At 60.9% G+C, this 54,812-nt stretch carries 60 protein-coding genes (2 of these 60 cut by a window edge); 35 read left to right on the plus strand and 25 right to left on the minus strand.

Translation table 11 applies throughout. The annotated features are described in order from the left end of the window. Positions 1-2,108, plus strand: partial view of a phenylalanine--tRNA ligase subunit beta gene (gene pheT, locus J7394_RS07910; protein WP_209252164.1) — the 3' portion only. The gene continues 289 nt to the left of window position 1, outside the view; 2,108 of the gene's 2,397 nt are visible here — the last part of the coding sequence; its start codon lies off the left edge, out of view; its stop codon occupies positions 2,106-2,108. Positions 2,109-2,191: 83 nt separating this feature from the next. Continuing rightward, positions 2,192-2,635, plus strand: coding sequence for a YtoQ family protein (locus J7394_RS07915; RefSeq protein WP_209252167.1), 444 nt, complete (start codon positions 2,192-2,194; stop codon positions 2,633-2,635). A 48-nt stretch (positions 2,636-2,683) separates the two neighbouring features. On the opposite strand, the gene J7394_RS07920 is transcribed toward J7394_RS07915, so the two are convergent. Then, a complete protein-coding gene (locus J7394_RS07920) occupies positions 2,684-3,382 on the minus strand; it encodes a glutathione S-transferase N-terminal domain-containing protein (RefSeq protein ID WP_209252169.1) in 699 nt (232 codons plus the stop codon). A 211-nt stretch (positions 3,383-3,593) separates the two neighbouring features. Here J7394_RS07920 and J7394_RS07925 point away from each other — a divergent pair, with 211 nt between their 5' ends. Next, positions 3,594-4,406 (plus strand): mechanosensitive ion channel family protein, encoded by an 813-nt coding sequence (locus J7394_RS07925; RefSeq protein WP_247748119.1) that lies wholly within the window; start codon positions 3,594-3,596, stop codon positions 4,404-4,406. A gap of 194 nt (positions 4,407-4,600) precedes the next feature. On the opposite strand, the gene ald is transcribed toward J7394_RS07925, so the two are convergent. Next, positions 4,601-5,719, minus strand: a complete 1,119-nt coding sequence (gene ald, locus J7394_RS07930; protein WP_170469192.1) for an alanine dehydrogenase — start codon at positions 5,717-5,719, stop codon at positions 4,601-4,603. Between the two features lie 138 nt (positions 5,720-5,857). Here ald and J7394_RS07935 point away from each other — a divergent pair, with 138 nt between their 5' ends. Together J7394_RS07935 and ppk2 are read left to right on the plus strand one after the other, a co-directional pair. Next, positions 5,858-6,316, plus strand: a complete 459-nt coding sequence (locus tag J7394_RS07935) for an Lrp/AsnC family transcriptional regulator (protein WP_170462590.1) — start codon at positions 5,858-5,860, stop codon at positions 6,314-6,316. 220 nt (positions 6,317-6,536) lie between these two features. Beyond that, the gene (gene ppk2 / locus J7394_RS07940; protein ID WP_170480985.1) at positions 6,537-7,454 is read left to right on the plus strand and encodes a polyphosphate kinase 2; all 918 of its coding nucleotides are present in this window, start codon (positions 6,537-6,539) and stop codon (positions 7,452-7,454) included. 51 nt (positions 7,455-7,505) lie between these two features. On the opposite strand, the gene J7394_RS07945 is transcribed toward ppk2, so the two are convergent. Both J7394_RS07945 and rpsU read right to left on the minus strand, forming a co-directional pair. Next, positions 7,506-8,627, minus strand: a complete 1,122-nt coding sequence (locus tag J7394_RS07945) for a CAP domain-containing protein (RefSeq protein ID WP_209252171.1) — start codon at positions 8,625-8,627, stop codon at positions 7,506-7,508. A 291-nt stretch (positions 8,628-8,918) separates the two neighbouring features. Beyond that, positions 8,919-9,125 (minus strand): 30S ribosomal protein S21, encoded by a 207-nt coding sequence (gene rpsU / locus J7394_RS07950; RefSeq protein WP_005614280.1) that lies wholly within the window; start codon positions 9,123-9,125, stop codon positions 8,919-8,921. Positions 9,126-9,236: 111 nt separating this feature from the next. Between rpsU and J7394_RS07955 the strand changes: the two genes are divergently transcribed. Continuing rightward, a complete protein-coding gene (locus J7394_RS07955; RefSeq protein ID WP_209252173.1) occupies positions 9,237-9,929 on the plus strand; it encodes a COQ9 family protein in 693 nt (230 codons plus the stop codon). Between the two features lie 55 nt (positions 9,930-9,984). Further along, complete coding sequence (locus J7394_RS07960; RefSeq protein ID WP_209252175.1) at positions 9,985-10,983, plus strand: NAD(P)H-quinone oxidoreductase; 999 nt, start codon at positions 9,985-9,987, stop codon at positions 10,981-10,983. 12 nt (positions 10,984-10,995) lie between these two features. Here J7394_RS07960 and J7394_RS07965 read toward each other — a convergent pair whose 3' ends face one another. Then, complete coding sequence (locus tag J7394_RS07965; RefSeq protein WP_209252177.1) at positions 10,996-11,853, minus strand: DUF2189 domain-containing protein; 858 nt, start codon at positions 11,851-11,853, stop codon at positions 10,996-10,998. 297 nt (positions 11,854-12,150) lie between these two features. On the opposite strand from J7394_RS07965, the gene J7394_RS07970 reads away from it, so the two are divergent. After that, positions 12,151-13,134 (plus strand): quinone oxidoreductase, encoded by a 984-nt coding sequence (locus J7394_RS07970; RefSeq protein WP_209252179.1) that lies wholly within the window; start codon positions 12,151-12,153, stop codon positions 13,132-13,134. Positions 13,135-13,188: 54 nt separating this feature from the next. Here the strand turns inward: J7394_RS07970 and J7394_RS07975 are convergent, their stop codons facing one another. The 10 genes from J7394_RS07975 to J7394_RS22880 all read right to left on the minus strand — a co-directional run bounded on the left by J7394_RS07975 (position 13,189) and on the right by J7394_RS22880 (position 19,298). Further along, positions 13,189-13,719, minus strand: a complete 531-nt coding sequence (locus tag J7394_RS07975; protein WP_209252181.1) for an outer membrane protein — start codon at positions 13,717-13,719, stop codon at positions 13,189-13,191. Positions 13,720-13,986: 267 nt separating this feature from the next. Beyond that, positions 13,987-14,460, minus strand: a complete 474-nt coding sequence (locus tag J7394_RS07980) for a YHS domain-containing (seleno)protein (RefSeq protein WP_170553758.1) — start codon at positions 14,458-14,460, stop codon at positions 13,987-13,989. Positions 14,461-14,650: 190 nt separating this feature from the next. Then, the gene (locus J7394_RS07985) at positions 14,651-14,920 is read right to left on the minus strand and encodes a hypothetical protein (RefSeq protein WP_209252183.1); all 270 of its coding nucleotides are present in this window, start codon (positions 14,918-14,920) and stop codon (positions 14,651-14,653) included. After that, positions 14,917-15,522 (minus strand): glycerol-3-phosphate 1-O-acyltransferase PlsY, encoded by a 606-nt coding sequence (gene plsY / locus J7394_RS07990; RefSeq protein WP_209252185.1) that lies wholly within the window; start codon positions 15,520-15,522, stop codon positions 14,917-14,919. The genes J7394_RS07985 and plsY overlap by 4 nt, the downstream gene beginning before the upstream one ends. After that, on the minus strand, positions 15,522-16,802 hold the full coding sequence (pyrC, locus tag J7394_RS07995) for a dihydroorotase (RefSeq protein ID WP_209252187.1): 1,281 nt from the start codon (positions 16,800-16,802) through the stop codon (positions 15,522-15,524). Before pyrC ends, plsY begins: the two co-directional genes overlap by 1 nt. Then, a complete protein-coding gene (locus tag J7394_RS08000) occupies positions 16,799-17,251 on the minus strand; it encodes a hypothetical protein (protein WP_209252189.1) in 453 nt (150 codons plus the stop codon). Before J7394_RS08000 ends, pyrC begins: the two co-directional genes overlap by 4 nt. Next, positions 17,248-17,634, minus strand: a complete 387-nt coding sequence (locus J7394_RS08005) for a hypothetical protein (RefSeq protein WP_209252191.1) — start codon at positions 17,632-17,634, stop codon at positions 17,248-17,250. The genes J7394_RS08000 and J7394_RS08005 overlap by 4 nt, the downstream gene beginning before the upstream one ends. Further along, positions 17,619-18,137, minus strand: a complete 519-nt coding sequence (locus J7394_RS08010; RefSeq protein ID WP_209252193.1) for a hypothetical protein — start codon at positions 18,135-18,137, stop codon at positions 17,619-17,621. Before J7394_RS08010 ends, J7394_RS08005 begins: the two co-directional genes overlap by 16 nt. Further along, positions 18,134-19,069, minus strand: coding sequence for an aspartate carbamoyltransferase catalytic subunit (locus J7394_RS08015; RefSeq protein ID WP_170491099.1), 936 nt, complete (start codon positions 19,067-19,069; stop codon positions 18,134-18,136). The genes J7394_RS08010 and J7394_RS08015 overlap by 4 nt, the downstream gene beginning before the upstream one ends. A 73-nt stretch (positions 19,070-19,142) precedes the next feature. Beyond that, positions 19,143-19,298 carry a hypothetical protein gene (locus J7394_RS22880; RefSeq protein WP_247748120.1) on the minus strand — a complete coding sequence of 52 codons (156 nt, stop codon included), beginning with the start codon at positions 19,296-19,298 and terminating at the stop codon, positions 19,143-19,145. 546 nt (positions 19,299-19,844) lie between these two features. On the opposite strand from J7394_RS22880, the gene J7394_RS08025 reads away from it, so the two are divergent. The 6 genes from J7394_RS08025 to J7394_RS08050 all read left to right on the plus strand — a co-directional run bounded on the left by J7394_RS08025 (position 19,845) and on the right by J7394_RS08050 (position 27,337). Then, positions 19,845-20,609 carry a uracil-DNA glycosylase family protein gene (locus J7394_RS08025; RefSeq protein ID WP_209252197.1) on the plus strand — a complete coding sequence of 255 codons (765 nt, stop codon included), beginning with the start codon at positions 19,845-19,847 and terminating at the stop codon, positions 20,607-20,609. Further along, on the plus strand, positions 20,609-21,208 hold the full coding sequence (locus J7394_RS08030; protein WP_209252199.1) for a metallophosphoesterase family protein: 600 nt from the start codon (positions 20,609-20,611) through the stop codon (positions 21,206-21,208). Before J7394_RS08025 ends, J7394_RS08030 begins: the two co-directional genes overlap by 1 nt. Beyond that, complete coding sequence (locus J7394_RS08035) at positions 21,205-21,825, plus strand: LysE family translocator (protein ID WP_209252201.1); 621 nt, start codon at positions 21,205-21,207, stop codon at positions 21,823-21,825. The genes J7394_RS08030 and J7394_RS08035 overlap by 4 nt, the downstream gene beginning before the upstream one ends. Before the next feature lie 6 nt (positions 21,826-21,831). Beyond that, entirely contained in the window at positions 21,832-22,374 is a 543-nt protein-coding gene (gene moaB, locus J7394_RS08040) for a molybdenum cofactor biosynthesis protein B (RefSeq protein ID WP_170462610.1), read from the plus strand. Positions 22,375-22,481: 107 nt separating this feature from the next. Next, positions 22,482-23,930 carry an efflux RND transporter periplasmic adaptor subunit gene (locus tag J7394_RS08045; protein WP_209252203.1) on the plus strand — a complete coding sequence of 483 codons (1,449 nt, stop codon included), beginning with the start codon at positions 22,482-22,484 and terminating at the stop codon, positions 23,928-23,930. Between the two features lie 5 nt (positions 23,931-23,935). Next, on the plus strand, positions 23,936-27,337 hold the full coding sequence (locus J7394_RS08050; protein WP_209252205.1) for an efflux RND transporter permease subunit: 3,402 nt from the start codon (positions 23,936-23,938) through the stop codon (positions 27,335-27,337). Here J7394_RS08050 and J7394_RS08055 read toward each other — a convergent pair. Continuing rightward, positions 27,334-27,753 (minus strand): NUDIX hydrolase, encoded by a 420-nt coding sequence (locus tag J7394_RS08055; RefSeq protein WP_209252207.1) that lies wholly within the window; start codon positions 27,751-27,753, stop codon positions 27,334-27,336. The genes J7394_RS08050 and J7394_RS08055 overlap by 4 nt on opposite strands. Before the next feature lie 4 nt (positions 27,754-27,757). Beyond that, positions 27,758-28,567: a protein-disulfide reductase DsbD domain-containing protein gene (locus J7394_RS08060; protein WP_247748121.1), complete on the minus strand. Its 810-nt coding sequence runs from the start codon at positions 28,565-28,567 to the stop codon at positions 27,758-27,760. A gap of 148 nt (positions 28,568-28,715) precedes the next feature. On the opposite strand from J7394_RS08060, the gene J7394_RS08065 reads away from it, so the two are divergent. Next, positions 28,716-29,270: a YqgE/AlgH family protein gene (locus tag J7394_RS08065; protein WP_170379089.1), complete on the plus strand. Its 555-nt coding sequence runs from the start codon at positions 28,716-28,718 to the stop codon at positions 29,268-29,270. Here the strand turns inward: J7394_RS08065 and J7394_RS08070 are convergent, their stop codons facing one another. Next, positions 29,271-30,218 carry an L-threonylcarbamoyladenylate synthase gene (locus tag J7394_RS08070; protein ID WP_209252211.1) on the minus strand — a complete coding sequence of 316 codons (948 nt, stop codon included), beginning with the start codon at positions 30,216-30,218 and terminating at the stop codon, positions 29,271-29,273. It lies immediately after the preceding gene. Between the two features lie 129 nt (positions 30,219-30,347). Between J7394_RS08070 and J7394_RS08075 the strand changes: the two genes are divergently transcribed. The 7 genes from J7394_RS08075 (at position 30,348) to J7394_RS08105 (ending at position 36,846) form a co-directional block, all read left to right on the plus strand. After that, a complete protein-coding gene (locus J7394_RS08075) occupies positions 30,348-32,051 on the plus strand; it encodes an acyl-CoA dehydrogenase (RefSeq protein ID WP_209252213.1) in 1,704 nt (567 codons plus the stop codon). After that, complete coding sequence (locus J7394_RS08080) at positions 32,051-33,097, plus strand: MBL fold metallo-hydrolase (RefSeq protein ID WP_209252215.1); 1,047 nt, start codon at positions 32,051-32,053, stop codon at positions 33,095-33,097. The genes J7394_RS08075 and J7394_RS08080 overlap by 1 nt, the downstream gene beginning before the upstream one ends. Positions 33,098-33,100: 3 nt before the next feature. Beyond that, on the plus strand, positions 33,101-33,553 hold the full coding sequence (locus J7394_RS08085) for a DUF6173 family protein (RefSeq protein ID WP_209252217.1): 453 nt from the start codon (positions 33,101-33,103) through the stop codon (positions 33,551-33,553). 55 nt (positions 33,554-33,608) lie between these two features. Beyond that, positions 33,609-35,447, plus strand: coding sequence for a glycerophosphodiester phosphodiesterase (locus J7394_RS08090; protein ID WP_209252219.1), 1,839 nt, complete (start codon positions 33,609-33,611; stop codon positions 35,445-35,447). Further along, positions 35,434-35,994 carry a hypothetical protein gene (locus J7394_RS08095; RefSeq protein WP_209252221.1) on the plus strand — a complete coding sequence of 187 codons (561 nt, stop codon included), beginning with the start codon at positions 35,434-35,436 and terminating at the stop codon, positions 35,992-35,994. The genes J7394_RS08090 and J7394_RS08095 overlap by 14 nt, the downstream gene beginning before the upstream one ends. A gap of 67 nt (positions 35,995-36,061) precedes the next feature. Beyond that, positions 36,062-36,196 carry an aa3-type cytochrome c oxidase subunit IV gene (locus J7394_RS08100; RefSeq protein ID WP_209252222.1) on the plus strand — a complete coding sequence of 45 codons (135 nt, stop codon included), beginning with the start codon at positions 36,062-36,064 and terminating at the stop codon, positions 36,194-36,196. A gap of 17 nt (positions 36,197-36,213) precedes the next feature. Then, positions 36,214-36,846 carry a hypothetical protein gene (locus J7394_RS08105; RefSeq protein WP_209252223.1) on the plus strand — a complete coding sequence of 211 codons (633 nt, stop codon included), beginning with the start codon at positions 36,214-36,216 and terminating at the stop codon, positions 36,844-36,846. Here the strand turns inward: J7394_RS08105 and J7394_RS08110 are convergent. Both J7394_RS08110 and J7394_RS08115 read right to left on the minus strand, forming a co-directional pair. Beyond that, the gene (locus J7394_RS08110) at positions 36,835-37,167 is read right to left on the minus strand and encodes an AzlD domain-containing protein (RefSeq protein ID WP_209252224.1); all 333 of its coding nucleotides are present in this window, start codon (positions 37,165-37,167) and stop codon (positions 36,835-36,837) included. The two genes, J7394_RS08105 and J7394_RS08110, sit on opposite strands and share 12 nt — an antisense overlap. Continuing rightward, a complete protein-coding gene (locus J7394_RS08115; protein WP_209252225.1) occupies positions 37,164-37,880 on the minus strand; it encodes an AzlC family ABC transporter permease in 717 nt (238 codons plus the stop codon). Before J7394_RS08115 ends, J7394_RS08110 begins: the two co-directional genes overlap by 4 nt. Positions 37,881-37,929: 49 nt before the next feature. Between J7394_RS08115 and J7394_RS08120 the strand changes: the two genes are divergently transcribed. Genes J7394_RS08120 through J7394_RS08140 form a run of 5 tightly spaced genes read left to right on the plus strand, consistent with a single transcriptional unit; the run spans position 37,930 to position 42,610 of the window. Next, positions 37,930-38,820, plus strand: coding sequence for a formate dehydrogenase accessory sulfurtransferase FdhD (locus J7394_RS08120; protein WP_209252469.1), 891 nt, complete (start codon positions 37,930-37,932; stop codon positions 38,818-38,820). Beyond that, positions 38,813-39,466: a molybdenum cofactor guanylyltransferase MobA gene (gene mobA / locus J7394_RS08125; RefSeq protein WP_209252226.1), complete on the plus strand. Its 654-nt coding sequence runs from the start codon at positions 38,813-38,815 to the stop codon at positions 39,464-39,466. The genes J7394_RS08120 and mobA overlap by 8 nt, the downstream gene beginning before the upstream one ends. Beyond that, entirely contained in the window at positions 39,463-39,954 is a 492-nt protein-coding gene (gene mobB, locus J7394_RS08130) for a molybdopterin-guanine dinucleotide biosynthesis protein B (protein ID WP_209252228.1), read from the plus strand. Before mobA ends, mobB begins: the two co-directional genes overlap by 4 nt. A gap of 20 nt (positions 39,955-39,974) precedes the next feature. Next, positions 39,975-42,020, plus strand: a complete 2,046-nt coding sequence (glp, locus tag J7394_RS08135; protein ID WP_209252471.1) for a gephyrin-like molybdotransferase Glp — start codon at positions 39,975-39,977, stop codon at positions 42,018-42,020. Continuing rightward, a complete protein-coding gene (locus J7394_RS08140) occupies positions 42,017-42,610 on the plus strand; it encodes a GNAT family N-acetyltransferase (protein WP_371811989.1) in 594 nt (197 codons plus the stop codon). Before glp ends, J7394_RS08140 begins: the two co-directional genes overlap by 4 nt. On the opposite strand, the gene J7394_RS08145 is transcribed toward J7394_RS08140, so the two are convergent. The 3 genes from J7394_RS08145 to J7394_RS08155 form a co-directional block, all read right to left on the minus strand. Then, complete coding sequence (locus tag J7394_RS08145; RefSeq protein ID WP_209252230.1) at positions 42,607-43,596, minus strand: hypothetical protein; 990 nt, start codon at positions 43,594-43,596, stop codon at positions 42,607-42,609. The two genes, J7394_RS08140 and J7394_RS08145, sit on opposite strands and share 4 nt — an antisense overlap. A gap of 15 nt (positions 43,597-43,611) precedes the next feature. Next, complete coding sequence (greA, locus tag J7394_RS08150; RefSeq protein ID WP_209252232.1) at positions 43,612-44,082, minus strand: transcription elongation factor GreA; 471 nt, start codon at positions 44,080-44,082, stop codon at positions 43,612-43,614. A 234-nt stretch (positions 44,083-44,316) separates the two neighbouring features. After that, positions 44,317-44,697: a VOC family protein gene (locus J7394_RS08155; protein ID WP_170480896.1), complete on the minus strand. Its 381-nt coding sequence runs from the start codon at positions 44,695-44,697 to the stop codon at positions 44,317-44,319. Between the two features lie 88 nt (positions 44,698-44,785). On the opposite strand from J7394_RS08155, the gene soxR reads away from it, so the two are divergent. From soxR to J7394_RS08195, 8 genes are all read left to right on the plus strand, one after another. Beyond that, positions 44,786-45,241 (plus strand): redox-sensitive transcriptional activator SoxR, encoded by a 456-nt coding sequence (gene soxR, locus J7394_RS08160; RefSeq protein ID WP_170379057.1) that lies wholly within the window; start codon positions 44,786-44,788, stop codon positions 45,239-45,241. A 136-nt stretch (positions 45,242-45,377) separates the two neighbouring features. Next, positions 45,378-47,024 (plus strand): electron transfer flavoprotein-ubiquinone oxidoreductase, encoded by a 1,647-nt coding sequence (locus J7394_RS08165; RefSeq protein ID WP_209252233.1) that lies wholly within the window; start codon positions 45,378-45,380, stop codon positions 47,022-47,024. 152 nt (positions 47,025-47,176) lie between these two features. Beyond that, positions 47,177-47,728: a TetR/AcrR family transcriptional regulator gene (locus J7394_RS08170; RefSeq protein ID WP_209252234.1), complete on the plus strand. Its 552-nt coding sequence runs from the start codon at positions 47,177-47,179 to the stop codon at positions 47,726-47,728. Positions 47,729-47,762: 34 nt separating this feature from the next. Further along, complete coding sequence (locus J7394_RS08175; RefSeq protein WP_209252235.1) at positions 47,763-48,866, plus strand: mandelate racemase/muconate lactonizing enzyme family protein; 1,104 nt, start codon at positions 47,763-47,765, stop codon at positions 48,864-48,866. A gap of 10 nt (positions 48,867-48,876) precedes the next feature. Further along, on the plus strand, positions 48,877-49,971 hold the full coding sequence (locus tag J7394_RS08180) for an alcohol dehydrogenase family protein (RefSeq protein WP_247748123.1): 1,095 nt from the start codon (positions 48,877-48,879) through the stop codon (positions 49,969-49,971). Then, positions 49,968-51,092 (plus strand): mandelate racemase/muconate lactonizing enzyme family protein, encoded by a 1,125-nt coding sequence (locus J7394_RS08185; protein WP_209252236.1) that lies wholly within the window; start codon positions 49,968-49,970, stop codon positions 51,090-51,092. The genes J7394_RS08180 and J7394_RS08185 overlap by 4 nt, the downstream gene beginning before the upstream one ends. 3 nt (positions 51,093-51,095) lie before the next feature. Then, positions 51,096-51,827, plus strand: a complete 732-nt coding sequence (locus J7394_RS08190) for an SDR family NAD(P)-dependent oxidoreductase (protein ID WP_209252237.1) — start codon at positions 51,096-51,098, stop codon at positions 51,825-51,827. Continuing rightward, positions 51,824-52,558, plus strand: a complete 735-nt coding sequence (locus J7394_RS08195; RefSeq protein ID WP_209252238.1) for an SDR family NAD(P)-dependent oxidoreductase — start codon at positions 51,824-51,826, stop codon at positions 52,556-52,558. The genes J7394_RS08190 and J7394_RS08195 overlap by 4 nt, the downstream gene beginning before the upstream one ends. A gap of 61 nt (positions 52,559-52,619) precedes the next feature. On the opposite strand, the gene J7394_RS08200 is transcribed toward J7394_RS08195, so the two are convergent. Further along, positions 52,620-53,633: an Ldh family oxidoreductase gene (locus J7394_RS08200; protein ID WP_209252239.1), complete on the minus strand. Its 1,014-nt coding sequence runs from the start codon at positions 53,631-53,633 to the stop codon at positions 52,620-52,622. A gap of 58 nt (positions 53,634-53,691) precedes the next feature. Continuing rightward, on the minus strand, positions 53,692-54,812 hold the final stretch of the coding sequence (locus J7394_RS08205; RefSeq protein ID WP_209252240.1) for an FAD-dependent oxidoreductase. It continues 1,333 nt past the right edge of the window; the window shows 1,121 of its 2,454 coding nt (coding positions 1,334-2,454); its start codon lies off the right edge, out of view; it ends in the stop codon at positions 53,692-53,694.

Genomic DNA, 54,812 nt, shown 5'->3' on the forward strand with positions numbered 1-54,812 from the left:
ATATCCCCGGTCTGGATATCACCATCAGTGTCGGAAAGATCCGGGGCGTTGAGAGCTTTGGCATGATGGCCTCGGAGCGTGAGCTGGAGCTGTCGGATGAGCATGACGGTATCATTGAACTGCCGTCAGGCGAGGTCGGCGACACATTTGTCGATTGGCTGGCCGAGAATGACCCCTCCAAGATCGACCCGATGATCGAGATTGCGATCACCCCCAACCGCCCGGACGCGTTGGGCGTTGCAGGTATTGCACGCGATCTGGCTGCGCGCGGCGTTGGCACGCTGAAAGAGCGCGCCTATGCGCCGGTGCCGGGTGATTTCGACAGCCCGATCAAGGTAACGATCGACGAGGATACGCTGGACGGCGCGCCTCATTTCACCGGCCGTCTGATCCGTGGCGTGAAGAATAGCCCCAGCCCGCAGTGGTTGCAGGATCAGTTGAAGGCAATCGGTCTGCGTCCGATCTCGGCCCTGGTCGATATCACCAATTACATGACCTACGACCAGAACCGCCCGCTGCACGTCTTTGACGCGGACAAGGTGCAGGGCAACCTGCGTGTTCACCGTGCCAAAGGTGGCGAGAAACTGGTGGCGCTGGATGAGAAAGAATACACACTGCAGCCCGGCATGATGGTGATCTCAGACGACAATGGGCCTGAGTCCATCGCCGGTATCATGGGTGGTGAGGAAACCGGTTGTACTGATGAAACCGTGAATGTCTTCCTCGAAAGCGCGTTCTGGGATCACGTGCAAATCGCGCTGACCGGTCGTGCTCTCAAGATCAACTCGGACGCGCGCTATCGGTTCGAGCGTGGGATCGACCCGGAATACACGCTGGAAGGGTTGGAGCAGGCGACGCAGATGATCCTGGATATCTGCGGCGGTGAGGTCTCCAAGGTGGTTGAGGCCGGCAGGGCTCCGAACCATGCGCGCGCCTACAAGTTGGATGCGGCGCGTGTGCAGTCTTTGGTCGGGATGGATATTGCCGAAAGCGAGCAGCGCCAGACTCTGACCCGTCTGGGCTTCCGTCTGGAAGGCGAGATGGCGCATGTGCCCAGCTGGCGTCCCGATGTGATGGGCGAGGCCGACCTGGTTGAAGAGGTCGCGCGGATTGCGTCTCTGACCAAGTTGCAGGGCAAGCCCTTGCCGCGCGTGACCGATGGCATTCCAAAACCCGTGATGACCCCGACACAGCGTCGTCAGTCGATGGCGCGACGTACCTGTGCCGCGTTGGGGTATAACGAATGCGTCTCGTATACCTTCATTGATCAGGCTTCGGCCGCGCTGTTTGGCGGCGGAGATGACGCGACGCGTCTGGAGAACCCGATCTCGTCCGAGATGAGCCATATGCGCCCCGATCTGCTACCCAGCCTGCTGCAAGCCGCAGCGCGCAATCAGGCGCGCGGCTATGCTGACGTGGCCTTGTTCGAGGTCGGCCCGGTCTTCCATGACGGCGAGCCGGGCGATCAGAAGACACAGATAGCCGGTCTGCTGGTTGGCCGTAACGGTCCCAAAGACGTCCACGGCGCGTCCCGCCCGGTTGATCTTTTTGATGCCAAAGCGGATGCCGAGGCGGTTCTGGCCGCAATCGGCGCACCCGCCAAGGTTCAGATCCTGCGCGACGGAGACGCCTGGTGGCATCCGGGTCGTCACGGCAAGATCTACCTCGGCCCGAAAAAGGTTCTGGGCGTGTTTGGTGAGTTGCATCCGCGCATCCTTCAGGCGATGGATATCAAAGGTCCGGCAATGGCCTTCACCATCTGGCCGGATGAGGTGCCGCTGCCGCGCAAATCCGGCGCAACCCGCGCCGCGCTGGAACTGCGCGACCTTCAAGCGGTTGAGCGTGACTTTGCCTTTGTGGTCGATGATACTGTCGAAGCTCTGACTTTGGTGAATGCTGCGGCGGGGGCCGACAAGGCCTTGATCGAAGACGTTCGCGTTTTTGATGAGTTCATCGGCGGGAGCCTCGGTGAGGGCAAGAAATCTCTGGCAATCACCGTGCGGTTGCAGCCGAAAGACGAGACGCTGAAGGAAAAGGATATCGAGGCCGTGGCTGAGAAGATCATTGCCAAGGTGTCGAAAGCCACAGGCGGCGTTCTGCGCGGCTAGGGTTTGTCCGCCTCCGGCGGGAGTATTTTTGAAAGGATGAAGGGGCGGGTGCGCCCCTTTTTCACGGGAGGAGAGGAACGAAGTTGAAGGTTTATCTGTCTGGCGAGATTCACACCGATTGGCGTGAGCAGATTATTTCGGGTGCCGAGGGGTTAGATGTCACGTTCAGCAGCCCGGTGACCGATCACGCGGCCAGTGATGATTGTGGTGTGGCCGTTTTGGGCGCCGAGCCGAACAAGTATTGGCACGACCACAAGGGCGCGATGGTGAACGCGATCCGGACGCGCAAGGGAATCTCGGATGCGGATGTTGTGGTTGTCCGGTTCGGTGACAAATATAAGCAGTGGAACGCGGCCTTTGACGCGGGCTATGCGGCTGCGTTGGGAAAGTCGATCATTGTGCTGCACGGCGCCGATCATCAGCACGCGTTGAAAGAGGTTGATGCTGCCGCGCTGGCAGTTGCGGAGGAACCGCGCCAGGTTGTGGAAATCTTGCGCTATGTTCTGACCGGCGCATTGCCGGGCTAGGCTGCGAAAAGGGCTTGCGCGCCGGGATGGTCGCAAGCCCCTTTGAAGTCAGTCGCGGGCGGGTGTCACCAGACCTTTTTGTACGGCGGGGCGGTCAAGGAACCGATCCAGATAGGCGGTGAGATTGGCGTGGTCGTCCCACCCAACGACCTCTCTGGCGCCATAGAAATCCAGCCCGCGCAGCCAGGGCGCGATGGCCATATCGGCGATCGAGTAGTCTCCGGCGATCCAGTCCTGACCTTCAAGTTCCTGGTTCAGGACGTTGAGCAGGCGTTTGGCTTCATTGATATAGCGCTCGCGCGGGCGGGGGTCTTCGATCTCGCTGCCTGCGAATTTGTAGAAAAAGCCCAATTGTCCGAGCATCGGCCCAAGGCCACCCATCTGGAACATCAGCCATTGCGTGATGCGATGCTTGTCGGTGGCGGATTGGCCAATGAATTGCCCGGTTTTCTCGGCCAGATAGAGCAGGATCGCGCCGCTCTCGAACACGCCGATGGGGGTGCCATCCGGGCCATTAGGGTCAATGATCGCAGGGATCTTGTTGTTGGGGTTCAGCGACAGAAACTCGGGGCTTTTGACATCTGCATCGGCTAGGGTGACCTTGTGTGCCTCATAAGGCAGGCCGGTTTCTTCCAACATGATCGAGGCTTTGACCCCGTTTGGCGTCGGGAAGGAATAAAGCTGAAGGCGATCGGGGTGTTGCGGCGGCCATTTGGCCATGATCGGGAAAGAGGTGGTGTCCAACATGCGAAAGCTCCTGTTCGGGCGGTTTCGTTCGAGTTAGGCATGGAGTCGTGTATTTGTCAGCCCCCCAAGCTGTGCAGTGTAGGTCACCCGTTGTTTGCTGGCGAACAATGGGGAAAACGGCAGCAACTCGCACCTAGACCGATTTGCGTTTTTCACTCACAATTCAGCGAGTCCCGCGCGAAAGCCGCGGGATTGATGTTTGAGAAAGGAAATGCGCGTGGATGAAGTTGCAACACAGGTGGGTGCTTTTGCGCCTTTGATCATGAGCGCGGTCAAGGCGCTGATCGTACTGATTTTGGGCTGGATCGTTGCTGGAGCAATCGCTGGCATGGTGCGGCGGCGCATCAACGCAACGCCGCAGATCGACCCGACACTAGGGAACTTCATGGCCAGCCTTGTCAAATGGGCGATCCTGGCGATGGTTCTGGTTGCCGTTCTCGGGATTTTCGGGATCCAGGCAACAAGCATCGTGGCCATTCTGGGTGCCGCGTCTCTGGCGATTGGTCTGGCGCTGCAAGGGACACTCAGCGACCTGGCAGCTGGTGTGATGCTGGTCGTGTTCCGTCCGTATAAACTGGGCCAGTTTGTCGACATCGGCGGGACAGCGGGGACGGTGAAGGATCTCAATCTGTTCACGACCGAACTGGTGACGCCGGACAACGTGCAGATCATCGTGCCAAACGGGCAATCCTGGGGGTCGATCATTACCAACTACTCGGCGCATGACACGCGCCGCGTGGATCTTGTGTTCGGGATCGACTATGGCGACAGTGCGGATGAGGCGATGAAGATCATTCTGGACGTGGCGAACGCGGACGCGCGTATTCACAAAGATCCGGAACCTTGGGTGCGTGTGACCAATCTGGGCGATAGCTCGGTCGATCTGACCGCACGTCTGTGGTGCGCAGCGGCAGATTATTGGGATGTGAAATTCGAACTTACCAAGGCTGTGAAAGAAGCCTTCGATGCGAAGGGTGTTTCGATCCCCTATCCGCATTCGGTGGAGATCCACAAAGAGGGCTGAACGCTCCCGCCCGTCGCGCGGGCATTGGAATTGCCCTCCTCCGGTTGGGCCAAGCGCCGCACATTCGTGCGGCGCTTTCGTTTTGCGGATAGGGTATCATTCAAGACCAACCACGCCTCGCCGATAGGCGCGGCGCCATGCCCAACGCTGTAAATCGCCTTTTGGCAAAAAGGCGATTTCAGGTGCGGGAGTGTTTACGACTTGATCACCACATTGGGGGAAACGACATCAATGCCGAGGGCTTTACCAACCGCATAATAGGTCAGTTGCCCGGCGTGAACGTTCAGACCCGCCAGCAGGTGCGGGTCGTCCTGACACGCCTGTTTCCAGCCTTTGTCCGCCAGTGCCAGCATGAACGGCATCGTCGCGTTGCCCAAAGCGATGGTCGAGGTCCGGGCCACCGCGCCCGGCATGTTGGCCACGCAATAGTGCATCACACCATCGACCTCGTAGATCGGGTCGGCATGGGTCGTTGCACGCGAGGTTTCGAAGCAGCCACCCTGGTCAATAGCCACGTCGACAAGCACCGCACCGGGCTTCATTGTCGACAGCTGCTCGCGGCTGATCAGTTTCGGAGCGGCAGCGCCCGGGATCAGAACGGCTCCGATAACCATATCGGCGTCTTGGATCAGCTCAGCCGTTGCGCCAGCCGTCGAGTATTGGTTCTTGAACTGCCCGCCGAATACGTCATCCAGATAGCGCAGCCGAGGCAGTGAGCGGTCAAGAACTGTCACATCTGCGCCCATACCTGCTGCGATCTTGGCCGCGTGGGTACCGACGACCCCCCCGCCAATCACCACGACCTTTGCCGGACCAACGCCGGGAACGCCGCCCATCAGAACGCCTCGGCCACCATTGGCCTTCTGCAGGGTCCACGACCCGACCTGAGGCGCCAGGCGGCCCGCAACCTCAGACATGGGCGCCAGCAGAGGAAGACCGCCGCTTGCGTCCGTGACGGTCTCATAGGCGATTGCGGTGCAGCCCGAGGCCAGCAGGTCGTGGGTCTGATCCGGGTCCGGGGCAAGGTGCAGGTAGGTGAACAGCAACTGGCCTTCGCGCAGCATCTTGCGCTCACCGGCCTGAGGTTCCTTGACCTTCACGATCATGTCGGCCGTGGCAAAAACCTCTTCTGCGGTGTCCACGATGCCCGCGCCAGCAGCGACATAGGCGGCATCGTCAAATCCAGCGCCAATCCCGGCGCCAGATTCGATCAGCACGTCGTGTCCACGCGCAACCGCTTCCTGTGCGGCATTGGGCGTCATGCCGACGCGAAATTCCTGGGGTTTGATTTCCTTGGGGCAACCGATTTTCATCTGCACCGTCTCCGTTCATAAACTGCCTAAATTATGTGCAATTCAAGGCGCAATTTTTGTGAAACAAGACGGGGCTTTGTGTTTTTTGTCAGAAGATTTTCGCGTAAACTATAGAAATCTCGCAAAGGATTTGCAGCAATGAGCCTAGACACGACTGATCGGAAGATACTTTCTGCACTGCAGCGCAATGGTCGAATGTCGAATGCCGAGCTGTCGGAGCAGGCGAACCTGTCCCCCTCGGCCTGCCATCGCCGGGTACAACGGCTTGAGGCTGATGGCTATATCCGCAACTACGTGGCTTTGCTGGATGCGCGCAAGATGAATGTACCGACGACTGTCTTTGTCGAGATCACATTGCAAGGCCAGGCCGAAGAAGTTCTGGACGCGTTCGAAAAGGCGGTTTCGCGCATCCCGGACGTTCTGGAATGCCACCTGATGGCCGGAACCGCAGACTACATCCTGAAAGTGGTGGCCGAAGATACCGAGGATTTCGCCCGGATCCACCGTCAATATCTGTCTCGGCTGCCCAAGGTTGCGCAGATGCAAAGTTCGTTCGCTTTGCGCACGGTGTTCAAGACAACCGCCCTACCGGTGTGAACGGCGCCTATTTTCTGCGCGCAGAAAGGCAAAGGGCCGCCTTGCGTCAATTCTACGGCTTGTATCCCCGGAGCGGGGCGTCCAAAATTGAGACGACGAGACCCTCGCGCTGCGCCTCCCCCTGATCCCGGCAGTGCGATGTCATCAATTCATCTGATGACATCAGGCGGTTACACAAACCTGCCAGGGTGGGAACCCGAAGAATAATAAGGAGTTGACCTTGGCCTACGAAAACGATGGCGCCCCCAAAGACTGGTTGGAGGCTGAGCTGGAAGATACGCTGGATGAGGACTTCGAGATCGAATTCAGCGAGCCGATGCTGTCGATGGAAGTTCGCAAGATCTATCGGGAACAGCATCCGGATATGCTGGACCGAAAGGTCTATTTCCGAAACTTGCTGCGCCTTCAGGCCGAGTTGATCAAGGTGCAGGACTGGGTGCAGCACACCGGTGCCAAGGTCTGTATCCTGTTTGAAGGCCGCGATAGTGCGGGCAAGGGGGGCGTGATCAAGCGGATCACCCAGCGCCTCAATCCGCGGGTGGCGCGGGTGGTTGCCCTGCCGGCCCCCAGCCGCCGGGAGCAAAGCCAGTGGTATTTCCAGCGCTACGTGCCGCATCTGCCTGCGGCGGGTGAGATCGTTCTGTTCGACCGCTCCTGGTACAACCGTGCAGGCGTGGAACGGGTGATGGGCTTTGCGACCGAGGATCAGGTCGAACAGTTCTTTCAGGACGTTCCGGAATTTGAGCGTATGTTGGTGCGATCGGGGATCATCTTGCTGAAATACTGGTTCTCGATCACGGACGAAGAACAGCAACTGCGATTCCTCATGCGCATCCATGATCCGATGAAACAGTGGAAGCTGTCGCCGATGGACCTGGAATCCCGCATCCGCTGGGAATCCTACACTAAGGCCAAGGAAGACATGTTCTTCCGCACCAATATCCCCGAGGCGCCGTGGTACATTGTCGAAGGCAATGACAAGAAACGCGAGCGTTTGAACTGTATCGAGCATCTTCTGACCAAGATCCCCTATACGGATGTTCCGCATGAGCGGGTCAATCTGCCCGACCGCCGCTACAATCCGGACTACGAACGCCGTGTTCTGCCGGACGAGCTGCACGTGCCCAAGATCTACTGATCGTGTTGTGTAGATGCGAGGCAGCAGACTGCCTCGCATCAGGATAGGCGGTCAGGCGACGTCCATCATACAATCGAAATTGAAGAAGTTGACGAAGACGACGTCTCCGGAATCGTCCGATGCCATGTCTGGGCACGACGTGTCATCCGGGGATGGGGCCATATCGTCGACCATCACCAGATCCAAGTCATCCTCGGACTCGTCTGGTGTCATGGCGTCGTCATTCCAGGCGAATTGATCCAACTGCGTCTGTAGCTGTTGAATGAACGCCTCAATTTCGGCGAGGAAAGCTGCGACGTCGAAACAACCGCTATCAGGGTCCTCGGTCTCGGTGACGTCTGTTTCGGGCTGTTCCGGTTCCGGATCTTCGGTCTCGGTGACGTCTGTTTCGGGCTGTTCCGGTTCCGGATCTTCGGTCTCGGTGACATCTGTTTCCGGCTGCTCAGGTTCCGGGTCCTCGGTCTCGGTGACATCGGTTTCGGGCTGCTCGGGCTCCGGGTCTTCGGTCTCGGTGACGTCAGTTTCGGGCTGCTCGGGTTCCGGGTCCTCTGTCTCTGTGACATCAGTCTCAGGCTGTTCCGGTTCCGGATCTTCCGTCTCGGTCACATCAGTCACCGGTTGTTCCGGAGTTGGGTCTTCGGTTTCGGTCACATCTGTTTCCGGTTCCTCGGGAACAGGATCTTCAGCCGGGGGCGGGGTCATCGCGGTGTCTTCGCTGTCCAGCATGACCTCTGCGTCAGTGGTGGCAAAGTTCTGCGTCACCATGACCGCGTCAAAGCCCTGCATGTCGCCCGTCTCAACGCCGATCCCGATATATTTGAATTCGGGGTTCAGAATGTTGGCCCTGTGGCCGGGGCTGTTCATCAGGTTCTGATGAAGTTGCGCGACATCATCGCTGATGCCTGGGGCGCCGCGCTCGGATTGCCAGGCGATATTCTCGCCCGTGCGCCAGCTGCCTTCCAGATCGAAACCGGCCGACTGCATGCGCTGGGTTGCGCTGGATCCGCCCGATCCGGTGTGGCTGAACCGGTCCGTATTCAGCATCCATGCGCTGTGGTCTTCTGATGACTCGTTAAGCTGTCTTTCAAGTTGCAGGGGGTCCAGACCGCGGGATGTGCGCTCTTGGTTGATGAGCGCCAGCATCTCTCGTTCTACTTCACTTGCTGTAGACATTTTTGCCTCCGTTTTATGTTTTGTCTGAGTGGACGAGCCCAGTTATCGGGGCCACCAAAGACATGAACAGAGAGGCGATGAAAATCGGCGCTTTTCGGCGAGACGATGCAGCCGGACGCAGATTCGCTGCGCTGGAAAACGCCGAGAAAGAGGCGAGACCAAGGCTCGGCGAGTTATCGCACTGGTTGTGCAGGGGCGCGGGCAAAAACGCACTTAGAAACGACAAACCCCCGGGCGATGCCTCGGGGGTCGTCAAATAGTGTCATCCAAAGCTGGACGAGCGTCAGGTGCTTAGAGCAAACCTTCGCGCTGTGCTTTCTTACGTGCCAGTTTACGGGCACGACGGATCGCTTCAGCCTTCTCGCGCGCTTTTTTCTCGGACGGTTTCTCGAAATGTTGCTTCAGCTTCATTTCACGGAACACGCCTTCGCGCTGCAGCTTTTTCTTCAGGGCACGAAGCGCCTGATCGACGTTGTTGTCGCGAACACTAACCTGCATGTGGTTGTCACCACCTTTCTAGATAGAGTTGCAAGGAAATTGCAGGAGTTGGCCGTATAGCAAAGCCGCTCTATCTTGTCTAGTACTGTGCCCAAGCACCGGAGGCCCACCATGACCGTAACTTACGAAGACACCAAACAACAGCTGCTGGACGCGATCTTGATGCATGTTCCGTTCGATGGCTGGTCCGAGGCCAGTTTTCGCGCGGCCGTTGTCGATTGCGATCTGGATGACGGTCTGGCCCGTGCGATCTGCCCGCGCGGCGCGGTCGATCTGGCGCTGGCCTACCACGCGCGGGGCGATCAGGTCATGCTGGACAGAATCAAGTCCACTGACATGAGCGAGTTGAAGTTCCGCGAAAAGGTCGCCGCTGCCGTTCGGTTCCGGCTTGAGGCGGTTGAGGACAAGGAACTGGTGCGCCGGGGCATGACCCTGTTTTCACTGCCCAGCCACGCGGCAGACGGGGCCAAGGCGGTCTGGGGCACTTGCGATCTGATCTGGGATGCACTGGGCGATACGTCGGATGATGTGAACTGGTACACCAAGCGCGCAACCCTGTCGGGGGTCTATTCATCGACGCTGCTATTCTGGCTGGGGGATGATTCGCCGGATCACCAGAACAGTTGGGCGTTTCTGGACCGCCGGATCGAAAACGTGATGCAGTTCGAAAAGCTCAAGGCGCAGGTGAACGGAAACCCGCTGCTCAAGCCCTTGCTGGCCGTTCCCAATTGGTTTGCAGCTCAGGTGAAACCACCGATGAAGATGCGGGCTGATTTGCCGGGGATGTTGAACCCGCGCAAGTAAGTATCTGGGCCTTTGCTTTTTGGCCTGCTAGGCATTGGGCAAAGGAGATTTGCCCATGACTTCGCCTGAGACCCAGACAATGCGTGCCGTCGAAATCACCGAACCCGGCGGCCCTGATGTCCTGCAGCTGACCGAACGACCGATTCCCGAGCCGGCGGCCGGGCAGGTTGTTTTGAAAGTGGCCTATGCTGGCGTGAACCGACCGGACGCGCTGCAGCGCGCCGGGGCCTATGATCCGCCTCCTGGTGCAAGCGATCTGCCGGGGCTTGAGGCCTCGGGCGAAGTGGTTGCCCTTGGCGTGGGTGTTGAGGGGCTCTCGATCGGTGACAAAGTCTGCGCGCTGCTTCCGGGCGGCGGATATGCCGAATATGTCGCCACGCCCGCCGCGCATTGTTTGCCTGTCCCCGATGGCATGGACCTAAAGCAAGCCGCCTGCCTGCCCGAGACGTTTTTCACCGTCTGGTCGAATGTCTTCACACGCGGAGGTCTGAAAGCGGGTGAGCGGTTCCTTGTCCATGGCGGCTCCAGCGGTATCGGGACGACGGCGATCCAATTGGCGAACGCGTTTGGCGCGCGCGTCTTTGCGACTGCGGGCTCGGCTGAGAAATGCGAGGCCTGTTTGAAATTGGGGGCCGAAAAAGCGATCAACTACCGGGATGAAGACTTCGTTGGCGTCATGCGGGCCGAAGGGGGCGCGAACCTGATCCTCGATATGGTTGGCGGCGACTATATCCCGCGCAACGTGAAAGCGCTGGCCGAGGATGGACGTCTGGTTCAGATCGCCTTTTTGCAAGGACCCGTGACCGAGTTGAACTTTGCCCTGATGATGGTGAAACGCCTGACGCTGACCGGCAGCACCCTGCGTCCGCAAAGCGATCTGGCCAAGGCAAAGATCGCTCAGGACTTGCACGAGGCCGTCTGGCCGCTGCTCTCTGCAGGCAAGGTCGCGCCGGTGATGCACAGCGAATTCCCTCTGGCCGAGGCTGCTGCGGCGCACGCGCTCATGGAAAGCTCGCAGCATATTGGCAAGATCGTTCTGAACGTCGCGGGCTAAACGCGTTTTGGGTCACGCAACGGCGCGCCGGTAGAGGTGCCATGTTGCGTGGCCCAGAACGGGCATCACGACGATCAGCCCCAGCAGCATCGGGATCGCACCCAACACCAGCAGGGTCGCGACGATGAAACCCCAGCCCATGATGACACCCGGATTGTGGCGCAACACGCGAACGGATGTCACAACGGCCACGGGCAGCCCTACCTTACGGTCCAGCAGCAGCGGGAAGCTGACGACACTGACCGCCAGCGCAATCAGCGCGAAAAAGAACCCCGCAGCGGTGCCGAAGATGACCATTGTCCACCCCGCGCCGGTGGTCAGAACCTCGGTCGCAAACGCGCCCAGAGAGGCAGGCGGTTCAGGGCCGAGCGTCTGCGCATAGACGCTTTGAGCGACCATCAGCCAGACAAGCAGCAGCAGGACTAAATAGAACCCGAGCGCGAGAATGGCCCCGAAGGAGGGCGAGCGGAATACGCCGAACGCGTCCAGCCAATGGACCTCTCCGCCTTGTTCGCGCTTACGGCTGATTTCATAAAGACCAACGGCTGCGATTGGGCCGATCAGAGCAAAGCCCGCGATCAGGGGGGCCAGCAACGGCACCAAGTCCATGTTCATTGCAAAGCCCACCATCAACAGCCCGGCAATAGGGTAGATCAGCACGATAAAGATCGCATCCGCGCGGGTTTCCAGAAAGTCCGTGTATCCGGCTCTCAGGCAGTATTTCAGGTCGTCGAATGTGAGTGGCTGCACCATGGGCAGGTGGCGCACGTCCGAGCTGCCCAGGTGCGAGACGCTTTCCGAGACGTGATCGCTGGTTGCTCCAAGGCTTTGGGCCGCCCAGCTGATCGGATTACCGATAGTTTTTGCCATTTTGTTCCCTTCCTTGGCGAGTGGTGCGCCGCGGGATGGATCCGGCTGAGGGTTGCTCGTGGCCGGACCAGCCGGCAACGCCTGCATGCAGTATAGCACAGTTTTGGAAATTCCCGAATTGCCGCCGCCGCATCGCCCGGATTGTCTTGCCGCGCAGGCGTGTTAGCTTGAGCTTAGAGCGTTTCGGGTTCATCCTGAGACACGAATACCCTGCCACGCTTTCAGCGCTCTCGGGACATTCGTGTCACGTGATGTTTCAGGTAAAACTCGAAACGCTTTAGGCAAGAGGAGGTCAGAATGCAGCAAACTGCGCGTACAGTTGTCATTGAGGAATTCGGCGGGCCCGAGGTCCTACAGATCAAGGACCAGCCTTTGGGCGATCCCGGCCCCGGCGAGGTTCGAATTCGCCATGAGGCGTGCGGGTTGAACTTCATTGATGTCTATCAACGAACGGGCCTCTATCCTCTTGAATTGCCGCATGCATTGGGGATGGAGGCTGCAGGTGTGATCGAGGCGGTCGGCGAAGGCGTGACGCATTTGCAGCCGGGCCAACGCGCGGCATATGCCTGCGCCCCGTCCGGCGCCTATTGCGAGGCGCGGGTGATGCCCGCAGCGCAGGTATGCCCGCTGCCGGATGGCATCCCCTTCGAGATAGCCGCCGGGATGATGTTGAAAGGTCTGACGGTCGAATACCTGTTCCATCGCACCACCCCTTTGAAACGCGGCGACACGGTTCTGTTTCACGCCGCTGCAGGCGGTGTCGGCCTGATCGCCTGCCAATGGGCGAAATCCGAGGGCATCAAGCTGATCGGAACCGCTGGAACGGATGAGAAATGCAGCCTCGCGCAATTCAACGGCGCGGCCCATTGCATCAACTACCGGACCGAGAACTTTGCCGAACGCGTCGCCGAACTGACTGGCGGCAAAGGTGTCGATGTGGTTATGGATTCCGTCGGGGCCGATACGTTTGACGGTTCTTTGGACTGTCTGAAGCCCTTGGGTATGATGATATCCTTCGGCAATGCATCCGGGCCGGTGCCGCCGGTAAATATCGGCATTCTCGGGCAGAAAGGCTCGCTCAAGATCACCCGGCCAACATTGTTTACGCATATTGCGGACCACGCGGTTTGTCAGGCCATGGCGCGGCGGTTGTTTGGCAAGGTTCAGGGTGGAGAGGTCAAGATCCATATCGACCAGCGCTTCCCTCTGGATCAGATCGCCGAAGCGCACCGCGTGCTAGAGGCGCGGCAAACCACCGGCAGCACAATTCTGGACCTTTAAACGCAAAGACCCGGCGCAGGACGCCGGGTCTGCTCCAGTACAAAGCCGGAAAAATCAGAAGCGGTAGGCCGCTCGAATCTGCAGTGTTGTGGCGTCAACATCCACGCTGGACGAGTTGAAGTTGTTGAACTCGTGATACAGCAATTCGCCTGCGATGCTGACATTCGGGGCCACGATCTGCTCATAGCCTGCGCCGATGAACCAGCCGTCGTCGCTGCCCAGATTGTCGGTGCCAGCATCCGCATAGCCGCCAACGCCGTAAAGAAGACCCTGAGGGTTCACCTTGTAGCCTGCGCGCGCTTTGATCCGCCAGACATCCTCGACCGTTGCAGGGCCGAGATCGATATTGGTCCAGTCATAGTCAAAGCCGCCGCCGACGACCCAGTCGCCCAGATCATAGTCATATCCAAGGATGATACCGCCAATTGCGCCATCGCCATCGACGCCCGAGACGCTGGTGTCCACGTCGATATAACCCAATTGCACACCGCCGTAGAACCCTGTCCAGTTGCCCGAGGATTGGGCCATCGCGGCCCCTGCCGCCAGGGTGGAAGCTGCTGTCACAAGTGCCAATCTGCCTATCATGTCTTGATCCTTTCATTCCAAATAACCGCGCGCCAATCTGTGGGTTTGACAACGCATATGCATATTCAAATTCGGCCCTGCCTCAGGACCGGATCATCGTTTGTGGCATATTCCGTACTAGGCCTTGGATCGTTCAGGCCGCTTGGCCTGGTGCCTGCCCGTTAATTTCGGGTCTGTCTCAATAAGATAGTTAGTGTTTTCTAAGCTTCAAATAAAATGCGGCGGCAGATCACTCTGCCGCCGACACGTGCTGTTAATTTCAGCGGATTATTGCTGCAGTTCAGCCGGGCTTTTGTCTGCGATAGTTTCCCAGTTGGTGCTGGCTTGCTCGATGAAGCCCGGGATGTCGCCTTCCCAACGTTCCTGGATGTCTTGCGACAGGTTCAGGTACAGTTTGTTGTCAACGATTTTCCAGTGGTTCGGGTCACCGTCGAACTTGAAGCCCATGGCCGCGCCAAAGGCGCAGTAGCCGCCATATGCGGGCAGGTAGGCCTCGGGGTTGGCTTCAAACGCCACTTTGTTTTCTTCCGACGAGAAGCGGTACAGAGCGTCGTTGTGCAGAGTGGTGATGCGGTAGTCGCCTTTGGTCGCTTCGCCAGCGGTGAAATAGGCAACCGGGTCGTAGCCCTGCATCGCCAGACCGGTCGAGCTTGCGTTGAGTTCAACGCCAGCCGCCAGGGTCGAAGTGGCCAGAGCAACAGACAGGGCAACGCCGCCGATCAGAGATTTAAACGTGTTCATAGCTTCACCTTTCGTGAAAGGGCCGCGCGACCTCGCTTGAATTGCGATTTGCGGACCCGGGATTTTATCTTGCGGGACCGGTAATTGGCCGCCACGGAATGCAAATGGGGGGTGGCGTGATCACGTTCAAAACAATGAATTGTGATTGTGCTGAAACACAGAGGGCCTGTGCAAAAATGCAGAATATCAATCAGATATCCGGGATCAGCGCCAACACGAAATCCACGACTTTGCGGGCGGGCATTTCACAGGGACGCAGCAGCGCTCCGCTGTTTCGCGTCTGGTAGAGGTTCAGGCTGATATAGTCTGTCCCGCCCAGCTCATGCGCGACAAGCTTGTGGGATTTGCCCCCGGCCAGAACCTGCCGCGAGACGACGTAGCGCTTGGCGTCTGCTCGACCAGTGAAGGTACCGGTGGGCAGGGCGAATAGTGCTGTCAGAAAATCCTCTGACGGGGTCACGACTTCCCGATTTTAGGCTCGGTCCGGGATTTGATGCGGGCGACGTTGTCCTTGTGACGCCAGTAGATCAGGAAGGTCAGGGCAATTCCGAGGATGAATGTCGTGCCGTCTGTCAGAGTGATGATCCAGGTGGTCGACAAGGCCGCTGCGGCCAGTGCTCCGGCCGAGGACATACGCCAGATCGCGACGGAGACCAGCCAGGTCAGACAGCAAGCAACGCCGACGCGCCAGTCCAGCGCCAGCCAAAGGCCGATGAAGGTTGCAACGCCCTTACCGCCTTTGAAGGCCAGCCAGACGGGCAGGCAGTGGCCGAGAAAGGCCATCAGGGCGGCAATCTGCGCCGCGTCCTCACCTGCATAGGCGCGGGCCAACAGGACTGCCAGCGCCCCTTTGCCGCCATCCAACAGCAGCGTCAGCGCGGCGGCGGGTTTGCTGCCGGTGCGCAGAACATTTGTTGCGCCGATATTGCCTGATCCAATCTGCCGCAGATTACCCAGCCCCATGACGCGCGCGATGATCAGGCCGAAAGGGACCGATCCGATCAGGTATCCCAAGGCCGCCCACAGGGCGAGTACGTTCATTGAGCTGTCGATTTCGGGCATCAGGTTCTCCGGTAGACGTCTTTGCCGGCCACATAGGTTGCAAGGACCTTACCTTGCATGCGCTGGCCGTCAAACGGTGTGTTCTGCGATTTCGATTTCAGGGCAAACCGGTCCAGCACAAAAGGCACATCCGGGTCGAACAGAACCAGATCGGCGGGCGCGCCTTGTGCCAGACGCCCGCTGTCCAGCCCCAACCGTTTCGCCGGATTAAGCGCCATGGCCCGGAACAGAGTAGGCAGGTCCAATTGCCCCGCATGAAACAGACGCAGGGCCGCGGGCAGGAAAGTCTCCAACGCGACCGCACCCGAGGCCGCTTCTTCAAACGGCAGGCGTTTGCTTTCTTCGTCCTGCGGCGTGTGCATCGAACTGATGATGTCGATCAGGCCCGTGCGCACCGCTTCGATCACGGCTTGCCGGTCATCCTCGGACCGCAGGGGCGGCTTGACCTTGAAGAAGGTGCGATAGTCGGCCACGTCCAGCTCATTCAGCGTCAGATGATGGATCGAGGTCCCGGCGGTGATGTCCAGCCCGTTGCGCTTGGCACGCTCCAACGCGGGTAGGGCGCGGGCGGTGGTGATCTGGTCGGCGTGATAGGCGGCTCCGGTCATCTCGAGCAACGCGATGTCGCGGTCCAGCCCCATCCGTTCCGCCATGGGCGAGACGGCGGGCAATCCGCGCAAGGCGGCAAACTTGCCGCTGGTGGCGGCGGCCCCTTTGCTCAACCCCGGTTCCTGAGGGTGCGCAATGACCAACGCGCCGCAGGATTTGGCGTAGGTCAGCGCGCGGGAAAACACCTTGGTGTTGGTAATGACGTGATCGCAATCAGTGAAGGCAACGGCCCCTGCATCCTGCAGAAAGCCGATCTCGGTCATCTCCCGCCCTTCGCGCCCTTTGGTGAGGGCGGCCATCGGCAGGACGTTGACAGGCGCATCCGCTTGCGCTCGCCGAGTGGCAAATTCCAGCGTTTCGGGCGTGTCAACCGCAGGCAAGGTATCGGGACGGGTGACGATAGTGGTCACCCCACCCGCCGCCGCCGCCAGCCCCGCAGATTTGTAGCTTTCCTTATGCCGCTCACCCGGTTCGCACACCTTAACGCCGATATCGACGATACCGGGGGCCAGGCATTTGCCGTTGCAGTCGATGACGTCTCCGCTAGTGGCCGGGGCGTCCCCATCCCCAATCGCCACAATGCGCCCGTTTTCGGCGTGTAGCCAGCCCAGGCTGTCCGTGCCGGTTTCCGGGTTGATCAGGCGGGCATTGGTGAAAACGACAGAAGTCATGCTGAGGCCTCTCGGGCTTGGTTCAATGCCGTCAAAGCGGCATCAGGGTCGGACAGGTATTCGAATACAAGAAACAGGCGGCGTGAAAACACCACGTTCTGACCGCTGCGATGGTAGTTCAACGCGTGGTCGATAGGGACGTGTTTTGGTTTGAAGATCTTGCTGATCCACCATGCGTTGCAGGTGGTCACCACATAGACACGACACCTGCGCAGCAGGCGGTCATACCACATGAGGAATGCGACGAACCCCGTGGACCCGATGAGTTTCCAATAATCGCGCAGGGTGTCGGCGAACCACGGGCTGGCCAGCCATGCCAGACCGAGGCTCATGATCAGAAGCCGGTAAGCCCACCCCACATGGGGCGGAAAATACCCCTGATGCGGTTGCCCGGTCCAGAGGACCTCTTCGCCCTCAGGGATATGGGTTCGCCACCACCCGTCGCTCATCCCGCGGCCCTTTCAATGGCGGCTTTGGTGGCGGCGGGGCTCGCTTGGTATTTGATGAGGTGCTTGTCGCCGCCCCGTGTCACAACCTGAACAAAGCTGCCCATCACGTTGACGGCTTCGATTTGGTTCAGCGCGACGACCCGAGGGCCGGGGCCGGTGAGGGTGGTGTCAGATAATTCCCACGTATTGTTCAACTCCTCTGAGGCCAGATACCAGGCGCGAAAACCGATAGCGGCCAGCCCGGCTGGCGCGCCGGTCCACACATAGGGGTTGCCGATCAACCACAGCACCAGCATCGCACCCGCCATCGCAATGGCGGCGAGGGTCAGGTTGGTCTGGATATAGGCGCGTTTGTCCGGGGTGAAGGTCACAGGATCAGCCATAGGGCACCTCCGATAACAAGCAGAGCGAGAACCGCCATCAGGGCCGATCCGACACGACGTTGGGCATCATTGTCGATGGGTGTCTGCGGGGCCGAGAAAGGCTTGGCGCTTTCAGTTTCTATCGCACCGCCGGTCCAGTTCGTCGCCTCTTCGGTGAAAAGACCCAGCAAATGCAGACGAGGATCAGGGGTCAATTGCGCCGCGCGCCCGCCAAAGGCTGCGCTACGCACGACCATGGCCCAGCCTTCGATGGCTTCAAGCATGCTGCGATCCAGTTGATCCTCGGACACGCCTCCGCCTTCGTGCAGATAGCCATAGAGGCCAAGGTCTTCGAGGTCGGAGACCGGGAAGATATCGATTTGATCGGGGTCCAGACCATCGACACCCATAACCTGATCGGCCGCGCCGGGTTCGCGCAGGAACTTGGCCTCTTCCGGGCGCATGTCCAGCGCGAACAGGCGGATCACACCGTGTTCGTGGGGGGCGAAGGTCAGATCGCTCATGCGACCTCGCGCAGGTTGCGGGCCAGAAGCTCCATCGCAGCCATACGTACGGCGACGCCCATTTCGACCTGTTCCTGAATGACCGAGCGGTTGATGTCGTCGGCTAGCGTGCCGTCGATCTCAACCCCGCGGTTCATCGGGCCGGGGTGCATGACGATGGCATCGGGCTTGGCCTGCGCCAATTTGGCCGCGTCCAGCCCGTAGCGGTGGTAATACTCGCGCTCCGAGGGGATGAAGCCGCCATCCATCCGCTCTTTCTGAAGGCGCAGCATCATGACGACGTCGACGTCTTTGAGGCCTTCGTTCATGTCGTCATAGATCTCGGCCCCGAACTCGGCGAATTGCGAGGGGACCAGCGTTGGCGGGCCAATCAGGCGGATGCGGTTCTCCATCTTACCCAGCAGGATCAGGTTCGACCGCGCCACGCGGGAATGTGCGACGTCGCCGCAGATCGCGATGTTAAGACGGTGCAACCGACCCTTGGCCCGGCGGATGGTTAGTGCGTCCAGCAACGCCTGCGTCGGGTGTTCGTGCCGCCCGTCGCCCGCGTTCAGAACCGCGCAATTCACCTTCTGCGCCAGCAGGTCTACGGCACCGGAATGTGGATGCCGCACCACCAGCAGGTCAGGATGCATCGCATTTAGCGTCATGGCTGTGTCGATCAGCGTTTCGCCCTTTTTGATCGAGCTGGCCTGCATCGCCATATTCATCACATCCGCGCCGAGCCGCTTGCCCGCCAGTTCGAAACTGGCCTGGGTACGGGTTGAATTCTCGAAAAACATGTTGATCTGCGTCAGACCCGACAGCACATCCGAATGCTTGGTCGATTGCCGGTTCAGGTCGACGTATTTTTCGGCCAGATCCAGAATGGCGGTGATATCGGACTGCGACAGATGCTCGATGCCAAGAAGGTGACGATGGGCAAAACGCATGGCGGGCTCCTGTCTGACAATCGGACCGCTTATAGAAAGCCACGCGGGCATAGGCAACCTATGGTTCCGACCCTTAGGGCAGTTTCTCGCAACCACCTTCGGGCAGGCATTGCTCGCCGGGTTTGCACCACTTGCCATAGCCACAGTCGATGGCCTTGATCGGAACGCATCCCTGATGTTCCGAGCATTTGAAGCCGGGGCGGCATTGCGATCCGGTTTCCTCGCACAAGAACCATCCGGGACGCGTGCATCCGCCCCCCGGCAGGCACGACGACCCGCGCGCGCAGGTCAGGCCGTCATCGCATATCTGCGGCGGGTCAAGGGCCTCAGGCGCGCTGGGGTTGAAATCTGGTATGGTTTTTTCACATTGTCCGCGCGCACTGCAAAAGCTGCCTGAGGGACAATCAAGACTTGAGGTGCAGGCGTTTGCCCCGGCAGGCGCACATCGTGTGCCTCCCGCGACGCAGCGCTCGAACGCGCCACAGCTGCGCCCGCCGCCGCAATAGGTTCCGCCCAAAGGAATGCAGTGGCCATCAAAGCTGCACCTCTGTCCACCCGAGCAGCAGCGGCTGCCGCAGGCGAACTGACCCGCCCGGCATTGATCCGCCCCGCCAAGCAACTGGGCCGAGGCTGGCTCGCCGCCGAGGGCAAGCACCAGAGCAACCAGAAGGAATCGCAGAAAAGACAGCATGACGCTCGCATGGTCGGTCTGTCCCGGTGCCGAGGCAAGGTCTATTCGCTTTCCCTCAGGCAAAAGCTGGTTAGATTGAGGGGCATGGAATCGGGCTTGGACTATCATACTGCAAAGGCGCTGCTGGAATGGCAGATCGAACTAGGCGCGACCGAGGCGATCGGGGACGCGCCGGTTGATCGCTACGTCTTGCCGGATACGACGCCCAAGGCGAAGAAGCCCGCAACCCCTCAAGCCAAACCGGACAAGCCCAAACAGGTTGATCCGGTGGCGATTGCCAAAGGGGCCGCCCAACGCGCCGAGTCTCTGGACCAACTGCGCGCGGTGATGGAGGCATTCGATCATTGTGAGCTGAAGCGCGGCGCGCGTCAGTTGGTCTTTGCCGATGGCACTCCGGGCGCACGGGTGATGATCGTTGGCGAGGCTCCGGGTCGGGATGAGGATCGCGAAGGCAAACCCTTTGTTGGTCGGGCCGGCCAGCTGTTGGACCGAATGTTGGCGGCGATTGATCTGGACCGCGCGCAGGATGTCTACGTCACCAATGTTCTGCCCTGGCGCCCACCACAGAACCGCGACCCCAAACCCGAAGAGATCGGCATGATGAAGCCGTTTCTGGAACGGCACGTGGCGCTCGCCAAGCCCGAGGTGCTGGTGGTGATGGGCAATATCAGTTGTCAGGCGGTTTTGGGCAAACGCGGCATTACGCGCTTGCGCGGGAATTGGGATCAGGCGCTGGACCTGCCCGTCATCCCAATGTTCCACCCCGCCTACCTACTGCGACAGCCCCAAATGAAACGACAGGCTTGGGCGGATCTGCTCGAGCTGAAAGCGCGACTGGGGGCCGGGTGATGCGTATCCTGGCGTTCTCGGATCTTCACATGGCCTGTAACCGGGCGGCTGATCTGGTGGCCGCCAGCGCCGATGCGGATTTGGTGATCGGGGCCGGAGACTATTGCAACATGCGGCAGGGGCTGGATGAAGCGATGCAGATGCTCTCGGGCATTCCGGCACCGCTGATTCTTGTCCCCGGCAATGCCGAAAGCGTCGCTGAGTTGACGGACGCGGCCCCCGAGGGGGTCCACGTGCTGCATGGCACAGGCATGACCGTCGACGGGTTGCGCTTGTTCGGCTTGGGCTACGGCGTGCCGGTCACGCCGTTTGGCGACTGGTCCTGTGACCTGAGCGAGGCCGAAGCCGCCGAGATGCTGGACCGTTGCGATGGGACGGATGTGCTGGTCGTTCACTCTCCGCCCAAAGGGTTCGGCGATACCACGTTACAAGGGATGTCCGTCGGATCGGTCGCGGTGCGCGATGCGGTGGAACGCCTGCAGCCCGAACTGGTCTTTTGTGGGCATATCCACGATAGCTGGGGCTATCGCGGCTCATTGGGTCGTTCAGAAATCGCCAATCTTGGCCCCAGAACAAATTGGTTTGAGGTTGCGATATGATCGAAACCGTTACTCTGCTGGCCTTTATCCCTGCTGCAATGGTGCTGAATTTCACACCGGGCGCGGATATGATGTTTTGCTTCGGGCAGGGCCTGAAATCCGGACCCCGACCAGCGCTGGTGGCAAGTGCCGGGATATCGCTGGGTCTGATGGTGCATGTCCTGCTGGCAGGGCTGGGCCTTGGGGCCTTGGTCAATTCGATGCCATGGCTGTTTGATGTCATCCGCTGGATGGGCGTTGCCTATCTGCTGTATCTGGCCTGGGGCGCGATCCGCAACGGAGCGGTCTCGACCGAAGGGCCAGCAAGGCCAACGCGCATGGCGTTTCGGGATGGGATGGTGGTGAACCTGACGAACCCCAAGGTCATCCTGTTCGTTCTGGCCTTTATCCCCCAATTTATTGATCCTGCGGCGGGCCCGATCCTTGTGCAATTCCTGATCTTTGGCGCTATCATCGCATTGGGTGGTTTTGTCGTGAACGGATTGGTTGGCGTCTTCGCCGGAGGGGCCGGCCGGTTGCTGATCGGAAACCCGCGCGCCTCACGCATCATGGGGTGGGTGACGGGCGGGATTTTCACCGCGCTCGCGTTGCGGCTTGCTATCATGGAAAGGGCCTGACGCCTGATGTCACGTATCGACGAAACGCTTGAGTTCATCCCCATCCGCATCGCGGTTCTGACCGTCTCGGATACGCGCTCGGTTGATGAGGATCGTTCGGGCCAGACATTGGTGGACCGCATTGAAAAGGCGGGTCACGTGGTTGCGGATCGCAAAATCATCCGGGACGAGCGCGCCCAGATCGCTGATCAGCTGCGCGCCTGGGTGGCGGATGCGGGGATCGACGTGGTGATCTCGACCGGTGGCACGGGGCTGACCGGGCGGGACGTGACGGTCGAGGCGCATCGCGACGTCTATGAGAAAGAGATCGACGCCTTCGGGACCGTGTTCACCATCATCTCGATGGAAAAAATCGGAACCTCGGCGGTACAGTCGCGTGCGACAGGCGGTGTGGCAGGCGGCACCTATCTGTTTGCGCTTCCGGGCAGCCCCGGCGCCTGCAAGGACGCTTGGGACGGTATCCTCGAGAAACAGCTCGATTATCGCCACCGACCCTGCAATTTCGTGGAAATAATGCCCAGATTGGACGAACATCTGCGACGGAAGTAGACTGATCGCACGTTCAACACCTTATAACCGCTTTGTGGCTTGGCATATTTCGTGCCTCCGCTACATTTTCCGCAGGGCAGCCCATTTGCAACCGGGATGAATAATAGATGCGTTTTCTAAGGCAGAGTCTGGTCGGTGTGTTTCTGGCGTCGCTGACGCTGGCTTTGCTGTTTGTCGCGGTGCAGATCGTCACGGGGGCTGTGCAAGAGGTCCTGACCCGCGAGAATGAGCAACCCAAAGCGCGCGAGCGAGTCTTTGCGGTGACCGTCCGTCCGGCTGTTTTTGAGACCGTCACGCCCAATCTCGAAGCCTTCGGCGAGGTGCAAAGCCGCCGGCGTCTGGAGTTGCGCGCAGCGTTGGGTGGTCGCGTAGTCTCATTGGCGGATGATTTCGAGGATGGCGGCACCGTTACCACAGGTGAAGTTTTGGTCGAGCTTGATCCGGCGGACGCGCAATCGGCGCTGGATCGTGCCAAATCGGACGTACTGGATGCCCAATTCGAAGAACGTGATGCAGAACGGTCGTTGCTGCTGGCGCAGGATGAATTGAAATCAGCCGAGGCGCAGGCCGAGCTGCGTGAGAGGGCGCTGCAGCGCCAACGCGATCTTGAGTCTCGTGGCGTGGGGGCAACCGCCAGCGTGGAAGAGGCCGAATTGACTGCCGCTGCCGCTCAGCAATCCGTACTGGCGCGCCGCATTGCCCTTGCGCAGGCGGAATCGCGGGTGGATCAGGCTACGACCCTTCTGGCCCGCGCGCGGATCGCGCAGGAAGCCGCAGAGCGTGATCTGGAGGACATGACCATCCGCGCCCGGTTCGGAGGCACGCTGACAGATGTCACGCTGGTCGAAGGACGCTTGGTTTCAGCAAATGAGAAGCTGGCTGAATTGGTGGATCCCAACGCATTGGAGGTCGCCTTCAGGGTCTCGACCGCGCAGTTCGTGCGTTTGCTCGACAAAGACGGAGAGTTGATCAGCGCCCCCGTCACCATCTCGCTTGAGGTCACGGGAACGGACCTGACCGCGACGGGCCGGATCAGTCGCGACAGCGGCTCGGCGGGTGAGGGGCAAACCGGGCGGTTGATCTATGCGCGGCTCGACGATGCCTCAGGCTTCAAGCCCGGCGATTTCGTCACCGTGACGGTTCAGGAACAGCCCTTGGCGCAGGTCGTGCGCTTGCCCTCCTCTGTTCTGGATGCCGCAGGAACCGTTCTGGTGCTGGGTGCGGATGATCGCCTAGAAGCCCTGCCTGTGCAACTGATCCGCCGTCAGGGCGATGAGGTTCTGCTGCGCGGCGAAGGGCTGGAAGGGCGTGAGGTCGTCATAGGCCGCACCCCTCTGCTGGGGTCCGGGGTTCGCGTGCGACCCCTGCGCGCTGAGGCCAGTGCCGATCCCGATCTGGTGGAATTGACCGATGCGAAACGGGCCGAACTGATCACCCATGTCGAGGCCAGCGAGGATATGCCCGAGGCCGAGAAAACACGCATGCTCGGTCAGTTGGAAGAGGCGAAAGTTCCGGCCTCGCTGGTGCGTCGCATTGAAAACCGGGCCGGGGGCTAAGCGCCATGATGCGCGAAATACCCAGCGCCGCCGGTGGTATCCTAAGCTATTTCACCCGGCACAGAACCGTGGCCAACTTGCTTTTGCTGGTGATGCTGGTTCTAGGCGCGGCGTCCATCCCGAATATGCGGGCGCAGTTCTTTCCGGATGTGGTTCTGGAGCGGGTCGACGTGAATGTCGAATGGGAAGGGGCCGGTCCCGAAGATGTCGACAATGGCATCGTCCAACTGCTCGAACCTGAATTGCTGGCGGTCGAAGGCGTGGCAAGCACCACGGCGACCTCTCGCGAAGGCTCTGCCAGTATCCGGCTGGAGTTCGAGCCGAACTGGGACATGTCCCGCGCCGTTGAGGAGGTGCGCACTGCCGTCGATAGCGTCACCAACCTGCCCGAAGATGCCGAAGAACCCTCCATTCGACGGGGGGCCTGGCGCGATAGGGTGACAGATGTGGTCGTCAACGGCCCGGTTGATCCGGACCAATTGGCCAAGTTTACCGATGAGCTGATCAACCGCTTGTTTGCCGCTGGCGTGACCCGTACCACGATCCGTGGTCTCGCCGCCCCGCGCGTGGTGATCGAGGTACCCACCGCGCAGCTGATTGCCAATGACGTGGCTTTGGCCGACATCGCCTCAGCCATCTCGGCTGAGGTCAATGCCAGCCCTGCGGGGGACGTGACGGGCGCCAACGCGCGCATCCGGACCGGTGCGGAAAAGCGCACGCCGGAAGAGATCGAGACCATCGCTCTGCGGACTTTTGCGGACGGATCAAAACTGTTTGTCGGTGATGTGGCGCAGATCCGGGTGGAAGGGGTCAATCGCAACCGCAGCTACTTTGTCGGTGACAATCCGGCCATGTCGGTTCGGGTGGATCGGTCCAATCTGGGGGATGCCATCGCAATCCAGCACACGGTCGAGGACGTGGTGACCGAGATGCAGGCCAGCCTGCCCGAAGGTGTCTCGGTCGAGATGATCCGTACCCGCGCGCAGGCCATCACCGACCGTCTGGATATTCTGATCGACAACGGTCTGGTCGGCCTTGGCCTTGTCGTGTGTCTGCTGTTCCTGTTCCTGAACGCGCGCATTGCGTTCTGGGTAGCGGCGGGCATTCCGGTTGCGATGTCGGCGGCGATTGCGCTGATGTATATCGGTGGTTTGTCGCTGAACATGGTGTCTCTGTTCGGTCTGATCATCACCCTTGGGATCGTGGTGGATGACGCCATCGTCGTGGGTGAACACGCCGATTTCCGCGCCCGCCGACTGGGGGAGCCGCCCATCGTCGCCGCAGAACGCGCCGCCCGCCGGATGGCCATGCCGGTTTTTGCCGCAACGATCACCACCGTGATCGCCTTTTTTGGCCTGACCCTCGTGGGTGGCCGGTTCGGAGAGTTGATCCGTGATATCCCCTTTACCGTGATCGCGGTGCTGGCGGCCTCGCTCATCGAATGCTTCCTGATCCTGCCGAACCACATGTCCCACGCCATTGCGCATTCGGCCAAGGAGCACTGGTATGACCTGCCCAACCGGGTGGTAAACCGGGGCTTCCGTTGGGTGCGGGACACGCTGTTTCGCCCCCTTATCGCTTGGGTCATCTGGGCACGCTATGTCGTGGTTGCACTGATGCTGGTGATCCTGGCGACTCAGGCCGCTCTGTTCATTCGCGGCGATGTGAACTGGCGGTTTTTCAACGCGCCCGAACGCGGCTCGGTCACCGGCAATTTCATCATGGCCGAAGGCGCAACGCGTGCTGACACCATCGCCATGATGCGCGAGTTGCAGCACGCCACCGAAGAGTTGGGCCAGATCTACGAGGACCGCCACGGGCGCAATCCTCTGGAATATGTTCTGGCCGAAGTTGGCGGCAGTGCAGGGTTCGGTCTGTCCGCTGCCGAGGGCAAGGATGACGATCTACTGGGCGGTATCTCGATCGAGCTGATCGACGCCGACCTGCGCCCCTATTCCAGCTTCGAATTTGTGGGTGAGCTTCAGGATTTCGTCCCCCGCCATCCCAAGGTTGAGCTGCTGAGCTTCAGGGGGTGGCGCTCGGGTCCCGGAGGGGACGCGATTGATGTGCAGTTCTACGGCGCGGATGTAGACACGCTGAAAGCCGCGTCCGAGGATTTGCAGACCGAACTGTCAAAATACCCAGAAGTCTCGGCGCTTGAGGACAATCTGGCTTATGACAAAGAGGAATACATTCTCGATCTAACGGCACAGGGTCAGGCGCTGGGCTTCCGCATCGAAACGCTGGGCCGCGTGCTGCGCAACCGGTTGAACGGGATTGAGGCCGCGACCTTCCCTGATGGCCCCCGCAGCGCCGAGATCCGCGTGGAACTGCCCGAGGGCGAGCTGACCGCAGATTTCCTGGAACGCACCCTGATGCGCACGCCCGACGGGGTCTATGTCCCGCTGGCCGACATCGTCTCGGTCGAGCGCAAGTCAGGCTTCTCGACCGTCCGGCGCGAGAACGGGTTGCGGGTGATTTCGGTGAATGGCGACATCTCCGAGGATGATCCCGCCCGCGCTGCCGAAATCGGTCGTGCCATGAACGAAGAGATCCTACCGCGCATTGCAGGCGAATATCAGGTCGACTGGCGCATGGCGGGCCTGAGCGAACAAGAGGACGAGTTCCTATCTGAAGCGCGCACCGGCCTGATCCTGTGCCTGACCGGTATATATCTCGTTCTGGCCTGGGTGTTCGCCAGCTGGTCGCGACCTCTGGTGGTGACGTCTATCATTCCGTTTGGCTTGGTGGGTGCGATCTGGGGGCATTACATTTGGGATGTGCCGCTAAGCATGTTCACCGTTGTCGGGCTTCTGGGCATGACAGGTATTATCGTCAACGACTCGATTGTGCTGGTGACCACCATTGATGGCTATCAGCAGGAGAGGGGGTTGGTGCCCTCGATCATCGAAGGCACGGCTGACCGGTTGCGTCCTGTGATGCTGACCACGCTGACGACGGTGCTGGGTCTGACGCCGCTGCTCTATGAAGGCTCGCAACAGGCGCAGTTCCTCAAGCCGACGGTGATCACGCTGGTCTATGGGCTGGGCTTCGGAATGGTTCTGGTGCTGGTTCTGGTGCCCGCTCTGCTGGCGATCCTGAACGATTTCGCGCGTCCGATGACGGCGATGCGCCGGGCGATCTATGCGCGGGACCGCGTGGTGCAGGCCGCCCTTGGCGTGACCGCTTTGGCTCTGATGCTCTGGTTTGCGGTGACGCTGGTCTGGCCGATGGTTTCAGGTGCGCCTTTAGACCCATTGGTCGGTCTTTACGGAGGCGCAGAGGCCCCCGAGATTCTGCGCATGGGTTTGGGGGCGTTTGTGGCCGGAGCGATCCCCATCGTGATCCTGAGCGTGCTGCTGTCCGGGATGTTCTATGCTAGGTTCAAAAGCCGGGCCGGAGCCTAACGCTCCTTCAGCGCAAGCTGCAACAGGCTGGCCACACGGTTGCTCATCGGCAGGTCGCCATCAAGAATCTGTTCGATAGGAAACCATTGCGCGTCCAGCGCATCATCCCCGGCCAAAGGCGTGCCGGATTGATAACGGCAAGCCACCCCGACCAGCAAATAGTGCGACAGGACCTGCCCATCCGCATCCCACCGCAGCAGATCTAGATTGTCCAGATAGTGCAGCGGTTCAGCCGTGACCGATGTCTCCTCAAGCAATTCCCGTTCTGCGGCCTGAAGGACGGTCTCACCCCATTCCACATGGCCGCCGGGAAACCCCCACAGGCCTCGATCCGGTTCCTTGCTGCGTTGCACCAGCAGAACGTTTTCCTGATGCAGGACAACAGCCAGCGCACCGATCTTGGGGGATTGCGTCATAGGGTCAGCCTGCAGAGCATCCCTGAATGTCCACAGCGTGGTTGGCGCCCAGAACCGTGATCCGAATCTCGGACCGATCCAGCGCAAAGGGAGCGCCCGAGGCGCTGATCACCTCGGATCGGGCAATCAGTGTGCCGCCCTGCCGCTGCGTTTCGGGTTGCGAGGCCCAAAGGACCGGGTTCCCCGGCTCGATCACCGCAACTTCCTGCCCTCCGGCCGAAGGCATGGTCACCCGCGCCTCGATCCGCATACCTTCCGAGGTTGGGGTCAAATGGCAGCTGGCCTTGGCAACGCGTGCCTCACGGGCCGAGAAGGGGCGTTGCGCCAAAGCGGCTGCGATTGCGGGGTTGCGCCCTGCACTAGCGTCCACTTTGTGGTCGAAACCCAGACGCTGCGGGATGCACACGTCCTTGCAGACCCCCAGATCCATCTCACCACGCAGGCGCACGGGTTTGGCTGGGTTCTTGGGCGTAATCTCGACCGGCAGTACCAGTTGATCCTCGTAGCCGATGGATTTCAGGCCATTCTGGTCGAAAATCTCGGGCGCGGGCCAGGTGATACGCACGTCGCCCACGTTTCCGGACCCGCTCCAATCGAATTGCGGCGGGATCCCGGCGTCGCCCGGCGCGCGCCAATAGGTCTTCCACCCCTCTTTGAGGGTCAGACGCAGCGCGCCCAGATAGGTCCCATTGGCCGTGCGCCCGCCATCCAGAACATCCAGCGCAACAACCCCATCCAGACCCTGCGCCGAGGCGGGTGCGGACAGGCCCAGACAGGCGATCAGAAGGGCAACCGAGGATTTCATACGAGTCATCATACCCCATTACATGCGCCGTGCGGACCTGAAATCCAAGTCACGTTCGGGTCACCTGTGTGAAATCTGCTGAAATCAGCTTTGCTCCCTTGCCAATACCCGTGCCGCAGGGTCATTGTTGAGAGGTAACGAGCAAGAGAAACCTCGCATGGACCTGACCGGAAAACTGTTGATTGCGATGCCGGGGATGGGCGATCCGCGCTTTGATCACTCGGTCGTGTATATCTGCAGCTACGGCGACGATGGCGCGATGGGGTTGATCATCAACAAACCCTCTGATCTGCGGTTCAAAACCCTGCTGGGGCAGCTCAACATCCCTTGTCGCATTCCCATCATAGGCGAGCGTCTGGTGCATTTTGGAGGCCCGGTCGAGATGTCGCGTGGCTTTGTTCTGCATAGCTCCGACTACGATGCGAACCTGCATTCGATGCAGATTTCGGATGACTTCAGCATGACGGCCACGCTCGATGTGTTAGAGGATATGGCCGCGGGGCGTGGCCCGCTGAACGCGATGCTGACGCTGGGCTATTCCGGCTGGGGGCCCGGCCAGCTGGAGGATGAGATCGCTATGAATGGCTGGCTGACGGCGGATGCATCCTCGGAGTTGGTGTTCGATGTGCCCGATGACGACAAATGGGAAAAGGCCCTTGCCACGCTGGGTGTCGACCCGCTGACCCTATCGGCCAGCGCAGGCCGTGCCTAGCTAACTGTCGCGCGGCGCGGCGGCGCGGCGTAGACGGTCATTGATCGCAGCCCCCAGCCCATGATCGGGGATCGGTGAGACGGCGATCGGACGCCCGGTTTCATTCAGGCTGTGTAGCGCGGCGAACAGATTGGCCGCAGCCTCGGTCAGATTGCTTGTTTCGGACAGGTTCATGTCACAGGTGACCGGGCCGAAGCCTAACAAAACCTCATCCCCCTGCACAATCTCAGCATTCAGTCGGACAGGCGCATCTGGCGCGTAGTGCGATTGCAACTGCCCCGGAGCGGTCAGTATATCCCCCGCTTTGTGCAGGTGAAGGCGGGTGTTCAGGACGGTCTCGATCTGTTCCAGCGCGACGCCTCCGGGGCGCAGCAGGCTGGGCTCTCCGGCCAGTCCGACGATGGTGGATTCCAACCCGACACCGCAGGGGCCGTCATCCAGAACGGCGGCGATCCGACCACCCAAGCCCGCATGAACATGTGCTGCCGTCGTTGGGCTAATCTGACCCGAGGGATTGGCCGATGGCGCCGCAACCGGCCCGTCAACTGCCGCCAGCAAAGCGCGCGCCGTGGGATGCGCAGGCACGCGAACGGCCAAAGTATCCAACCCTGCAGTAACCAGCGATGACACACCGTGCCCCGGCTTCAGCGGCAGAACCAAGGTCAGCGGACCGGGCCAGAACGCATTCGCCAAACGCTCGGCCTGATCCGACCACTGCACAAACCGCTGCGCCGCCTCGATCGAGGCGACATGGGCGATCAGTGGATTGAAACTTGGACGACCCTTGGCCTCGTAAATCCGGGCCACGGCCTCACCGTCTCTAGCATCACCTCCCAGGCCATAGACCGTCTCGGTCGGGAAGGCGACCAATAGGCCCTGACGCAAAAGATCTGCAGCACGGGCGATGCCGTTGGGGTCGGCTGTCAGCTCAAGAGTGGTGGGGATCATATCTGGTGACGCCGCGTTTTGGTTGCTTGCAACATGGGGAAGAGTAGGTAATCCCAATACGCAAAGATGCATACCGGCGCTGATCGCAGATTCCAAGTGCGGCCGTGCCGACAGACCGCAAGGGAAGCCATGCCATACCGCGCCCCAGTTTCTGACTATGAATTCCTGTTCCGCCATGTGGTGGGTCTCGATCAGATCACGGCCACCGAGAGATTCGCTGATGCGACCCCGGATGTAGTCAGCGCGATCCTTACGGAAGCGGGAAAGATGTGCGAAGAGGTTCTCGCCCCGCTGCAACGCCCCGGTGATCTGGAACCGGCGCAGTTGGAAAACGGCGTTGTTCGCACCTCACCCGGATACTCGGAAGGTTGGAAAGCCATCGCGGAAGGCGGCTGGATCGGGATGAGCGGCAGCCCTGACTATGGCGGCATGGGCCTGCCCATGGCCGTCACTTCGGCGGTCAATGAGATGATGAGCGCGGCCTGCCTGTCACTGCAGGTGGCCCCCTTGATGTCGCAGGGTCAGATCGAAGCGCTTGAGGCGCATGCCAGTGACGAGCTCAAGGCGCTGTACCTACCCAAGCTGATGTCTGGCGCCTTTTCGGGCACGATGAACCTGACCGAGCCGCAGGCCGGGTCAGATGTAGGTGCTTTGACGACACGGGCAGAACCCAATGGGGACGGCACTTATGCGGTCACCGGGCAGAAGATCTATATCTCCTGGGGCGACAACGATTTCTGCGAGAATATCTGCCATCTGGTTCTGGCCCGTCTGCCCGACGCAGTTCCGGGCACCAAGGGGATTTCGCTGTTTTTGGTGCCGAAATACCTGCCTGACGCACAGGGTAACCCCAGGGCGGCCAATGACCTGAGCGTAGTGTCGCTGGAACACAAGTTGGGCCTCCATGGCTCTCCGACCTGTGTGATGCAGTATGACGGGGCCACGGGTTGGCTGGTTGGGAAAGAGCATGGCGGTATGGCGGCAATGTTCACCATGATGAACAACGCACGTCTGGGTGTCGGTGGTGAGGGTGTCGGCGTCGCCGAGGGCGCGTATCAACATGCGCTGGCCTACGCGATGGAGCGGAAACAGGGCAAGACGCCCTCGGGCACGATCATCGACCACGCGGATGTACGCCGGATGCTGACCGAAATGCGGGCGGATGTATTTGCGGCTCGGGCGATCATGCTGGCGAATGCCGCGGCGATTGATATGGCGCACGCGACCGGAGATGCCGACTGGGCCGCGCGGGCAGCTCTGCTGACCCCGATTGGCAAGGCCTTTGGGACCCAGACCGGGATGCGCGTCGCCGAGACCGGTGTTCAGGTTCATGGCGGAATGGGCTTCGTCGAAGAAACAGGGGCAGCCCAGTACTACCGCGATGTCCGCGTGACCGCGATTTATGAGGGTACCAACGGCATCCAAGCAATGGATTTGGTCGCCCGCAAGATGATGGACGGTGGAGACGCTGCTGCCAGCTTGCTCGATGAGATCGAAGATCACGCCGAACAGGCCCGCTCCAAGATGCCCGATCTTGCCGGTCCGGTGTGGGAGGCTACGGAATCCCTGCGCGAAGCGACCGAATGGATGGTGGCGCAGGACAATATGAACGCGCGCTTTGCCGGTGCTGCCGCCTTTCTGCGCGCCTTTGCGCGGGTTTTGGGCGGGCACTACCATCTGGCCGCAGCGCTTGCCGATCCGGACGGCCCGCGGGCGCGACTGGCGCGCTACTACATCAACGCCTTGCTGCCCGAATATCTCGGTCTGCTGGCGCAGGCGCAGAACGGGGCAGATGACCTCTTTGCCCTCAGCGCTGAAGACCTGGGCGCGTGATGGACGGCGTGGAGCCATCGGGCATCCGATATCCGTGGCCTGAGCCGCCCGCCCCTGGCGAAGCCATCGAGATAGCCGAGGGCGTGTTGTGGATGCGCCTACCCCTGCCGATGGCGCTGGACCATGTGAATATCTATGCGCTGGACGACGGCGACGGGTGGACGGTGATTGATACCGGGATGTCCTCGAACAAGACCCGCCGCATCTGGGCTGAGCTGATGTCCGGGCCTCTGGCCGGAAAACCCATTCGTCGCGCTGTCGTCACCCATCACCATCCCGACCACGTGGGCAATGCCGGTTGGTTTCAGGCCGAACATGGGGTCGAGCTGGTCACCAGCCGCACCGCTTGGCTGTTTTCGCGGATGCTGACGCTGGACGTGCAGGAAAACTGGCCGCAGGAGACGCTGGATTTCTACCAAAGCGCCGGGATGGACCCTGCGTTTCTGGAAAAGCGCAAGGCCGATCGTCCCTTCAACTTTGCCGATACGGTTTATCCTATGCCGCTCGGCTTCACACGGATCAAACAGGGCGACGTGATCCGCATCGGTGGGCGCGACTGGGACGTGCATATGGGCAACGGCCACGCGCCCGAACATGTAACTCTCTGGAGCCGTGACGATCATCTGGTGCTAAGTGGCGATCAGATCCTCAGCTCGATCAGCCCCAATCTGGGCGTCTATGCGACCGAACCTATGGCCGATCCGGTCTCGGACTGGATTGAGGCCTGCGAGCGGCTGCAAAAACTGGCCCGCCCGGATCATCTGGTTCTGGGTGGCCACAAGCTGCCTTTCACCGGGTTGCCGCTGCGTATGCGTCAGCTGATCGAGAATCACCACGGCGCGCTTGAGCGTCTGCTGGCTTATCTCGACCAACCCAAAGCCGCCGCCGAGTGTTTTGCCCCGCTCTTCAAGCGCACCATTCGCGAAGGCGAATACGGGTTGGCGCTGGTTGAAGCGGTTGCACATATGAACCATCTTCATCACAGTGGAGCCGTGACCCGGACGCGACGCGCGGACGGGGCGTGGGTGTTTCAGCGCAAAGGGTGATGAATGCAAGACACGATCGAAACCTCGGCTGAGGCCGCCGAAGCGGATGCCCTGCCGCGGTGCTATGAGGTTCACGCGGATTCCGAGGCCGAGTCCGGCGCTCAACCCCTGCCGGGGCAGCTAAAAAAACCGGTTGAAACCAAGAGCGCCGCGCAATGGGCGTATGAGCGTCTAATCCTTTATATCCAGAACTTCGAGAAAACACTCGATGGCGATCACGAGGTCGCAATGGGTTTCACCGGAGGTGACGCGGGTGTGATGCGGATTCAGGGGATGGGCTATTTCGACCCCGATATCATCACGTTTTTCGGCTCGGATGGAACAGGCGCGCGCACGCAGCTGGTGCAGCATGTCAGCCAGCTGAACGTGATGCTGCGCGCCTTGCCCAAATCGGTCGAGGACAAGCCCGCTAATCGCATCGGGTTCCGTTTGGCGGCCGATCTCGAAGACAGCTGACTTGCAATTCATGCCTGCACACCCTTGAATGCATGCATCATTCAAGGGTGTTCGCATGTCCATTTTCTCAACCGTTACAAACGCCTATTCCGGCGCCTGGGCAAGACGCAGGGTCTTTGTGCCCATCTATCTGGCGGTGCGGCTGCTGGTGATCGCGCTGGTCGCGCCCGGTGTCGCTCTGGCGGTCAATCTGGCGGTCTCGCTGTCCGATCAAACTGCGCTGACGGATCAGGATATCGCGGCCTTCATCCTCTCGCCCGCCGGGTTCATTGCGGCCATCGTGGTGCTGAGTCTGTTTCTGTTGGCCGAGGTGTTTGTCTTCGCGGTCATGGCAGCCTCTTTGAGGATGGGCGAGGCCGATCCGTGGCGCGCGGGCAGTGCGGCGATCGGTCTGGTTCTGTCGCGCCTGCCGTCGCTTTTTGGCTTTGCGGCCCGGTTCATTCTGCGGGTTTTGCTGTTGGCGCTGCCATATCTCGCGGTCGCAGCGTTGATCGCATGGTGGACGCTGACCGAATACGACATCAACTACTACCTGACCTTCCACCCGCCTGCCTTTCTGGTGGCTGTGGCCCTGATCGGCGCGGTGGCTCTGGCCATGGCATGGGTGCTGATCCGCAAGCTGTCGGGCTGGGCTCTGTCACTTCATCTGGTGCTGTTTGAAAATGTCCACCCAGCGCATGTGTTCAATATCAGTACGTCCCGGATGGAGGGCAAACGCGGGCGCTTGAAACTGGCCTTGGTTGCATGGCTGGCGATGCGCCTTGCGATTGCGGCGGCGATTGCATGGGTGGCCGGGCTTTTGTTTGCAGCGGTGCCGTTGCAAGGCAGCAGTAACCTGAAACTGGCGCTGACCTATAGCCTCGCGATTGCAGGGCTGTGGTCTCTGGCCGGGCTGGTTCTGGCGGCCTCTGCGCTGGGCGCATTGGCGGTTCTGCTGGATCGGTTCTTTGAACCTCAGACGGATGAGCCGCCCCACCCCGCGCCGCGCCGCATTCAGGCCTCGCTGTTCACAGCGGTCGGGCTGGCAGTGGTTGCCCTTCTGGTGGGGGGCTGGTTCGGCCACACCCTGCTGGAACGCGTACAGGCCGAAGATCATGCGGATGTTATCGGCCACCGGGGGGCTGCGGCGCTGCGGCCCGAAAACACCATGGCCTCGGTTCTTAAGGCAATCGAGGATGGCGCGGATTGGGTTGAGATCGACGTACAAGAAACAGCCGATGGCGTTGTTGTCGTGGCCCATGACAGTGACTTCATGAAACTGGCCGGGGTCCCGACTAAGATCTGGGACGCCACGATGGAGGATGTGGAATCCATCGACATCGGCAGCTGGTTTAGTCCTGAATATGCCGACCAACGCACCCCAACCCTGCGTGAGGTGCTGGAGGCGACAAAAGGCAAATCCAAAGTCATTATCGAGCTGAAATACTACGGCCACGACGTTGATCTGGAAAACCGGGTCGCCGCTTTGGTCGAAGAATTCGAGATGCAGGACGACATCGCCACCATGTCGCTGAAATATCCGGCCGTGCAAAAGATGAAGGCGCTGCGCCCGGATTGGCGCGCGGGTGTGCTGGCGGCGACGGCAATCGGTGATTTGTCGGGGCTGGAAGGCGATTTTGTTGCGGTGAGTGCAGCAACTGTGTCGCCGGGACTGATCCGCTCGGTCCACGCGACGGGCAAAGAGATCTATGTCTGGACGGTGAACGACCCGCTGCAGATGTCGGCAATGGCCTCGATGGGGGTGGACGGGCTGATCACGGACCGCCCGGCCATGGCGCGCGAAGTTCTGCGCGTCCGCGCCGAGATGGGCCCGGCGGAACGCGTGCTGCTTTGGCTTGCCACAACCTTTGGCATGACCGTCGATACCGAGGCGATGCGCGATGACAGCCCGTAAACTGGCGCTGGGTCTGTTCCTGCTGGCCAGCCCTGCCACGGCTCAAGACCTGATGCGCACGGTCGAGATGCCCTCGCACCGTGCCCTGATCGCACAACGCGGCGATGCCGAGCTGATCCCGTTCGAAACTGACGGATGCTCGGGCGGGTTGTCGGCCAGTTGGCGCTGGGTGGCCGATACGTTCCCTCAGATCGGCGAATTGTATCAGGAACACCCGCCGTGGGAGTATTGCTGCGTGACCCATGACCGCGCCTATCACAACGCCGGTGACGCGCAGACGGCCGCAGAAAGCTATGACGCGCGCCTCGCCGCCGATCAGGCTTTGCAGCTCTGCGTCGAAACCCATGGCGAGACCCATGCGCAGGCCTATGCGGAACGCTATGACATGACGCCCGAGCAGATCCGCTCGGTCCATTCGCTGACCTCGGACGCCCTCTACGGCGCGGTCCGATTCGGCGGCGGCCCCTGCAGCGGACTGCCGTGGCGCTGGGGATTTGGCTATCCGGGGTGTTTTGTGTTGGGTGACAGGGCCCCTGCGCTGGAATGACGTGGTGACAGGCCCGAAATTTTCGATTATCCAGCGGATAAACACGCGAATTGGGAATCTGAGACTCATGGCTGAACACAAGCACGGCGAAATGGACATCACCGTTCAAACCAAAACCTTTGAGGGCTTCATCAAGGCCACTGTCTGGTGCTGCGTCGCCATCGGCGTGCTGGCCTTCCTGCTGGCGCTTTACGCGTCCTAAGTCTTTCGGGGTCGACCGTGTTCAGAATTTTGATCGCCTGCCTGCTGGCGGCAACAGTGGCTGGCTGCGCGGTGTCAAAACGCCCTCAGGCAGATCAGGCTGAGATCGTGTCGCGGTCTTACCGTGATCCGGGGCCGTCGACCCTGACGCTCTATACGATGATCAACACGCGCTCCGGTTCGGGGGCGCATACCTCGTTGATGATCAACGGCAGTGAGCGGGTGATTTTTGACCCCGCAGGCTCGTTCCAGGCGGATATCGTTCCGTCGCGGGATGATGTTCTTTATGGCATCACTCCAGCGGTTGAGCGCGCCTATCGCAGTTCTCACGCGCGCGAGACGCATTATGCCCGCATCCAGACCATTCAGGTGACGCCGCAACAGGCCGAGATCGCGCTGCAATTGGCCAAGCAGACCGGCCCTGTCGCAGGGTCTTTTTGCGCCAATTCGACCGCGCGGCTGTTGCAGCAGGTGCCCGGATTCGAGCAGATCGACGTGACCTTCTTTCCGATCAACCTGTCGGAACAGTTTGCCGAGCTACCCGGCGTTGTCACCGAAGAGTATCGTGAGAATGACGATGCCGATCTGCAAAAAGGTCTGGCAGCCAATAACGCCGCTCTGAACCAACTGGACGCGGCTTCAAGCCAGTAAATATAGCAGACCATAAAGTGTGGCCGCGCCTGAAAAGATCGCGGCCAGCACGTTTTTGGTGAACACTCCAACAGACAGCGTCACTGCCGCAGCCGCCATTCGGGCCGCATCGGGTTGGCCCTCGGTCGCGGAAGGCCACACGACCAGCGGCGCGATCAGCGCGGGCAGGATCGCCACGGCGGTGTAGCGCAGGTGGCGCAGCAGCCAGGGTGGCATCGGGCGGTCTCCGACAAAGCCGATGAACACAAAGCGCAGGGCAAAGCTGCCGATGGCCAGGCCGATAATGACGGTCCACATGGTGGTGGGGTCGATCTGCGTCATGCGTGCGCCTTTCTACGAACCAAGATCACCTCGGCCTGAGCACCTGCGATCATGCCTGCGGTTCCGGCGATCAACAGGCCCAGATTGAACGGTACGCTCACGGCCAGCAGTGACACGACCAACGCCACAAGGGCCGCAATGACATGGGGCAGCGTCCGCATCATCGGCCCCAGCATGGCCAGAAAGGTAATCGGCAGGGCGAAATCCAAAGCCCAGCTTTCAGGAATCCGGGTACCCAAAACCGCGCCCAGATAGGTCGCCAGAATCCAGCACGGCGTGATCGGCGTGACCGAACCGATGAAATAAGCCATGCGCTGCGGCACGGTCATCTTTGGCTCTTTCTCAAACTGAACGATCGAACAGGCATAAGATTGGTCAACCGTCAGATAGGCGGCGCAGGCCCGCTGCCACATTGGGGCAGCCCCCAGAAACGGCGTCAGTGAGGCTGAATACATCGCCACTCTCAAATTCACCGCAAGGGCCGAGGCCAGCACAATGGCCGTCGGCGCGTTCTCCTGCAGCAATTGCAGGGCGGTGAATTGCGCTGCTCCGGCGAAAACCGTGGCCGAGAATGCGACGACCTGAACGATACCCAGCCCGGCCTCGGTGGCGAAAACCCCGAACAGGGTGCCAAATGGAATCGCGACAAAAATGAAGGGTGTCCCGTCGCGAAACCCTTTCCAGAAGTATGACTTGGATGTGGCGTCTGCCATGGCTAAATCCTATGGTATTCGCAGCAGCAGTAGCGGTCTTGGGAAGGGGTTGCAATTGGTGACAGAACTGGATGTCTCGGACTATATCATCGCCCCCGATCCCGGCGCGGCCCGTTTGACGCGTGCGGTTGAAGGCGTGGACCAGAATGGCGAAGTCAGCCAGATTTCGGTGGTCGAGGAACGCCCGCTGACGATTTTCCTCAATTCCCAGGAAATCGTGACCGCAATGACCATTGGCGACTATCCCGAGTATCTGGCGCTGGGTTTCCTGCGCAATCAGGGGATGTTGCTGGCTGATGATGAAATCACACGGGTCGACTATGATGATGACCTCGAAACCGTGGTTGTGCGGACGGCCCGCGAAACCTCCTATGAGGACAAGCTGAAGAAAAAGACCCGCACCAGTGGCTGTGCCGTGGGCACGGTCTTTGGAGACATGATGGAGGGGTTGGAGGACGTGCGCCTGCCGCAAGTGTCGGTCCGGACCTCGTGGCTCTACGATCTGGCTGCCAAGATCAATCGTACGCCTTCTTTGTACCTTGAGGCCGGTGCGATCCATGGCACGGTTCTCTGCCGTGAAAACCGGCCGCTTGTATATATGGAGGATGTGGGTCGCCACAACGCCGTCGACAAAATCGCCGGCTGGATGCTGTCCGAGAACGAGACGGCGGAGGACAAGATCCTCTACACTACCGGGCGTTTGACCTCTGAAATGGTGATCAAAACGGCGATGATGGGTATTCCGGTTCTGGCGTCCCGGTCCGGTTTCACCGCCTGGGGCGTCGAGATCGCCCGCGAGGTCGGCCTGACCCTGATCGGTCGCATGCGCGGGCAGCGCTTTGTCTGCCTGTCCGGCGAGGATCGCCTGCTGCGCGACGTGGACCCGGCAAGTGTGGCCGCCGAGGACAAGAAACACCGCCGGAAAAGTGCCAATGGCTGATGGTATAACCAAACCCCTCGGTGTGTTACTCGCAGGTGGCCTTGCGACCCGGATGGGAGGCGGCGACAAAGGGCTTTTGCAGATCGGCGGGCAGAGCCTGTTGTCTCATGTCATTAACCGACTCGGTCCGCAGGTGGATGGCCTCGCGTTGAACGCCAACGGAGACGCAGCGCGGTTTGCAGAATTGAATCTGCCCGTTTTGCCGGACTCGATTGAGGGGTTTGCAGGCCCCTTGGCGGGGGTTCTGGCCGGGCTGGATTGGGCGGCAGAGCAGGGGGCTGACAGTATCGTCACCGCCGCCGCCGACACGCCGTTCTTCCCGCGTGATTTGGCGGCGCGGCTGACTGAGGCGGCACAGGGCCAAACGCACCCTTTGGTCCTTGCCACGACGCCCCGCACCGGGGACGAGGCCTTGAAGTCAGGCGGCAAGAAGGTCAACCGGCACCCGACATTCGGCCTCTGGCCTGTGGCGCTGCGTGACGATCTGCGCGCTGCTTTGAACGATGGGCTGCGCAAGGTCGTGCTGTGGACTGACAAGCATGACGGGCGCGAGGCGCTTTTTCCCGCAGATCCGTTCGATCCGTTCTTCAATGTCAACACACCGGACGACCTCGCGCGCGCCGAAAAACTGTTGGAGCAGGCATGAGGGTCTACGGCGTCACCGGCTGGAAAAACGCTGGCAAAACCGGGCTGATGGAGCGGCTGGTGACCGAGATTACCGGACGCGGCTTCACCGTTTCGACCGTCAAACACGCGCATCATTCCTTTGACGTCGACCAACCGGGCCGCGACAGCCATCGCCACAGAATGGCAGGCGCGAGCGAGGTTCTTCTGGCCTCGGGGCAGCGCGTCGCCCTGATGCAGGAGCTGCGCGGCGCGGAGGAGCCTACGCTGGCCTCTCTTCTCGCCCGTCTCTCGCCAGTCGATCTGGTGTTGATCGAGGGCTATAAACGCGAACACCACCCCAAGGTCGAGGCTTTCCGCGCCGAGCCCGGCAATGACCTGATCGCCCCGTCGGATGACACGATTCGCGCTGTGGCCAGTGACACTCCGCTGGATCTGGACCGACCCGTGTTCGATCTGAACGACACGGCGGCCATTGCGGGTTTCATCCTTTCCGAGGTTGGTTTGTGAGCCTTTTTGACAGCTTTGCGATGGTCGATTGGTCCGGTGGCAACGACACTGGGCCGCGCCCTCGCAAAGATGCCATCTGGGCCTGCGTGGTGCGCGACGGCGCAGTGCCGACGCTGGACTATCTACGCAATCGGGTAGTCGCCGAGGAGTGGTTGCGCAGCCTGATCGACACTGAACTGTCTGCAGGTCGCCGCCTGATGCTGGGGTTTGATTTCCCCTTCGGTTATCCCGCAGGCTTTGCCAAGGCGATCACCGGGACACATGATCCGCTTGCCCTGTGGGACTGGTTCGAAGATCGGATCGAGGATTCTCCGAGCGCCAACAACCGCTTTGACCTCGCAGGACAGATCAATTCGGGCTTTGGCGGCAAAGGCCCGTTCTGGATGAATGGCCTGCGGCGCGACATTGCCGGGCTGCCGCGCACGAAACAGGACTATTTCAACCCGTTTCCGGACCGCCGCGCGGTTGAGCATTTGGCCAAGGGCAGTTTTACCTGCTGGCAAATGGCAGGCGCAGGCGCCGTCGGCGGACAGGTGATGATGGGCCTGCCCGTGTTGAACCGGCTGCGCCACGCTTTCGCGGGCAAGATCGCCATTTGGCCCTTTCAGCCGCTGGACAAACCGGTGGCGTTTGTCGAGATCTGGCCCTCGCTCAACCTAGGTGCAGCCCCGCCGGGTCGGATCAAGGATGCGTGGCAGGTCGAACAGGTTGCCTTGACTCTGTCGCGGATGACGGATCAGGAATTGGACAGACAGTTGAACGTTTCAGCCTCAGAGGAGGGGTGGATCTTGGGTGTAGCGCAGGACAAACCGAACATATCGCCTCCGCCATTGCGAAACGATTGTTTTGCCTTGCCCGCTGGGGTGAACTGGACGCCCGTGGATGACGCGCTCGCGTTGCTGCGGGATCGGTTGCGCCCCGTCACAGGGGCCGAGGTGGTGCCGCTTACGCAGTCGATGGGCCGTGTTCTGGCCGAGGACGTGGTGGCACAGCGCTCGAACCCGCCGCAGCCCAACACGGCGGTGGATGGCTTCGGGTTCGCAGGCCCCGCGGCTGAGGGCGCGCAGGTGATGCCGCTGACCGAGGGGCGCGCTGCAGCGGGCATTCCGTTCGATGGCACGGTGCCCTCAGGCCAAGCGTTGCGCATCCTGACCGGCGCGGCTTTGCCCGAAGGCGTGGACACGGTCATTCTGGAAGAGGACGTGACGGTTCAGGATGGCCACATTGCCTTCCACGGCCCGTTGAAGCTGGGCGCAAACACGCGCCGCGCGGGTGAGGATGTTTCAGCAGGAGAGGTCGCCCTGACAGCCGGTCGCAGGCTGACACCGGCCGATATGGCGCTTTTGTCAGCGGTCGGTATTTCCGAGGTGCCCGTGCACAAACCTCTGCGCGTGGCCGTTCTGTCCACCGGGGATGAGCTTGTCGAGCCGGGCGAGACAGCCGGCATCGGGCAGATATTTGACGCGAACAGGCCCATGCTGCTGTCTTTGATCGACCGCATGGGATTTGTGCCAGTCGACCTGGGGCGTGTCGCCGACGACCGCGAAACCCTGCGAGCAAGGTTGGATGAGGCCGCAACGCAGGCTGATGTGATCCTGACCAGCGGCGGCGCTTCGGCTGGGGACGAGGACCATGTCTCAGCCCTGCTTCGCGAGGCGGGCGCAATGCAGGAGTGGCGGATTGCCCTCAAACCCGGCCGCCCTCTGGCTCTGGGTATGTGGTCGGGCACACCGGTTTTTGGCCTGCCCGGCAACCCGGTGGCCGCCAAGGTCTGTACGTTGATCTTCGCCCGCCCGGCCCTGTGCCAGATGTCAGGGCAGGGGTGGGCAGAGCCACAGGGTTTCGAGGTGCCCGCCGCTTTTGAGAAACGCAAGAAACCCGGTCGCCGGGAATATCTGCGCGCGCGTATTCGCGAGGGGCGGGTCGAGGTATTCCACTCGGAAGGCTCAGGCCGGATCAGCGGGCTAAGCTGGGCCGAGGGGCTGGTCGAGATCGAAGACGGCGCGCGCCACATTCAACCGGACGATCTGGTGCGCTTTATCCCTTACGGCAGTTTTGGGCTGTGACGGTCACGGTTTCCAAAGGCTTTACCAAGGCCGAAAGACCCCAAGCCGCTGCCCTGTTCTGGCAGGCCTTTGCGGCCAAGCTGCACAAGGTGATGGGACCGGATGAAAAAGGTTTGGCCTTCTTTGAAACGGCTCTCGACCCGGAATTCGCGCTGGTTGCGCGCGACACTGATGGCCGGATGCTGGGCCTTGCGGGTTTCAAGACCAACAAAGGCGGCTTGGCGGGAGGCAGCCTGTCAGACCTCGCCCGCGTCTATGGCTGGTTCGGGGCGATCTGGCGCGGTGTGGTTCTGAGCGTGTTGGAGCGTGATCTGCAGCCCGGTGTGTTCCAGATGGACGGCATCTTTGTCGCGGCTGAGGCCCGCGGGAGGGGCATTGGCACAACGCTGCTTTGTGCCATCAAGGCTGAGGCGCAGCGCCGCGGAATGGCCGAAGTGCAACTGGATGTGATTGACACCAATCCCCGCGCACAGGCCCTGTACGAACGTGAAGGGTTCAAACCTGTGGGTGTTGAGAAGACCGGCCCGTTTCGGCACCTGTTCGGTTTCAGCCGCGCCACCAAGATGAGCTGGCCTGTACCTGCCGCCTAGTCGAAGGTTCCGGCCACACGCCCCAACAGCATGAAGGCCCGCGCGGTTCTTGTGTCACCTAGGGCGGTCAGTTCCGCGTCGCTGGCATTGGCTTCGAATTCGACGATCATGTTGTCGAAGCGGCGCAGAAAGTGGTGCGCCGCATCCCGGAAAATCGGGTCCTGTTTCATCCGCGCCGCCGTCAACGCCAGCGACGAGCGATCCCGAATCCCGCCCAAAGCGGCGACCGAGCGTCCACGTGCGCCCTGCGCAAACTGACGCCAGACCTCGGGCCGTGCCATATCGGGGCGGAGGTCATCCATATAGATGCCCTCTTGGCTGAGCAGGGTCAGAACATCCTGTGAGGCCTGCACCAGTTTGGATGCTTTTCGATCCTTCAACGCCATCCGTAGCGCGGTGAAACCCTCGGTATCTTTCTCGGTCTCGGGGAAGTTCAGCGCGCGGATAAAGGTATCGGTGGTCAGAGGCGGCGTGATCTCTTCGGCGGTAGTGCCCAGCGCCAGAGAGGTCTGCCCGCCCGGCGCAGATGGGGCGACCTGCAAGGGTTCACGCCGCTTGCTGGAGAAGGTGGCCAGCGCATCCTCGGCCTTTTTGGTCACAGCGGCGATTTCGTCCAGCTTCTTGGACACCGTCGGCTCATACGAGCTGGCGGCGCGCTGTTGCTGAACGACATAGGCCTGACGGATCGCATCAATCGCGGTTTGCAGCCGGGCGCTTTCCTCGCGCATGACGCGGCTGGCGCGCATCGCCGTCGCCGCGACCCAGATCATCGCCACCGGCAGGAAAACCGCCAGTAGCGTCACAATGAACCCGCCGCCCTGTGTCTGATCGGGCAGCACAAGGAACAGGACCGAGACCACCAGCCAGATGACACTTAGCACCCCGGCCGCAATCTCGATCGAGGTCACAGACGGGCGCTGAGGACGATCATAGATGCCCAGCGAGGTTGGCCGTTCGCTTTCCTGGTCAGGTTGTGGCCCCGACATGACAGACCCTCCGGGTCAGGCGAATTCGATGCTGAGAATTTCGTAAGAGCGGACACCGCCGGGGGTGCGAACCTCGACACTGTCGCCTTCGTCCTTGCCGATCAGGGCGCGGGCCATGGGCGATTTGATGTTCAGAAGGCCTTTTTCGATATTGGCCTCATATTCACCCACGATCTGCCAGGTCTTTTCCTCATCGGTGTCTTCATCGACCAGCGTGACCTTGGCGCCGAACTTGATCGCACCCGACAGTTTGGCCGGATCAATCACATCGGCCAGCGACAGGATGCCCTCAAGCTCTTTGATGCGGCCTTCGATGAAGCCCTGCTTTTCACGGGCCGAGTGGTATTCGGCGTTTTCCTTCAAATCACCCAGTTCGCGGGCCGAAGCGATGGCTTCGATGATCGCCGGGCGCTCGACGGATTTGAGGTTTTTCAGCTCCGCCTCGAGCGCGGCATTGCCCGCAGGCGTCATTGGAATTTTTTCCATAATCTTGTTGTCCACGCATAAATTGAGCCGCCCCGCCGCGGGGAAAGCGTCGGGGCGAATGATGGGTCGTTCAGTACCTGACCCAAATGGAGCGTGAAATGCAAGAGGCCAAGAGGGCGTCACACGTCGATTTGCGACTTAACGCCGTTCCGCTGAGGCGGTTCGCGCCTGTGGTGGTGATCCGGGGGCTTGTTCCTGCGCCACCGCTGTGACGGGGTGCAGAGCCACAACATCTCAATCATATTGCACCACCTCGAACTCGATCCCGTTGTCATCGTCGAAATAGAACCGCTTGCCCGGCTCATAATCGGCGTGGTTATGCGGTGTGAAACCTGCCGCGCGCACCTTGGCCTCGGTCGCGTCGATATCCTCGACCAGAACGCCCACATGGTTCAGGCCGCCGACCACGTCATAGCTGCTTTCGTTTGATGGCTCGGGGTGTTCGGGGCGGTAGAGGGCAAGGTAGGTGTGTTTTGTGCCCACATGCACCGTATAGCCGCCCGCCATCGCGGCGCCTTCCCAACGGATGTCCCAACCAAACACTTTGTGCATCCAGGCGGCTGAGGCTTTGGGATCGTTGACCGTGAAGTTGGTGTGTTCAAGCGTGGCCATCATGGCAGGTCCTTTCATTTTTCAGGCTTGTCACGACTCAACGTAATTTCTAAACCTAACTTTAGGTCAAGGTATTTTTTGCGAGGGTGAAATGGCGGCTTCCGAAGGTCTGGCAATTGGCGCTTTGGCGCGGCGTACCGGGTTGGCGGTGTCGGCGATCCGGTACTATGAGGCGCAAGGGTTGATCTCGCCCTGGCGCAACGCAGGCGGGCAGCGGCGGTATCAAAGGGCCGATATCAGGCGGTTGAGCTTTGTGATGATCGCCCAGCAATTCGGCCTGACCCTGCCAGAGATCCGTGAGGTGCTATCGGGCCTGCCCGGCAACCGAACCCCGACGCCGCAGGACTGGAAAGACATCAGTGTCACGCTGCGCGCCCATCTGGATCAGCGAATCAATACCCTGACGCGATTGCGCGACAATCTGGACGGCTGCATCGGCTGTGGGTGCCTCAGCCTGCCGAAATGCGCCCTTTACAACCCCGATGACCGCGCCAAATCACATGGGAGCGGTCCCAGATACCTTATGGGCGACTCGCCAAACACATGAAGTGTCGAATAGCGGCATTGTTACGCCGTGTTTCGATTGACCTGAGTCTTTCTCACCATGTAATCAGCCGAGAAACAAAATTGCGCCGACCGCAAGAGAAAAGCGCCAATTCGGAAAGTTAGCTAAGGAGCCCGCGATGGCCGAGATTGAACGCGAAGCGATGGAATACGATGTGGTGATCGTGGGCGCAGGCCCCGCGGGCCTGTCGGCGGCCATCCGTCTGAAACAGCTGGATGCCGACCTAAATGTCGTGGTTTTGGAAAAGGGCTCGGAAGTGGGCGCGCATATCCTATCGGGCGCGGTGCTGGATCCCTGCGGGCTGGACGCTCTGATCCCGGATTGGAAGGAAAAAGGCGCGCCGCTGAATACGCCGGTGAACGAAGATAACTTCTACATGCTGGGTGAGGCCGGAAAGCTGCGCATCCCCAACGCACCCATGCCGCCGCTGATGAACAACCACGGCAACTACATCGTCTCGATGGGCAATGTCTGCCGTTGGATGGCCGTACAGGCCGAAGAGCTGGGCGTGGAAATCTTCCCTGGCATGGCTTGTTCCGAGCTGGTCTACGGCGAAAACGGCGAAGTCAAAGGCGTGGTTGCCGGTGTCTTTGGTCTGGAGGCAGACGGCTCTTACGGTCCCGGCACCGAACCGGGCATGGAGCTGCACGGCAAGTACGTCTTCCTGTCCGAAGGCGTACGCGGCTCCTTGTCCAAGGAAGTCATCGCCAAATACGACCTGTCTGCGGGCAAAGAGCCGCAGAAATACGGCGTCGGCATGAAAGAGATCTGGGAGATCGACCCGGCCAAACACAAGGAAGGCTCGGTTACGCACACCATGGGCTGGCCTCTGGGCAGCAACGCAGGTGGCGGTTCCTTCATTTATCATCTGGAAAACAATCAGGTCTATGTCGGCTTCGTGGTTCACCTGAACTACAAGAACCCGCACCTCTATCCCTACATGGAATTCCAGCGCTTCAAGCACCACCCGATGGTGGCTGAGCTGCTGAAAGGCGGCAAGCGCGTGGCTTATGGCGCGCGCGCGATCACCGAGGGTGGCTATCAGTCGATGCCGAAGCTGGTCGCTCCGGGCGTGGCGCTGCTGGGCTGTTCGGCGGGCATGGTCAACGTGCCGCGCATCAAGGGCAACCACAACGCGATGTTGTCGGGCAAAGCCGCAGCCGAGGCCGCTTTTGACGCCATCAAGGCCGACCGGTCCGGTGATGAGCTGGCGGCCTATGAAACCGACGTGCGCGAAGGCGCCATTGGTCAGGACCTCAAGAAAGTGCGCAACGTCAAGCCGATGTGGTCGAAATGGGGCCTCATGCCCTCGCTGGCGCTGGGTGGTCTGGACATGTGGACCAACACGCTGGGCTTTTCGCTGTTCGGCACGATGGGTCACGGTAAGAACGACGCCGAGTCGACCGAAGAGGCCAGCAAGCACAAGCCGATCGACTATCCCAAGCCCGATGGCACGCTGTCCTTTGACCGTCTGACCAACGTGTCCTTCGCGATGACCAACCACGAGGAAAGCCAGCCCTGCCACCTGAAGCTGGGCGACCCATCGATCCCGGTTGCCGTCAACCTGCCCAAATTCGCCGAACCCGCGCAGCGCTATTGCCCGGCTGGCGTCTATGAGATGGTCGAGGATGACGACGGCCCGCGGTTCGTGATCAACTTCCAGAACTGCGTCCACTGCAAGACCTGCGATATCAAAGACCCGAGCCAGAACATCACATGGACCACGCCGCAGGGTGGCGACGGCCCGAACTATCCAAACATGTAACTGAAAACTCCGGCACTGGCGGCGCGACGCTGCTGCCATCCCGCCCTTGTTCCATGCCACCGGTCTTGCCGGTGGCATTTTTTGTCGTTGGAAAGAAAGTCTGTGTCGCAAACGGTGATGTGTAGGTAGAGTGATCGCTCTACCACCGAAATATGACTGAGACACAGCAGAAAATCGCGGAAAATCTTGACCGGCAGTTTTCAGAGATGGGATTTGCCACCCAAGGTGTTGAAGCGTTGCGAGAGGGAGCGAATGTTTCCCTGCGCACGCTCTACAAGTATTTTCCCAGCCGCGAAGCGATGGTCATAGGCGCGTTGGATCATCGAGACGCCGCCTATTGCGATTGGATCTGCACGGATCAACTCCGGGGCGCGGATCATGTGTTGCATGTTCTGACCCGCCTGGCGGACTGGCTGCGCGAGGTTTCAAACACCGGATGCCTGTTCCGCAACGCACTGGCCGCCTACCCCGAAAGTGACGCGATCCGCGATGCTGTCACGACGCATAAACAGCATGTCCGCGACATGTTCCGCGCGCGGCTGATCCACGTGGCCCCCGATTGCGATGTCGAGGCTTTGTCCGAGGCTCTCTTCATCCTGCACGAAGGCCTGACCGAAAGCGCACGTTTGATGGGTGCCGAGGCCGCAACCTCGGCCACGATGCGCTGTGCCCGCACGTTGCTGGCCGCTGCCGATATTCACTAGGCCGGGCCTCCGGTACACGACAAAAGAGATGGATATGAAGATCAAGGAAATCCACATCTACGCCCATGATCTGCCGGTCAAAAACGGCCCTTACACCATGGCAAACGCTGAGGTCTGGGCGCTGGACACCACGCTGGTCAAGCTGGTGGCCGAGGATGGCACGACCGGCTGGGGAGAGACCTGCCCGGTCGGCCCCACCTATGCCGAAGCGCATGCAGAGGGCGCGCGGGCGGCCTTGAAGGCAATGGCCAAAGGTCTGATCGGCGCGGATCTGTGGCCTGTGGCCCTGCACCACCGGATGAACGGGCTGCTCAATGGGCACAACTATGCCAAGGCCGCCATCGACATTGCGGCCCATGACCTGATTGGCAAGAAACTGGGCGTGAATGTCGCCGACTTGCTGGGCGGGGCGCAGACCGAACGCGTGCCCTCTTACTACGCGACGGGTGTGGGCGCGCCGGACGATATCGCGCGCCTTGCCAAAGAGAAGCTGGCCGAGGGCTATCCTCGCCTGCAAATCAAGGTCGGCGGGCGTCCGGTCGAGATTGATGTCGAAACCATCCGCAAAGTCTGGGAGGTCGTCGGCGGAACCGGCATGCGCCTTGCGGTCGATGGCAATCGCGGGTGGACCACGCGCGATGCGCTGCGCGTCAGCCGCGAATGCCCGGATGTGCCCTTCATCATGGAACAGCCCTGCAATACCTATCAGGACCTGGAAAAGATCCGCCCTCAGGTGAGCCATGGCATCTACATGGATGAAAACAGCGTCGACCTGAACACCGTGATCTCGGCTGCCGGGACCGGGCTGGTGGATGGGTTTGGTATGAAAGTCACCCGGATCGGCGGCCTTCAGAACATGCGCACCTTCCGTGACATCTGCGAGGCGCGCAACTTGCCGCATACCTGCGATGACAGCTGGGGTGGGGACATCATCGCCGCCGCCTGCACGCAGATTGCATCCACCGTGCGCCCGACACTGATGGAGGGCGCGTGGCTCGCCGCCCCGTACATCGAAGGCAACTACGATCCCGAAAACGGCATCACGATCCAAGGCGGTCACATCCAGCGCCCGACCGGGCCGGGTCTAGGCGTCATCCCTGACGAAACGCTGTTCGGTGCGCCTGTCGCCTCATATTAAGGAGAACACCATGATCCCCGAAACCATGCATGCGGTCCAACTGACCGGCCATGGCGGTATCGAGATGCTGGACTACCGCTCGGACGTGCCGGTCCCAACGCCGGGGCGCGGAGAGGTTCTGATCCGCGTCGCCGCCGCAGGAGTGAACAACACCGACATCAATACGCGGATCGGCTGGTACTCCAAGGCGGTTACCGAAGACACCAATACCGGTGGTGCCTCGGGTTTTGAGACGGTGGACGATGACGACGCCAGCTGGTCCGGCACGCCCTTGACCTTCCCGCGCATACAGGGCGCCGATGTCTGTGGCTATGTTGCTGCCGTAGGCGAGGGGGTTGACCCGGCGCGCATTGGCGAGCGTGTGATCGTGCGCAACATGCTGCGAACCTATGTCGACTACCGCCCCTATGAATGCTGGACCATCGGCAGCGAATGCGATGGGGGTTTTGCCCAGTTCTGCATCGCACCTTCGCAAGAAACCCACGCGGTGAATTGCGACTGGAAGGATGTAGAGCTGGCCGCCATCCCCTGCGCCTATTCCACGGCCGAGGGCATGCTGCACCGCGCCAGCGTCGGGGCCGAGACTGTTCTGGTCACCGGTGCCTCGGGCGGTGTTGGTTCAGCTGCGGTGCAATTGGCGAAACGGCGCGGCGCGTGTGTGATCGCGCTGTGCTCGCCCGCTAAGGCCGAAGCTGTTCGGGCTTTGGGTGCAGATCGCGTGCTGGCCCGCAACGCTGATCTGGTGGCTGAACTGGGGGAAGGCTCGATCGACGTGGTGGTCGATCTGGTGGCTGGTCCGCAATGGCCCAGCCTGCTGGACGTGCTGCGCCGGGGCGGGCGTTATGCGACCGCCGGGGCCATTGCCGGGCCGATCTGTGAAATCGATGTGCGGACGCTCTACCTGAAAGACCTCACCTTGTTTGGCTGCACCTTTCAGGAAGACATCGTGTTCGAAAACCTCGTGAAATATATCGAGGCTGGAGAAATCCGGCCAGTCGTTGCCAAGACCTATCCGCTGAGCGAGATCGCGACGGCGCAGGAAGAGTTTCTGACCAAAACACATACCGGGCAGCTGGTGCTGATCCCGCCGCAGGTTACCTCATGAAAATCCGCAAGATCGAGCTTTTTGAACTGCATCTGCCCTATGCGGGCGGCTCTTACGAGTTGTCGGGCGGGCGTATCTACACCGGGTTTGACAGTGTCATCGTCTGTATCACTGCGGATAGTGGGACCGAGGGATGGGGTGAATCCACACCTTTCGGCCCGAACTACATCGCCGCCCATGCACGCGGTGCACGCGCCGGGGTCGAGGAAATCGCCCCCTATCTGATCGGTCGTGACCCGCGCGATGTGGACCGGATCAATGACGCCATGGATGAGGCCCTGCTGGGTCACAACCATGCGAAATCGGCGCTTGATCTGGCTTGTTGGGACCTGTTCGGCAAATCGGTTGGCCTGCCGGTCTATAGACTGCTGGGCGGCGCGACGGGCAATCGCCTGCCCGCGATCAGCTCGATCTACGCGGGCACGCCCGAGGATATGCGCGCCCGCGTCGCGGAACACCGCGCGATGGGCTATATGGGCCATTCGATCAAGGTCGGCGCGATGGATTCCGAAGGCGGCCCGGCGCTGGATGCCGAACGCATCGCGGCCTCATTGGCGGATCGGCAACCGGGTGAGTACTTCATCGTTGACGCCAATGGCGGCCTGATCCCGGAAACCGCGCTTCGGATGCTCCGCGCCCTGCCGGATGGGCTGGATTTCGTTCTGGAGGCCCCCTGTGCCACATGGCGCGAAACGCTTTCCCTGCGCCAGCGCTGTGACGTGCCGATCATTCTGGACGAGTTGGCGCAAGAGGATGGCGATATCGCCAAGCTGGTGGCGCTGGATGTGGCTGATGGCATCGGGCTGAAAATCTCGAAAGCCGGGGGGCTGACCCATGCCCGCCGTCACCGCGACATCTGCCGCGCCGCAGGGCTGACGATCAGTGTGCAGGACACGGTGGGATCAACCCTGTCTGCCGCGTCGATCTTTCATATGGGTGCGACCGTGCCCGAACGGCTGCTGCGCTGTGTTCTGGACCCGCGCGACATGGTGACGATCCAGACCGGGGCGTTTGACGCCCCAATCGAAAACGGTGGCGTTCTGCCGCCCGATGCGCCGGGCCTCGGCGTGACAATGAACCGAGACCTGCTGGGGCAGGCCGTCGCAATCTGGGAAGACTAAGACATGTTTCAAGACAAAAACGCCCTCGTCACCGGTGCGGCCGGAGGGATCGGGCAGGCCATCGTCAAACAGCTGCGCGCGCAGGGCGCTCGGGTCGCGGTTGCAGATTGCGCGACCGATGGGATCGAAGCCGAGGCGCATCTGCCCGGCGATCTTCTGGACCCGGCCTATTGCGACCAACTGGCTGCCAACGCGCAACAGGCTTTGGGCGGCCTCGATATCGTGATCAACAATGCCGGCGTCATCACCCGCGGCCCGGTGACGGAGACCTCGGACGCCGACTGGACCCTGTCCATGGGCGTGAATGTCGAGGCTCCGTTTCGGATTTGCCGCGCTGCCATTCCGCTGATGGCCGAGGCGGGCGGTGGAGCCATCGTCAACACGGCGTCCTGCTGGGGCGGCAAGGCGCCGGGGCCAAACCATGCGCTCTATTGCATGACCAAGGCGGCGATCGCCTCGCTGACCGAATGCATGGGGATGGATCACGCACATCAGGGCATCCGCATCAACGCCGTTTGCCCGAATGAGGTTAACACGCCGATGCTGCGCTCGGGCTTTGCCAAGCGCGGGTTTGATCCTGACGAGGCCGTGACTGAACTGGGTAAGACCGTGCCTCTTGGGCGGATCGCCGAGCCTGAGGATATTGCTGATGTGGTCCTGTTCCTCGCCTCGGACGCGGCGCGCTACATGTGTGGCACGCTGGTTGAGGTCAATGGCGGGAAGCCGGTCGCATGAGGCGGTTTGAGGGCAAGGTTGCGCTGGTCACCGGCGGCCGCTCCGGGATAGGACAGGCCATCGCGGCACGGCTGACGGAGGAGGGCGCGCGCGTCTTCACCGCTCAGCGCGGTGGCGATGACCGGTTCGAAGGGATCGCAGCCGATTTCACCGACCCAGCCGCACCTGCACAGGTAGTAGCCGAGGTTATCGCCCGCGCCGGGCAGTTGGACGTTCTGATCAACAATGCCGGTATGATGCAGGAGGCCCGCGTCGAAGAGATGACGTTGGACGACTGGCAGAAAAATCTGACCGTCAACTTGACCGCGCCCTTCCTGATGATCCAAGCCGCTTTGCCCCATTTACGCAAAACAAAGGGTAGCATCGTGAATACCGGCTCAATCGAAGGGTTGGGCAGCAATCCCGGCCACGCAGCCTATTGTGCATCCAAAGCCGGCTTGCACGGGCTGACCCGCGCCGTGGCGGTGGATCATGGGGCCGAAGGTATCCGCTGCAACGCGATCGCTCCGGGCTGGATCGACACCGAGTTGAACCTCGACTTTATCGACTCAATGCCCGACCCGGATGCGTTTCGTCGGGACATCGGTCAGATCCACCCGGTCGCGCGCACCGGCAGGCCCGAAGAAGTGGCCGCATTGGCGGCGTTTCTGGCCGCCGAGGAAAGCGGCTTTATCACCGGGCAGGTCTATACGGTCGATGGCGGGCGGATGGCAAAGCTGAGCCTACCCTGACGTGAGAGCTGGTCCGGGGTGATCGTGACTTACATGACCCCTGTGCCATGGGTTGGAAACCTTACCGTAAGTCTTGCAACTGCGACAGCAACTCGGTGCTGACGCTGACGCCACCGTCCTGAGACGCGGCGCGGTTCTTCAGCCGCCCGTCACCGGGGATGCGGGCGGTGCCGTTGCCGTCGATCTCGGCGCAGATGCGCGTAACATAGTCGTTGAAACCGGCATTTCCGAACCGCGTCGGATCCATCGCGATCAGGGTCGCGCCGCCCTTGACGTTCAGCGCGCCATGCGCCTCGCGCTCGGCATTGTCGACCGAGAGGGTGCCCCCGGCCAGCGCCGCGCCCATGACTTCGATCAGGAAGGCGATCGCGGCCCCTTTGTGCTCGCCAAAGGGCAACAGGCTGCGGGTTTCCAGAATCGCGTTGGGATCGGCGCTGGGCTCGCCGTCCGGGGCCAGACCTGCAGGGCGCGGCAGGTCATGCCCTTCGGCGGCGGCCATGCGGATATCCATCAACGCAACCGTCGAGGACGCCTGGTCCCAAACGATGGGCTCCATGCCGTCGCGCGGGCAGGCAAAAGACATCGGGTTTGTGCCAAAGACCGGGCGCACACCGCCTTGAGGCACCACCATGGACAGTGAGTTGACGACAGCCAAAGCCACCAACCCCGCCTCGGCCAGCGGTTCGGTGTCAAAGCGCAACGCCCCAAGATGATGACTGTTGGCGCAGGTGAAGGCGGCAATCCCGTTTTCACGCGCCATCGCAATCAGCTCGTCCCGAGCTGCTGCTGCGGCGATCTGGTAGTACCCGTTGTCCGCATCGCCGCGCAGAACGCCCGGTGCGATACGTTCGAATGTAGGGTGGGCGGCGGGGTTGGCATAGCCCGAGGTGAAGCTCTGCGCGTAGACCGGCAGCATGCGCAAACCGTGGCTGCGCGGGCCGTCACGTTCGGATTTCACGACAATCTCAGCGATCATGTCACTGCCCGGGTCATCCATGCCAGCAGCCACAAGGACGGATTTCGCCAATTCCCTAACCTCTTGGAGTGAGAGCGTTTTCGTCGAGATATCGGTCATTGGCTAAATCCTGTCCTTGTGTTGGTGAAAGGGACCGGAAGACCCCTTGTTGTTCTTGTCAGGCGCGTGCGCGGGCACTGGTGGGGTCCACGGCGCAGGTGTCGATGACCTCGGCCTCGCGCATCTCGTTATGGACCAGCACCTGCATTCTGGTGCCCGGTTCCGTCATGTTCTGCGGCACCAGCGCCATTGCGATGTCATGGTTGCAATAATATGAGAACCCGCCCGAGGTGACACGCCCGATCAGTTTGCCGTCGGAATAGACGCCTTCGTCAAACATCACCGAGGTATCGCAATAGGGCAGTTTCAACGTGACCAGAGTGTTGTATCCCCCCACGTCCAGCTGTTTCAGCAGTGCCGGTTTGCCGATGAAGTCCCGTTCGACCACGTGCCCACTGATCTTCTCGGTCATAGCGACGAACCGGCCCAGATCGGCTTCAAACGGGGTCAGGTCCTTGCAGATCTCGCGATTGATGGCGCGGTAGGATTTCTCCAGCCGCATGGATTCCAGCGCTTCAAGGCCGAAGGGTTTCACGCCCGCCTTCAGCAACAGATCCACGAGATGACGGTTGTAGCCCGCCGGATGGTGCAGCTCCCATCCCAGCTCACCGGTATAGGAGACGCGCAGCAGGTGAACGCCTTTGGCATAGCCGACCTCACCCATTTGCGCCGAAAGCCACGGGAAGGCCTCGTTCGACAGATCATTGTCGGTCAGGTTCGACAGGATCTCGCGCGATTTCGGACCAGCCAGAGCGATCACGCCCTGCTGTTCCGAGATATCTTCCATCACGACCGAGCCGTCTTTGGGCAGCAGACGCTGCATCTGATCCCAGTTATAGGCCTGCCAATTCGGGGTCGAGATCAGGTAGAAATCATCTTCGGCGTAGCGCACGATGGTGTATTCCGCATCCATCCCGCCCTTGTCGTTCAGCATCAGCGACAGGGTCATGCGCCCCACCTTGGGCAGTTTGTTCGCCATCAGACCGTCCAGCCAACTGGCCGCGCCCGGCCCGCGTACGGTGAATTTGGTCATCGGAGACATCTCGATGAAGCCTGCCTCTTCGCGCGTGCGGCGCACTTCTTCCTGTACAAGCTCCATATGATTGGTGCGGCGGAAGGAGTGTTCGGGGATCGCCTCTTCGGGTGATTTGGCGAACCAGCGCGGGAATTCATAGCCGT

The sequence above is a fragment of the Ruegeria sp. R13_0 genome (assembly GCF_017743995.1).
GTDB lineage: Bacteria > Pseudomonadota > Alphaproteobacteria > Rhodobacterales > Rhodobacteraceae > Ruegeria.

Excerpts from the sequence above, each read along its gene's own strand:
- J7394_RS08025 (WP_209252197.1), top strand. The coding sequence starts at position 19,845 with ATGGAATCGGGCTTGGACTATCATACTGCAAAGGCGCTGCTGGAATGG.
- J7394_RS08095 (WP_209252221.1), top strand. The coding sequence starts at position 35,434 with ATGACAGCCCGTAAACTGGCGCTGGGTCTGTTCCTGCTGGCCAGCCCT.
- J7394_RS08030 (WP_209252199.1), top strand. The coding sequence starts at position 20,609 with ATGCGTATCCTGGCGTTCTCGGATCTTCACATGGCCTGTAACCGGGCG.
- greA (WP_209252232.1), bottom strand. The coding sequence starts at position 44,082 with ATGGAAAAAATTCCAATGACGCCTGCGGGCAATGCCGCGCTCGAGGCG.
- J7394_RS07935 (WP_170462590.1), top strand. The coding sequence starts at position 5,858 with ATGAGCCTAGACACGACTGATCGGAAGATACTTTCTGCACTGCAGCGC.
- J7394_RS07920 (WP_209252169.1), bottom strand. The coding sequence starts at position 3,382 with ATGTTGGACACCACCTCTTTCCCGATCATGGCCAAATGGCCGCCGCAA.
- J7394_RS08115 (WP_209252225.1), bottom strand. The coding sequence starts at position 37,880 with ATGGCAGACGCCACATCCAAGTCATACTTCTGGAAAGGGTTTCGCGAC.
- J7394_RS08075 (WP_209252213.1), top strand. The coding sequence starts at position 30,348 with ATGCCATACCGCGCCCCAGTTTCTGACTATGAATTCCTGTTCCGCCAT.
- rpsU (WP_005614280.1), bottom strand. The coding sequence starts at position 9,125 with ATGCAGGTTAGTGTTCGCGACAACAACGTCGATCAGGCGCTTCGTGCC.
- J7394_RS08165 (WP_209252233.1), top strand. The coding sequence starts at position 45,378 with ATGGCCGAGATTGAACGCGAAGCGATGGAATACGATGTGGTGATCGTG.
- J7394_RS08180 (WP_247748123.1), top strand. The coding sequence starts at position 48,877 with ATGATCCCCGAAACCATGCATGCGGTCCAACTGACCGGCCATGGCGGT.
- J7394_RS08175 (WP_209252235.1), top strand. The coding sequence starts at position 47,763 with ATGAAGATCAAGGAAATCCACATCTACGCCCATGATCTGCCGGTCAAA.
- mobB (WP_209252228.1), top strand. The coding sequence starts at position 39,463 with ATGAGGGTCTACGGCGTCACCGGCTGGAAAAACGCTGGCAAAACCGGG.
- J7394_RS08010 (WP_209252193.1), bottom strand. The coding sequence starts at position 18,137 with ATGAGCGATCTGACCTTCGCCCCCCACGAACACGGTGTGATCCGCCTG.
- J7394_RS08065 (WP_170379089.1), top strand. The coding sequence starts at position 28,716 with ATGGACCTGACCGGAAAACTGTTGATTGCGATGCCGGGGATGGGCGAT.
- J7394_RS08085 (WP_209252217.1), top strand. The coding sequence starts at position 33,101 with ATGCAAGACACGATCGAAACCTCGGCTGAGGCCGCCGAAGCGGATGCC.
- mobA (WP_209252226.1), top strand. The coding sequence starts at position 38,813 with ATGGCTGATGGTATAACCAAACCCCTCGGTGTGTTACTCGCAGGTGGC.
- J7394_RS08070 (WP_209252211.1), bottom strand. The coding sequence starts at position 30,218 with ATGATCCCCACCACTCTTGAGCTGACAGCCGACCCCAACGGCATCGCC.
- J7394_RS08170 (WP_209252234.1), top strand. The coding sequence starts at position 47,177 with ATGACTGAGACACAGCAGAAAATCGCGGAAAATCTTGACCGGCAGTTT.
- J7394_RS08055 (WP_209252207.1), bottom strand. The coding sequence starts at position 27,753 with ATGACGCAATCCCCCAAGATCGGTGCGCTGGCTGTTGTCCTGCATCAG.
- J7394_RS07970 (WP_209252179.1), top strand. The coding sequence starts at position 12,151 with ATGCAGCAAACTGCGCGTACAGTTGTCATTGAGGAATTCGGCGGGCCC.
- J7394_RS08195 (WP_209252238.1), top strand. The coding sequence starts at position 51,824 with ATGAGGCGGTTTGAGGGCAAGGTTGCGCTGGTCACCGGCGGCCGCTCC.
- J7394_RS08185 (WP_209252236.1), top strand. The coding sequence starts at position 49,968 with ATGAAAATCCGCAAGATCGAGCTTTTTGAACTGCATCTGCCCTATGCG.
- J7394_RS07980 (WP_170553758.1), bottom strand. The coding sequence starts at position 14,460 with ATGAACACGTTTAAATCTCTGATCGGCGGCGTTGCCCTGTCTGTTGCT.
- J7394_RS07945 (WP_209252171.1), bottom strand. The coding sequence starts at position 8,627 with ATGTCTACAGCAAGTGAAGTAGAACGAGAGATGCTGGCGCTCATCAAC.
- J7394_RS08155 (WP_170480896.1), bottom strand. The coding sequence starts at position 44,697 with ATGATGGCCACGCTTGAACACACCAACTTCACGGTCAACGATCCCAAA.
- soxR (WP_170379057.1), top strand. The coding sequence starts at position 44,786 with ATGGCGGCTTCCGAAGGTCTGGCAATTGGCGCTTTGGCGCGGCGTACC.
- J7394_RS08100 (WP_209252222.1), top strand. The coding sequence starts at position 36,062 with ATGGCTGAACACAAGCACGGCGAAATGGACATCACCGTTCAAACCAAA.
- J7394_RS07955 (WP_209252173.1), top strand. The coding sequence starts at position 9,237 with ATGACCGTAACTTACGAAGACACCAAACAACAGCTGCTGGACGCGATC.
- J7394_RS07965 (WP_209252177.1), bottom strand. The coding sequence starts at position 11,853 with ATGGCAAAAACTATCGGTAATCCGATCAGCTGGGCGGCCCAAAGCCTT.
- J7394_RS08000 (WP_209252189.1), bottom strand. The coding sequence starts at position 17,251 with ATGAGCGACGGGTGGTGGCGAACCCATATCCCTGAGGGCGAAGAGGTC.
- J7394_RS08035 (WP_209252201.1), top strand. The coding sequence starts at position 21,205 with ATGATCGAAACCGTTACTCTGCTGGCCTTTATCCCTGCTGCAATGGTG.
- J7394_RS08080 (WP_209252215.1), top strand. The coding sequence starts at position 32,051 with ATGGACGGCGTGGAGCCATCGGGCATCCGATATCCGTGGCCTGAGCCG.
- J7394_RS08200 (WP_209252239.1), bottom strand. The coding sequence starts at position 53,633 with ATGACCGATATCTCGACGAAAACGCTCTCACTCCAAGAGGTTAGGGAA.
- J7394_RS08060 (WP_247748121.1), bottom strand. The coding sequence starts at position 28,567 with ATGACTCGTATGAAATCCTCGGTTGCCCTTCTGATCGCCTGTCTGGGC.
- J7394_RS07975 (WP_209252181.1), bottom strand. The coding sequence starts at position 13,719 with ATGATAGGCAGATTGGCACTTGTGACAGCAGCTTCCACCCTGGCGGCA.
- J7394_RS08145 (WP_209252230.1), bottom strand. The coding sequence starts at position 43,596 with ATGTCGGGGCCACAACCTGACCAGGAAAGCGAACGGCCAACCTCGCTG.
- J7394_RS08005 (WP_209252191.1), bottom strand. The coding sequence starts at position 17,634 with ATGGCTGATCCTGTGACCTTCACCCCGGACAAACGCGCCTATATCCAG.
- J7394_RS08045 (WP_209252203.1), top strand. The coding sequence starts at position 22,482 with ATGCGTTTTCTAAGGCAGAGTCTGGTCGGTGTGTTTCTGGCGTCGCTG.
- J7394_RS07960 (WP_209252175.1), top strand. The coding sequence starts at position 9,985 with ATGACTTCGCCTGAGACCCAGACAATGCGTGCCGTCGAAATCACCGAA.
- moaB (WP_170462610.1), top strand. The coding sequence starts at position 21,832 with ATGTCACGTATCGACGAAACGCTTGAGTTCATCCCCATCCGCATCGCG.
- ald (WP_170469192.1), bottom strand. The coding sequence starts at position 5,719 with ATGAAAATCGGTTGCCCCAAGGAAATCAAACCCCAGGAATTTCGCGTC.
- glp (WP_209252471.1), top strand. The coding sequence starts at position 39,975 with ATGGTCGATTGGTCCGGTGGCAACGACACTGGGCCGCGCCCTCGCAAA.
- J7394_RS08050 (WP_209252205.1), top strand. The coding sequence starts at position 23,936 with ATGATGCGCGAAATACCCAGCGCCGCCGGTGGTATCCTAAGCTATTTC.
- J7394_RS08190 (WP_209252237.1), top strand. The coding sequence starts at position 51,096 with ATGTTTCAAGACAAAAACGCCCTCGTCACCGGTGCGGCCGGAGGGATC.
- J7394_RS08090 (WP_209252219.1), top strand. The coding sequence starts at position 33,609 with ATGTCCATTTTCTCAACCGTTACAAACGCCTATTCCGGCGCCTGGGCA.
- J7394_RS08015 (WP_170491099.1), bottom strand. The coding sequence starts at position 19,069 with ATGCGTTTTGCCCATCGTCACCTTCTTGGCATCGAGCATCTGTCGCAG.
- J7394_RS07925 (WP_247748119.1), top strand. The coding sequence starts at position 3,594 with ATGCGCGTGGATGAAGTTGCAACACAGGTGGGTGCTTTTGCGCCTTTG.
- pyrC (WP_209252187.1), bottom strand. The coding sequence starts at position 16,802 with ATGACTTCTGTCGTTTTCACCAATGCCCGCCTGATCAACCCGGAAACC.
- plsY (WP_209252185.1), bottom strand. The coding sequence starts at position 15,522 with ATGCCCGAAATCGACAGCTCAATGAACGTACTCGCCCTGTGGGCGGCC.
- J7394_RS08110 (WP_209252224.1), bottom strand. The coding sequence starts at position 37,167 with ATGACGCAGATCGACCCCACCACCATGTGGACCGTCATTATCGGCCTG.